The sequence below is a fragment of the Luteimonas viscosa genome, from assembly GCF_008244685.1.
Taxonomy (GTDB): Bacteria; Pseudomonadota; Gammaproteobacteria; order Xanthomonadales; family Xanthomonadaceae; genus Luteimonas; species Luteimonas viscosa.
In genome coordinates, this window is sequence record NZ_VTFT01000003.1 from 56,798 (window position 1) to 114,468 (window position 57,671).

The 57,671-nt window shown below is 68.4% G+C and carries 44 protein-coding genes and 1 pseudogene (2 of these 45 running past the window's edge); 30 read left to right on the top strand and 15 right to left on the bottom strand.

Going from position 1 to position 57,671, the window contains the following annotated elements; translation table 11 throughout:
- Window positions 1-601, top strand: partial view of a preprotein translocase subunit SecA gene (gene secA / locus FZO89_RS17350; protein ID WP_149104720.1) — the 3' end only. Its footprint begins 2,129 nt before the window's first position; only the last 601 of its 2,730 coding nucleotides appear in the window; the start codon falls outside the window, past its left edge; it ends in the stop codon at window positions 599-601.
- Window positions 602-826: 225 nt separating this feature from the next.
- Window positions 827-1,780 carry a Nudix family hydrolase gene (locus tag FZO89_RS17355; protein ID WP_262378775.1) on the top strand — a complete coding sequence of 318 codons (954 nt, stop codon included), beginning with the start codon at window positions 827-829 and terminating at the stop codon, window positions 1,778-1,780.
- 31 nt (window positions 1,781-1,811) lie between these two features.
- On the opposite strand, the gene coaE is transcribed toward FZO89_RS17355, so the two are convergent.
- The 4 genes from coaE to pilB all read right to left on the bottom strand — a co-directional run bounded on the left by coaE (window position 1,812) and on the right by pilB (window position 7,385).
- The gene (gene coaE / locus FZO89_RS17360) at window positions 1,812-2,450 is read right to left on the bottom strand and encodes a dephospho-CoA kinase (protein WP_149104722.1); all 639 of its coding nucleotides are present in this window, start codon (window positions 2,448-2,450) and stop codon (window positions 1,812-1,814) included.
- Window positions 2,451-3,166: 716 nt separating this feature from the next.
- Window positions 3,167-4,027: a prepilin peptidase gene (locus FZO89_RS17365; protein WP_149104723.1), complete on the bottom strand. Its 861-nt coding sequence runs from the start codon at window positions 4,025-4,027 to the stop codon at window positions 3,167-3,169.
- A 9-nt stretch (window positions 4,028-4,036) separates the two neighbouring features.
- Entirely contained in the window at window positions 4,037-5,317 is a 1,281-nt protein-coding gene (locus tag FZO89_RS17370; RefSeq protein WP_149104724.1) for a type II secretion system F family protein, read from the bottom strand.
- Window positions 5,318-5,660: 343 nt separating this feature from the next.
- Window positions 5,661-7,385, bottom strand: coding sequence for a type IV-A pilus assembly ATPase PilB (gene pilB / locus FZO89_RS17375; protein WP_149104725.1), 1,725 nt, complete (start codon window positions 7,383-7,385; stop codon window positions 5,661-5,663).
- A 131-nt stretch (window positions 7,386-7,516) separates the two neighbouring features.
- Here pilB and FZO89_RS17380 point away from each other — a divergent pair, with 131 nt between their 5' ends.
- The 9 genes from FZO89_RS17380 to FZO89_RS17420 all read left to right on the top strand — a co-directional run bounded on the left by FZO89_RS17380 (window position 7,517) and on the right by FZO89_RS17420 (window position 17,823).
- Window positions 7,517-8,371: a glycosyltransferase family 2 protein gene (locus tag FZO89_RS17380; RefSeq protein ID WP_149104726.1), complete on the top strand. Its 855-nt coding sequence runs from the start codon at window positions 7,517-7,519 to the stop codon at window positions 8,369-8,371.
- 377 nt (window positions 8,372-8,748) lie between these two features.
- A complete protein-coding gene (locus tag FZO89_RS17385; RefSeq protein WP_262378776.1) occupies window positions 8,749-9,864 on the top strand; it encodes a glycosyltransferase in 1,116 nt (371 codons plus the stop codon).
- Between the two features lie 56 nt (window positions 9,865-9,920).
- Window positions 9,921-11,138 (top strand): lipopolysaccharide biosynthesis protein, encoded by a 1,218-nt coding sequence (locus tag FZO89_RS17390; protein ID WP_149104728.1) that lies wholly within the window; start codon window positions 9,921-9,923, stop codon window positions 11,136-11,138.
- Window positions 11,128-11,931, top strand: coding sequence for a class I SAM-dependent methyltransferase (locus tag FZO89_RS17395; protein WP_187471243.1), 804 nt, complete (start codon window positions 11,128-11,130; stop codon window positions 11,929-11,931). Before FZO89_RS17390 ends, FZO89_RS17395 begins: the two co-directional genes overlap by 11 nt.
- Window positions 11,931-12,929 (top strand): class I SAM-dependent methyltransferase, encoded by a 999-nt coding sequence (locus FZO89_RS17400; protein ID WP_149104730.1) that lies wholly within the window; start codon window positions 11,931-11,933, stop codon window positions 12,927-12,929. The genes FZO89_RS17395 and FZO89_RS17400 overlap by 1 nt, the downstream gene beginning before the upstream one ends.
- Window positions 12,926-13,648: a TylF/MycF/NovP-related O-methyltransferase gene (locus FZO89_RS17405; protein ID WP_149104731.1), complete on the top strand. Its 723-nt coding sequence runs from the start codon at window positions 12,926-12,928 to the stop codon at window positions 13,646-13,648. The genes FZO89_RS17400 and FZO89_RS17405 overlap by 4 nt, the downstream gene beginning before the upstream one ends.
- Window positions 13,649-13,689: 41 nt before the next feature.
- The gene (gene asnB, locus FZO89_RS17410; RefSeq protein ID WP_149104732.1) at window positions 13,690-15,585 is read left to right on the top strand and encodes an asparagine synthase (glutamine-hydrolyzing); all 1,896 of its coding nucleotides are present in this window, start codon (window positions 13,690-13,692) and stop codon (window positions 15,583-15,585) included.
- A complete protein-coding gene (locus FZO89_RS17415) occupies window positions 15,578-16,723 on the top strand; it encodes a glycosyltransferase family 4 protein (RefSeq protein ID WP_187471245.1) in 1,146 nt (381 codons plus the stop codon). Before asnB ends, FZO89_RS17415 begins: the two co-directional genes overlap by 8 nt.
- Entirely contained in the window at window positions 16,723-17,823 is a 1,101-nt protein-coding gene (locus tag FZO89_RS17420) for a glycosyltransferase (protein ID WP_149104734.1), read from the top strand. Before FZO89_RS17415 ends, FZO89_RS17420 begins: the two co-directional genes overlap by 1 nt.
- A 172-nt stretch (window positions 17,824-17,995) precedes the next feature.
- Here the strand turns inward: FZO89_RS17420 and FZO89_RS17425 are convergent, their stop codons facing one another.
- From FZO89_RS17425 to FZO89_RS17445, 5 genes are all read right to left on the bottom strand, one after another.
- Window positions 17,996-19,855 carry a hypothetical protein gene (locus FZO89_RS17425; protein ID WP_149104735.1) on the bottom strand — a complete coding sequence of 620 codons (1,860 nt, stop codon included), beginning with the start codon at window positions 19,853-19,855 and terminating at the stop codon, window positions 17,996-17,998.
- A 73-nt stretch (window positions 19,856-19,928) separates the two neighbouring features.
- On the bottom strand, window positions 19,929-21,764 hold the full coding sequence (locus FZO89_RS17430; RefSeq protein WP_149104736.1) for a hypothetical protein: 1,836 nt from the start codon (window positions 21,762-21,764) through the stop codon (window positions 19,929-19,931).
- A gap of 137 nt (window positions 21,765-21,901) precedes the next feature.
- Window positions 21,902-22,237: a prepilin-type N-terminal cleavage/methylation domain-containing protein gene (locus FZO89_RS19080; protein ID WP_425480491.1), complete on the bottom strand. Its 336-nt coding sequence runs from the start codon at window positions 22,235-22,237 to the stop codon at window positions 21,902-21,904.
- A gap of 220 nt (window positions 22,238-22,457) precedes the next feature.
- Window positions 22,458-22,808, bottom strand: coding sequence for a prepilin-type N-terminal cleavage/methylation domain-containing protein (locus FZO89_RS19085; protein ID WP_149104737.1), 351 nt, complete (start codon window positions 22,806-22,808; stop codon window positions 22,458-22,460).
- Between the two features lie 478 nt (window positions 22,809-23,286).
- The gene (locus tag FZO89_RS17445; protein WP_149104738.1) at window positions 23,287-24,693 is read right to left on the bottom strand and encodes a sigma-54-dependent transcriptional regulator; all 1,407 of its coding nucleotides are present in this window, start codon (window positions 24,691-24,693) and stop codon (window positions 23,287-23,289) included.
- Window positions 24,694-24,957: 264 nt separating this feature from the next.
- Here FZO89_RS17445 and FZO89_RS17450 point away from each other — a divergent pair, with 264 nt between their 5' ends.
- Window positions 24,958-25,317 carry an endonuclease domain-containing protein gene (locus FZO89_RS17450; protein WP_149104739.1) on the top strand — a complete coding sequence of 120 codons (360 nt, stop codon included), beginning with the start codon at window positions 24,958-24,960 and terminating at the stop codon, window positions 25,315-25,317.
- A gap of 356 nt (window positions 25,318-25,673) precedes the next feature.
- Here the strand turns inward: FZO89_RS17450 and FZO89_RS17455 are convergent, their stop codons facing one another.
- Window positions 25,674-27,296: a sensor histidine kinase gene (locus FZO89_RS17455; protein ID WP_262378777.1), complete on the bottom strand. Its 1,623-nt coding sequence runs from the start codon at window positions 27,294-27,296 to the stop codon at window positions 25,674-25,676.
- Between the two features lie 183 nt (window positions 27,297-27,479).
- Between FZO89_RS17455 and sucC the strand changes: the two genes are divergently transcribed.
- From sucC to FZO89_RS17485, 6 genes are all read left to right on the top strand, one after another.
- Window positions 27,480-28,649, top strand: coding sequence for an ADP-forming succinate--CoA ligase subunit beta (sucC, locus tag FZO89_RS17460; RefSeq protein ID WP_149104741.1), 1,170 nt, complete (start codon window positions 27,480-27,482; stop codon window positions 28,647-28,649).
- Window positions 28,650-28,783: 134 nt separating this feature from the next.
- Window positions 28,784-29,659: a succinate--CoA ligase subunit alpha gene (sucD, locus tag FZO89_RS17465; RefSeq protein WP_149104742.1), complete on the top strand. Its 876-nt coding sequence runs from the start codon at window positions 28,784-28,786 to the stop codon at window positions 29,657-29,659.
- A gap of 155 nt (window positions 29,660-29,814) precedes the next feature.
- Complete coding sequence (locus FZO89_RS17470) at window positions 29,815-30,063, top strand: type II toxin-antitoxin system CcdA family antitoxin (RefSeq protein WP_149104743.1); 249 nt, start codon at window positions 29,815-29,817, stop codon at window positions 30,061-30,063.
- The gene (locus tag FZO89_RS17475) at window positions 30,063-30,383 is read left to right on the top strand and encodes a CcdB family protein (protein ID WP_149104744.1); all 321 of its coding nucleotides are present in this window, start codon (window positions 30,063-30,065) and stop codon (window positions 30,381-30,383) included. Before FZO89_RS17470 ends, FZO89_RS17475 begins: the two co-directional genes overlap by 1 nt.
- Window position 30,384: 1 nt before the next feature.
- Window positions 30,385-32,022, top strand: coding sequence for an NAD+ synthase (locus FZO89_RS17480; RefSeq protein ID WP_149104745.1), 1,638 nt, complete (start codon window positions 30,385-30,387; stop codon window positions 32,020-32,022).
- Window positions 32,023-32,341: 319 nt separating this feature from the next.
- Window positions 32,342-33,274, top strand: coding sequence for a vitamin K epoxide reductase family protein (locus FZO89_RS17485; protein ID WP_222928170.1), 933 nt, complete (start codon window positions 32,342-32,344; stop codon window positions 33,272-33,274).
- Between the two features lie 218 nt (window positions 33,275-33,492).
- On the opposite strand, the gene FZO89_RS17490 is transcribed toward FZO89_RS17485, so the two are convergent.
- On the bottom strand, window positions 33,493-34,359 hold the full coding sequence (locus tag FZO89_RS17490; protein ID WP_425480493.1) for an outer membrane protein assembly factor BamD: 867 nt from the start codon (window positions 34,357-34,359) through the stop codon (window positions 33,493-33,495).
- A gap of 89 nt (window positions 34,360-34,448) precedes the next feature.
- Here FZO89_RS17490 and rluD point away from each other — a divergent pair, with 89 nt between their 5' ends.
- From rluD to FZO89_RS17530, 9 genes and pseudogenes are all read left to right on the top strand, one after another.
- Window positions 34,449-35,444 carry a 23S rRNA pseudouridine(1911/1915/1917) synthase RluD gene (gene rluD, locus FZO89_RS17495; protein WP_149104747.1) on the top strand — a complete coding sequence of 332 codons (996 nt, stop codon included), beginning with the start codon at window positions 34,449-34,451 and terminating at the stop codon, window positions 35,442-35,444.
- Window positions 35,441-36,217: a peptidoglycan editing factor PgeF gene (gene pgeF, locus FZO89_RS17500; protein WP_149104748.1), complete on the top strand. Its 777-nt coding sequence runs from the start codon at window positions 35,441-35,443 to the stop codon at window positions 36,215-36,217. Before rluD ends, pgeF begins: the two co-directional genes overlap by 4 nt.
- A gap of 244 nt (window positions 36,218-36,461) precedes the next feature.
- The gene (locus tag FZO89_RS17505) at window positions 36,462-38,744 is read left to right on the top strand and encodes a TonB-dependent receptor (protein WP_149104749.1); all 2,283 of its coding nucleotides are present in this window, start codon (window positions 36,462-36,464) and stop codon (window positions 38,742-38,744) included.
- A gap of 387 nt (window positions 38,745-39,131) precedes the next feature.
- The gene (locus tag FZO89_RS17510; RefSeq protein ID WP_149104750.1) at window positions 39,132-40,733 is read left to right on the top strand and encodes a SulP family inorganic anion transporter; all 1,602 of its coding nucleotides are present in this window, start codon (window positions 39,132-39,134) and stop codon (window positions 40,731-40,733) included.
- Window positions 40,734-40,800: 67 nt separating this feature from the next.
- Complete coding sequence (locus tag FZO89_RS18930) at window positions 40,801-41,331, top strand: DUF4166 domain-containing protein (RefSeq protein WP_262378778.1); 531 nt, start codon at window positions 40,801-40,803, stop codon at window positions 41,329-41,331.
- A 14-nt stretch (window positions 41,332-41,345) separates the two neighbouring features.
- Window positions 41,346-41,777: pseudogene (locus tag FZO89_RS18935) on the top strand (thiol-disulfide oxidoreductase DCC family protein); the annotation flags it as partial.
- A 182-nt stretch (window positions 41,778-41,959) separates the two neighbouring features.
- Window positions 41,960-44,542 carry an ATP-dependent chaperone ClpB gene (clpB, locus tag FZO89_RS17520; RefSeq protein ID WP_149104752.1) on the top strand — a complete coding sequence of 861 codons (2,583 nt, stop codon included), beginning with the start codon at window positions 41,960-41,962 and terminating at the stop codon, window positions 44,540-44,542.
- A gap of 327 nt (window positions 44,543-44,869) precedes the next feature.
- Window positions 44,870-46,159 (top strand): O-acetylhomoserine aminocarboxypropyltransferase/cysteine synthase family protein, encoded by a 1,290-nt coding sequence (locus FZO89_RS17525; protein WP_149104753.1) that lies wholly within the window; start codon window positions 44,870-44,872, stop codon window positions 46,157-46,159.
- A 183-nt stretch (window positions 46,160-46,342) separates the two neighbouring features.
- A complete protein-coding gene (locus tag FZO89_RS17530; RefSeq protein ID WP_149104754.1) occupies window positions 46,343-47,230 on the top strand; it encodes an AraC family transcriptional regulator in 888 nt (295 codons plus the stop codon).
- Between the two features lie 32 nt (window positions 47,231-47,262).
- Here the strand turns inward: FZO89_RS17530 and FZO89_RS17535 are convergent, their stop codons facing one another.
- The 3 genes from FZO89_RS17535 to FZO89_RS17545 all read right to left on the bottom strand — a co-directional run bounded on the left by FZO89_RS17535 (window position 47,263) and on the right by FZO89_RS17545 (window position 52,502).
- Complete coding sequence (locus tag FZO89_RS17535; RefSeq protein ID WP_149104755.1) at window positions 47,263-47,982, bottom strand: SIR2 family NAD-dependent protein deacylase; 720 nt, start codon at window positions 47,980-47,982, stop codon at window positions 47,263-47,265.
- A 19-nt stretch (window positions 47,983-48,001) separates the two neighbouring features.
- Window positions 48,002-49,726 carry a YbaL family putative K(+) efflux transporter gene (gene ybaL, locus FZO89_RS17540; protein ID WP_149104756.1) on the bottom strand — a complete coding sequence of 575 codons (1,725 nt, stop codon included), beginning with the start codon at window positions 49,724-49,726 and terminating at the stop codon, window positions 48,002-48,004.
- Window positions 49,727-50,093: 367 nt separating this feature from the next.
- A complete protein-coding gene (locus FZO89_RS17545; RefSeq protein ID WP_149104757.1) occupies window positions 50,094-52,502 on the bottom strand; it encodes a TonB-dependent receptor plug domain-containing protein in 2,409 nt (802 codons plus the stop codon).
- A gap of 156 nt (window positions 52,503-52,658) precedes the next feature.
- Here FZO89_RS17545 and FZO89_RS17550 point away from each other — a divergent pair, with 156 nt between their 5' ends.
- From FZO89_RS17550 to FZO89_RS17560, 3 genes are all read left to right on the top strand, one after another.
- Window positions 52,659-54,599 carry an ABC-F family ATP-binding cassette domain-containing protein gene (locus tag FZO89_RS17550; protein ID WP_149104758.1) on the top strand — a complete coding sequence of 647 codons (1,941 nt, stop codon included), beginning with the start codon at window positions 52,659-52,661 and terminating at the stop codon, window positions 54,597-54,599.
- A gap of 105 nt (window positions 54,600-54,704) precedes the next feature.
- A complete protein-coding gene (locus FZO89_RS17555) occupies window positions 54,705-55,436 on the top strand; it encodes a hypothetical protein (RefSeq protein WP_262378779.1) in 732 nt (243 codons plus the stop codon).
- A gap of 302 nt (window positions 55,437-55,738) precedes the next feature.
- Window positions 55,739-56,083, top strand: coding sequence for an FmdB family zinc ribbon protein (locus FZO89_RS17560; protein ID WP_149104759.1), 345 nt, complete (start codon window positions 55,739-55,741; stop codon window positions 56,081-56,083).
- A 276-nt stretch (window positions 56,084-56,359) separates the two neighbouring features.
- On the opposite strand, the gene FZO89_RS17565 is transcribed toward FZO89_RS17560, so the two are convergent.
- On the bottom strand, window positions 56,360-57,671 hold the 3' portion of the coding sequence (locus tag FZO89_RS17565; RefSeq protein ID WP_149104760.1) for a phosphoglycerol transferase I. The gene runs 803 nt beyond the window's last position; only the last 1,312 of its 2,115 coding nucleotides appear in the window; its start codon lies beyond the right edge, outside the window; its stop codon occupies window positions 56,360-56,362.

Sequence of the window (57,671 nt, forward strand, 5' to 3'; positions counted from 1 at the left end):
CGGCCTGCAGCTGCCGCTGGTGCAACTGGCCCGGGACAGCAGGGAGCTCGATGCCGAAGGCATCCAGAACCATGTGCGCGAGGCGCTGGAGCGGGTGTTCACCGAGAAGGAGGCGCAGGTCGGTCACGAGACCATGCGCGCGCTCGAGAAGCACATCATGCTCAACGTGCTCGACGACAACTGGAAGCAGCACCTCGGCCGGATGGACTACCTGCGCCAGGGCATCCACCTGCGCGGCTACGCGCAGAAGCAGCCCAAGCAGGAGTACAAGAAGGAAGCGTTCGCGCTGTTCAGCGAGATGCTCGACAAGGTCAAGCGCGAGGTGGTGACCCTGCTGGCGCGCGTGCGCGTTCGCAGCGAGGAGGAGGTCGCGGCGATCGAGGCGCAGGAGCGCGCGCAGGTCGAGGCGAGGCTGCGCCAGGCGCAGTTCCAGCACGCCGATGCCGGCGGCTACAGCGCCGACGAGGAAGCCGCGCAGCCCGATTTCCAGCAGGGGTCGCAGGCGCCGATCGTGCGCGACGGCGCCAAGATCGGCCGCAACGATCCGTGTCCCTGCGGCAGCGGCAAGAAGTACAAGCACTGCCATGGGCAGCTCGCCTGAGGCAGCGACTTCGACGCGGGTTGCTGCGAACCGGCAGCCCGCGCGCCGCGCGCTTTCTCGCAACGCGCCTTCCGCGCAAGGCAGCGCTTTACCCCTTCTCCCGCCACGCGGGGGAGGGCCTTTTCCCCCTCTCCCGCTCCGCGGGGGAGGGCCGGGGTGGGGGCATCCACCGCCGCCATGACGCCTGATCCCCCAGGCCATCCTCCCAGCGCCCTTCCGCAGCCCGTGGATCCTCCCGGCGCCACTCACGTCGTCGCCGGCGTCATCGTCGACGCCCGTGGCCGCGTGCTGCTGGCGCGCCGCACCGCCGGCCGTGAGCTCGCCGGCCTGTGGGAATTCCCGGGCGGCAAGGTCGAGCCGGGCGAAACCCCGGAAGCGGCGCTCGCGCGCGAACTCGACGAGGAACTGGGCATCGAGGTCGAGCTCGGCGATCCGCTGATGGTCGTGCCGCACCTCACGCCGACCCGGCGCCTGCGGCTGGACGTGCGCGGCATCCGCGCCTGGCGCGGCACGCCGAAGGGCTACGAGGGCCAGGCGCTGGCCTGGGTCCAGCCAGGCGCGCTGCCGCGCTACGACATGCCCGATCCGGACCGCCCGGTCGTCGCGGCTTTGCTGCAGCCCGACCATTGCCTGGTCACGCCGCCGCCCGGGCCCGGCGACAGCGACGCCACGTGGCTTGCCGCGCTGGAATCCGCGCTTGCCCGGGGCGTGCGGCGTGTGCAGTTCCGCATGCCGGGCATCGACCGCAGCCGCCGGCAGCAACTGCTGGCCAACGCCGCCCTGCATTGCGCGGCCGCCGGCGCCCAGCTGCTGGTGAACGGCGACGCCCGCCTCGCCTGCGAATCGGGCCTCGGCCTGCACCTGCCCGCCGCGCGGCTGCGCGAATGCCGGGCACGCCCGGTGGCGGACGACCAGCCGCTCTCGGCCTCCTGCCACGATGCCGAAGAACTGAAGCTGGCGCAGGCGCTGGGATGCGACTTCGCCCTGGTCGGCCCGGTCCACCCGACGCCCACGCATCCCGGCCATGGCGGTATCGGCTGGGCGGGGTTCGAGGCACTGCGCGAACAGGCGTCGCTGCCGATCTATGCCATCGGCGGGCTGGGCGTGGACGACATCGCCGCCGCGCGCAGCCACGGCGCGCAGGGCATCGCCGCGATCCGGGGGCTGTGGGAGGCGTGAAGCCCCCGGCCGCCGGGCAGCGGCGTCCGGATCAGTCGGCCGCCGCCATCGCCCGGTAGCGCGCATCCAGGGCGGCGACCTGCGCGTCCAGCGCCTGCAGCGGGCCGTCGTTGACGAGGACGTCGTCCGCGATCGCTAGGCGCTGCAGGCGCGTGGCCTGCGCCGCGATCATCCGCTCGGCGAGCGCCGCGTCGATGCCGTCGCGGGCCAGCAGCCGCGCGCGCTGCACGTCCACCGGCACGTCGACCACCAGCACCCGCCGCAGCCACGGATAGGCGCCGCGGCCGGCCGCCTGCCCGCCCGCCGCGGGCAGGGCTTCGGCCAGCAGCGGGATCGCGGCGATCGCATACGGCCCCGGCGCGGCCGCGCAGGTGGCCTGCAGCAGTTCGCGTACGCGCGGGTGCACGATGGCCTCCAGCCGGGCGCGTGCCGCGTCGTCGGTGAACACGCGCCGCCGCATCGCGGCCCGGTCCAGCGACCCGTCCGCGGCCAGCGCCTGCGCGCCGAACGCCGCCACGACCTCCGCGAGCCCCGGACTCCCCACCGCCACCGCATCGCGCGCCGCGACGTCGGCGTCGGCGACGGTCACGCCCAGCGCCTCGAAGCGCCGCGTGACCTCGCTCTTGCCGGAGGCCACGCCCCCGGTGAGTCCCACTACGTAGTCGGCCATGGGGGGATTGTGCCGGTATTTGCGCCAAGCCTCCCGCGCACGGAACCAGCGGGAGGACAGTCCCGACGGAAACAGAAGGACATCGCTCTCCCGGTGGGGGAATCAGGGGCTGGACGAAGAGCTTCCCTCATCCGCCCTTCGGGCACCTTCTCCCGCCAAGCGGGAGAAGGGACAGCAAGCAGGCGAAGGGACGACATGCAGGAGAAGGGACAGCTGTCGAACCCCTCTCCCGCTTGCGGGAGAGGGGCAGGGGTGAGGGCAGCGGCGGCGGGGCGTTTCCGCGCCTTCGGCGCGCCCTCATCCGCCCTTCGGGCACCTTCTCCCGCCAAGCGGGAGAAGGGACGGCAAGCAGGCGAAGGACAACATGCAGGCGAAGGGACAGCTGTTGAACCCCTCTCCCGCTTGCGGGAGAGGGGCAGGGGTGAGGGCAGCGGCGGCGGGGCGTTTCCGCGCCTTCGGCGCGCCCTCATCCGGCCCTTCGGGCCACCTTCTCCCGCAACGCGAGAGAAGGGATACGGAGAACCCCTCTCCCGCTTGCGGGAGAGGGGCAGGGGTGAGGGCAGCGGCGGCGGGGCGTTTCCGCGCCTTCGGCGCGCCCTCATCCGGCCCTGCGGGCCACCTTCTCCCGCAACGCGGGAGAAGGGACCAGACACTCTCCCAATGGAGCAGCTCCCCTCTCCCGCTTGCGGGAGAGGGGCAGTGGTGAGGGCCGGAACTCAGATCCCCGCGTACCCGCGATACGCGCCGATCAACTGTTCGCCCCACATGAAGACGATCCACCCGGCGATCGCCAGGTACGGCCCGAACGGGATCGGGGTGGCGCGGTCGCGCCCCTTCACCGCCAGCCAGATCGATCCGATCAGCGCGCCGACCACCGACGACAGCAGGATGATCGGCAACACCCCCGCCAGCCCCACCCAGGCGCCCAGCGCGGCCAGCAGCTTGAAGTCGCCGTGGCCCATGCCTTCCTTGCCGGTGACCTGCTTGAACACCCACCACACCGACCATAGGCTGGCGTAGCCGGCGATCGCGCCGAGCAGGGCGGGCTTGGCCGGCATGTACAGGTTGTCGAGCGCGGCGATCAGCCCCAGCCACATCAGCGGCAGGGTCAGCGAATCGGGCAGCAACTGCGTGCGCAGGTCGATCCCCGACAGCGCGACCAGGAAGCAGGTCAGCAGGCACGCCCCGAAGCCCTGCCAGCCGAACCCGAAACGCCACACGCACAGCACGCACAGCACCGCCGTGAGCAGTTCCACCAGCGGATACTGGATCGAGATCGGTGCCTTGCAGCTGCGGCACTTGCCGCGCAGCGCCAGCCAGCTGAAGACGGGGATGTTCTCGTACCACGACAACTGGTGCCCGCAGTGCGGGCAGTGCGAGCGCTCGACCACGATCCCCGGCGGGGGCGGGTCGTAGAGCTCGGGCTCGCCGAGCACCTCGCGCGCGTCGCGGCTCCATTCCCATTCCATGCGCCGCGGCAGGCGCAGGATCACCACGTTGAGGAAGCTGCCCACGAGGAGGCCCAGCCCGGCGACCATCGGGTAGCCGAGTTCGGGGTTCTGGTCGAGGTAAGCCATCCGGGCGGGTCAGCCCATCACGGTCATGGCGATCTTGAATATCGGCAGGTACATGGCGATCACGATCGCGCCGACCATGCCGCCGATGATCACCATCACGAACGGCTCGATCAGGCTGCTGATCGCGTCGACCGCGTTGTCCACTTCCTGCTCGTAGAACTCGGCTACCTTGAACAGCATCGTGTCGAGCGCGCCGGCCTCCTCGCCGATCGCGGTCATCTGCACCACCATGTGCGGGAACAGGTTGACCTGCTTCATCGCCAGGTTGAGCTGGAAGCCCACCGAGACATCATCGCGCATCTGGTGCACGGCCTCGGTGTAGACCATGTTGCCGGTAGCGCCGGCCACGCTGTCCATCGCCTCCACCAGCGGTACGCCGGCCTTGAAGGTCACCGCCAGCGTGCGCGAGAACCGGGCGATCGCCGAATTGTGCAGCACCTGGCCGATGATCGGGATCTTCAGCATCATCCGGTCGACGAAGTGCTGCAGCTTGAGCGAGCGGCGGTAGAAGTACATGAACACGGCGAACGCGCCCAGCGCGACGATCAGCAGCGCCCACCACCATTTCACCATCACGGCTGATATCCCGAACACCAGCGCCGTGAACGCCGGCAGGTCGGCGCCGAAGCTCGCGAACTGCTCTTCGAAGACCGGGACCACGAACACCATGAGAATGCCACACACCAGGATGGCAACAGCGATGACCGTGATCGGATAGAACAGCGCCTTCTTGATCTTGCCCTTGATGCTCTCGATGTTCTCCTTGTAATCGGCGATGGTCGCCAGCACCGTCTCCAGAGCGCCGGACGACTCGCCCGCGCGCACCAGGTTGCGGTACAGCTCGTCGAACTGCACCGGATGCTTGCTCATCGCCTCGTAGATCGACGAGCCGCCCTCGATGTCCAGGCGCAGTTCGTCTACCAGCTTCTTCATCCGCGGGTTCTTCTGGCCGTTGCCGATGATCTCCAGCGCCATCACGATCGGCACGCCGGATTTCATCATCGTCGCGATCTGGCGGCTGAATACCGCGATGTCCTTCTGCGAGACCGCCTTGCCGGCACTGCCGAACAGCGGCTTGGGCTTGGGCTTCACCACGCCGGGGTTGATCCCCTGCCGGCGCAGTTCGGCACGCAGCATGTTGGCGTTCTTCGACTGCTGCTCGCCCTTCATCTTCTTGCCGCGCTTGTCCGTGCCCTCCCAGACGAACATCGGCAGGGTCACGCCTTCGCGCAACGGCGCTTTGGCCGTGCCCCGGGCGGCGGTCTTGGCGGCGGAACGTGTCACGGCCATCGGATTGTCCCCTGATGTTGTCCGGTCTCCCCGACCGGACGAATTCCCTTGCATGGTAACCGCTTAGGCAAGGAAGTGAAATTCAACTCTGTGACGGTGAGCAGGGTTTCGGGCCCTGCGGCAGAGGGAGACGAACTCCCTTCCCGCTTGCGGGAGAGGGGCCGGGGTGAGGGCCGGCTGCCGGGGATGCGTCCGCGCCGTTGGCACGCCCCCATCCGGCCCTTCGGGCCACCTTCCACCCGTGAAGGGCGCAATGCCCCGCAAGCGGGAGAAGGGAAGTCGGCCGCCTGCCTCTACCCGGGCGAACGGATCGGCCCGCACGCAGGCAAGGGCGGCGCTCCATTCAATCCTTCGTCACCCGGTTGATCTCCGCCAGGCTGGTCATGCCCTTCTTCACCTTCAGCAGTGCCGAACCGCGCAGGTCGCGCACGCCCGAGCGTTGCGCCGCGGCCGCGATCTGGATCGCATTGCCGCCTTCCAGCACGATCGCCGCGATCTCGTCGGTCATCGGCATCACCTGGTAGAGGCCGGTGCGCCCCTTGTAGCCATTGGTGCAGTCGTCGCAGCCCACGGCCTCGTAGACGACGAACCCCTCGTTGATCTCGGCCTCGGTGTAGCCCTCGGCCAGCAATGCGTGATCGGGCAGGTCCACCTTGCGCTTGCACTTGTCGCACAGCCGCCGCGCCAGGCGCTGCGCGATCACCAGGGTGACCGAGCTGGTGATGTTGTAGGGCGCGATGCCCATGTTCATCAGTCGCGCGATGGTCTGCGGCGCGTCGTTGGTGTGCAGGGTGGACAGCACCATGTGGCCGGTCTGCGCGGCCTTGATCGCGATCTCGGCGGTTTCCAGGTCGCGGATCTCGCCGACCATGATGATGTCCGGGTCCTGTCGCAGGAAGCTGCGCAGCGCGGCGGCGAAGGTCATGCCGCGACGCTCGTTCTGCTGCACCTGGTTCACGCCCGGCAGGCGGATTTCCACCGGATCCTCGACCGTGGAGATATTGCGGATCTCGTCGTTGAGGATGCCCAGCGCCGTGTACAGCGAGACCGTCTTGCCCGAGCCGGTGGGACCGGTGACCAGCACCATGCCGTAGGGCTTGTGGATGGCCTCCTCGAACAGCTTCTGCTGGTCGGGCTCGTAACCGAGCTTGTCGATGCCCAGCTTCGCGGCGCTGGCGTCGAGAATACGCAGCACCACCTTCTCGCCGAACAGGGTGGGCAGGGTGCTGACGCGGAAGTCGATCTGCTTGGTCTTGCTGATGTTGAGCTTGATGCGGCCGTCCTGCGGGATGCGCTTCTCGGCGATGTCCAGCTGCGCCATCACCTTCAGGCGGGCGGTGATGCGCGAATTGAGCTTGACCGGCATCTTCGCGGTCTGCTTGAGGATGCCGTCGACCCGCAGGCGCACCCGGTAATCGGTTTCGTAGGGTTCGAAGTGGATGTCCGAGGCGCCGCGCTTGATCGCGTCGATCAGCACCTTGTTGACGAACTTCACGACCGGCGCATCGTCCTGCTTGCCGTCGGCGCCGGTGTCCCGGGTCTCCTCGTCGCCGCCCTCGACGTCGAGGTTCTCGAGCCCGTCGGCATCGTCGAGCGAGTCGCCGAAAGTGTCCGACGCCTGCAGCCACAGCTCCAGCGTGCGCCGGATTCCGTCCTCATCCAGCAGGATCGGTTCCACCACCAGGTTGGTGTGGAACTTGATCTCGTCCAGCGCATGGCTGTTGGTCGGGTCGGACGTGCCCACGAACAGCTTGGCCCCGCGCTTGAACAGCGGCAGCACCTGGTGCTTGTTCAGCAGTTCCTCGCTGACCAGCTTGACCGCGCTGACCGACGCGTCCATGGCGCCGGGGTCGAAGATCGGCATGCCGAACTCGATCGAGTTCGCGGCCGCCATCTGCGCGGCGGTCACCAGCTTGTGCTCGCGCAGCCAGGCGGCCACCGGCTTGCGCTCGGCCGTGGCCTTGTCGAGCGCCTCGCGGGCGTTGCCCTCGTCAAGGGCGCCGTCCATCACCAGGCGGCGGGCGATGCCGGTGATGCCGACGAGGTTCGGGGTCGGGACTGCGCTCATGTCGTGCCTCCTCAATGCGCCGACTTTACCCCAAGCACATCATGTGCCAAAGGGACTTGCGCCACTTTCCGGAGAAATCGCCTCCAGTCGGCGGCCGTTTCGGGCTACTCTTTGCCGCCAGAGGGGAATCCATGCGTCTTTCCGTCATCCTGCCTGCCAAGAACGAGGCCGAGGGCCTGCGCCAGACCCTGCCTCGCGTGCGCGAAGCCCACCCCGACGCCGAGCTGATCGTCGTGGACGACGGCTCCAGCGACGGCACCGCCGCGGTCGCCGCGGCACACGGGGCCCGGGTGCTGTCGAGCCCCTATTCGATGGGCAACGGCGCGGCGATCAAGCGCGGTGCCCGGGCCGCCACCGGCGAGATCCTGGTGTTCATGGATGCCGATGGCCAGCACGACCCTGCAGAGATTGCCAAGTTGCTGAAGCGTCTGGACCAAGGCTATGACCTGGTTGTCGGCGCGCGCGGTGCTGGAGGGCAAGCCAATGCCGGGAGGGGCCTGGCGAACAGGTTCTACAACCGGCTCGCCAGTTGGATGACCGGACATCGCGTGGACGATCTCACCTCAGGATTCCGCGTGGTGCGCGCGGATCGCTTTCGAGAGTTCCTCCACCTGCTGCCGAACGGGTTCAGTTACCCGACCACCAGTACCATGGCGTTCTTCCGGAGCGCCTATGCCGTGGACTACGTTCCTGTCGATGTGACGCGTCGTGTCGGCAACACCAGCCACATCCGGCCCATCAAGGATGGAGTCCGGTTTCTGTTGATCATCTTCCGCATCGCCACGTTATATTCGCCGCTCAAGCTCTTCGCGCCTGCCGCGATGGCTTTTTTCTTGCTGGGGGTCGGGTACTACGGCTATACGTACGCCACGCAAGGCCGATTCACCAACATGAGCGCATTGCTGTTCAGTGCGGCCGTCATCGTGTTCCTGATCGGTCTTGTGTCGGAGCAGATCACCGCATTGACGTACAAGCGGGACCCTTAGTGCCAACGCGAGCAAAGGCGGTGGATTGGATCGACTTGGGGGAGCAGCGGCGGACTGAAGGCGGCTGTGACGGCGATGCAACGACTTGTCGTTTTGGGGAAGTATCCCCAACGTTCCAGTCAAGTCTCGTCGCAGTCGACGGCCCATGTGCAGGCTGTGTCGGCACTCGATCCTCATCCAAGCGGAGCATCAGTGGCGACACCAATCGCCAACTCCGCATGTCGCTCGCGCGGGTCATGCCCTGCACAGCGCATGGCCATCAACGGCCCTCCGTGGCGAAAGTCGGAGGCTGAGCCGTGCCGCAAGACTGCAAACCCAGGCTGCTGGTCCTGGCATCCACTTATCCCCGGTGGGCTGGGGATCCCGAGCCGGGTTTCGTGCACGAATTGGCGTGCCGGCTGACCGACCGGTTCCACGTCACCGTACTGTGTCCGCACGCAGCAGGCGCGCCGGTGGTGGAAACGATGGACGACGTCGATGTCGTACGCTATCGCTACGCGCCGGAAGCATGGGAAACGCTGGTCAACGATGGTGGCATCGTCACCAACCTCCGGCGCGCCAAGTGGAAATACCTGCTGGTACCGGGCTTCGTGCTGGCCCAGGCATGGCGCGCGTGGCGCCTGATCCGGCGTCAGCGTATCGACGTGTTACATGCGCATTGGCTGGTTCCGCAAGGATTCGTCGCCGTACTGCTTTCGAAGCTGAGTCGTCGTGCCCTCCCGTTCCTGGTGACCTCACACGGTGCGGACCTCTTTGCCCTGCGCGCGTGGCCATTCCCCGCTATCAAACGCCTCGTGGTTCGGGAGGCCGCAGGCGTGACCGTGGTCAGTGAGGGAATGCTGGCCGGGATGGCGGCGCTGGGCGGCGGTCCGGACCGTGTGGCGGTGGAGCCGATGGGGGTCGACCTGAAGGGACGTTTCCGACCGGATCCAGCCCTGCCGAGATCCCGTTCCGAAATCCTGTTTGTAGGCAGGCTTGTCGAGAAGAAGGGGTTGCAGCATCTCTTGGAAGCGATTCCCTTGATCCGGCTGGAGCGGCCGGATGTGCGCCTGACTGTTGCCGGCTTCGGACCGGATCTGGAAGTACGGCGCGAGCATGCCGTCAGACTTGGCATCGACGATGCGGTGAATTTCCTCGGCCCGGTCGCCCAGCAGCATCTCCCCGATCTTTACCGACGGGCAGCGCTGTTCGTCGCACCATTTGTGGAGGCCGATTCGGGTGATCAGGATGGCCTCGGACTGGTTTTGATAGAAGCCCTTGGTTGCGGCTGCCCAGTCGTGGTGTCCAGGCTGCCGGCGACCCGGGCCCTGCTCACATCCTGCGCGGGCATGTACGAAGCGGCGCCTGGTGACCCGGGCTCGATTTCGCAGGCAGTGCTTGAAGCACTGGATGCGGCAAAGTCTCCCCGCGTCGAAGACATTGCCGGGTTCGACTGGGACGAGAGGGCGGCCGCTTACGGGGCCCTGCTCGAGCACATAGCGGCCGACCCGTGACCTGGGGTTCGCGACCCACCTCATGGATGCAGCCTTTGGCCAGAAGCGCTGCCACGGTGTTCGCCTGGAATGCTGCCCGACTCGTCTCCCAGTTGGCGTGGGTGCTGCTGCTGGCGCGGGCCCTCGGCCCGCAGGGGTACGGTGTTTTCTCCGGGCTTGCCGGGCTGGGTCTTGCGCTGGGTGGTTTCGCGGCCTTTGGCATGGGTCTGCGTCTCTATCAGGACGTCGCGCGCAACCACCGGGAACTGCCGGCCCATTGGCCGTTGGTGCGCCTGGCACTGGCCTGGAGCGCGCCGGCCCTGTTCGCGCTCTATCTGCTGTCGTCCTTCGCAGTGCAGGCTGAAACAGAGATGGTCGTCCTGCTGTCGATTGGACTTGCCGAAGTCGTGCTGGCACCGCTCTGCACGCAGGTAGCGTTTGCTTACGCATCCCTGGGCAGGATGGGCGAAGCGGCCGCCGTTCCGGTAGCCCTGTCCTTGGCAAGGGTTGCGGCGGCGCTGGCGTACCTGTTGGCCACGCCGACATCCGGCCTGTCGGCCTACGCCATGATGCATGTCGTCGCGACGCTGGGCGCCGTTCTCTGGGTCTGGTCAAGTGCGCACCGTCGGCTCGGACTGCCGCGGCACACACGGCAGATCGGGAATCGGGAACTGAAGTCGGGCCTCGGCTTCTCATCGCTTTGGGCAAGCGGGCTGGCACTGACTTCGTTGGACAAGACCTCGGCCATGTATGCGGGGGGCGGCGCGGTGGCGGGGGAGTACACGGCCGGGTATCGGCTTGCTTCCATTGTGGCGCTGCCCGTCGAAGCGCTGACGACCACCATCATGCCCAGGCTGTTCAGGGCAGGCGGAGGCAGGCCCATCGCGCCTCGGACAGTCGCTCTGCTCCTGGGAGGGGTTCTCTTGTACGGCTTGGCTGCCGGTTGGCTGGCCAGCCGCATACTTCCGATACTGCCCGTCTTGCTTGGCGAAGGTTTCGCTGGCGTCGTGCCATTGGTCGCATTGCTTGGCTGGTGGGTGCCGGCGTATTGCCTGAGAATGCTGACCGGCAACATGATGCTGGGCTATGGCCGCAAGGGGTTTCGGGTGGGCTTGGAGCTCTCCGGGCTTATGGTAATGACCGCCCTGATGCTTGTCTGGATACCAGGGGAAGGGCTGGCGGGAGCGTTCCGGGCGCTGCTGGCTGCCGAGTGGATGATGGCCTGCGTTGGCGTCGTCCTGTTAGCGGGCATCTCGCGCCGCCGTGTCGATGGATACGCGCCCAATGGACCTTGAGCATATTCACGCGATCAGGGATCGGGAGCTGGAGTCCATTTGCAATCTCATCCGGCGTTTCAAGCCCTCCGCGCAGCCCCTTGATGTACTCGACGTAGGAGCGGGAAGCGGTCGCCAGGCCGCTGGACTGGCGGCGCTAGGCCATCGCGTCTCGGCCGTCGATATCGACACGAGTGCATATGCGGACAGCGCCTGTTACCCGATCTCGATATACGACGGAAGGAACCTGCCTTTTGCCGACGCGTCCTTCGACGTCGTCGTCAGTTCCAACGTGCTCGAACACGTGCAGGACCTTGACGCGCTGCTGGCCGATATGAGTCGGGTTCTTCGGAGAGAGGGCATTGCCGTGCACGTACTGCCAACCCATACCTGGCGCGTCTGGACCACGCTGGCGCACGCGCCGTGGGTCCTGAAGCGGAGTTGGCAGTTGATCACGGGCGGGCGACAACGTCGGACTCAGGCAGGAGGTGACAGTCGGGCGCACGCGGAACGTCGTGCTTCGATGTCGGTCATCATTCCGAGCCGCCACGGTGAAAGAGGGAACCTTTTGACGGAAGTCTGGTACTTCTCCCCCGCCTGGTGGAGGCGCACTTTCCGGCGAAACGGCTGGACGCCCGTACACGACGAGAAGTGCGACCTGTTTTACACCGGGACGATGCTGCTCTCGACACGCCTCGACCTGGCGGCGCGGCAAGGACTGGCTCGTTTCCTTGGAAGCTCGACACATGGCTATGTACTCCGATCTCGCCGAGGAATGGAAAGCGCGGCAACCAACCTGTTGGATGAGTACTGATGGACGCGACGTTTCCCCGCTTGGTCGATCCCGTCGTTGGTCAGCCCCTCTCGCGTGATTGCGAAGCGCTGGTTTCCATGCAGGGACGGCGGTATCCAATCGTGGCCGGCATCCCCCGGTTCGTGCCCGAGGAGAACTATGCCTTGGCCTTTGGCGAGCAATGGGTGCGGTTCCCGCGTACCCAGTTGGACTCCGCAACCGGGTTGACCCTGTCGCGAGACCGGCTCGAACGCTGTCTGGGACATGCGCTGGCCGAACTGTCCGGCCAGCTGGTGCTCGAAGCCGGTTCCGGCGCAGGCAGGTTCACAGAGCTGTTGCTGCAATCAGGCGCGACGCTGGACTCGTTCGACTACTCCGGCGCGGTTTCGGCCAATGCCGGGAATAACGGAGCGCATCCCAAGCTCAGCCTCGTGCAGGCGGACGTCAGGCAAATGCCGTTCCCGCGTGAGACGTATGATCTGGTCGTGTGTCTGGGGGTCGTACAACACACGCCCGATCCGGAGGAAACGTTGCGCGCCCTCTGGTCCCGGGTCCGCCCTGGCGGACGCCTCGTGTTCGACCATTACAGGTTCAAGATCAGGAACTACCTGCCTCCGCCACTCGGCACGGCGGGGATCGTGTATCGCCGTTACTTTCTGGGGTTGCCGCGTGAAGAGCGCTTCGACGCGGTGAAGCGCGTGGTCGACAGGTGGTTTCCCCTGATATGGAAGTACCGCGAAAACTACCCGATCCAGTTCCTCCTCAGCCGCTTGAACCCGGTCGTCAACTACTACCCGCATTTCGGCCTGAAAGACCGGCAGATGTACTACGAATGGATGTTGCTGGACACCCATGACGCTATGACCGATGTGTACAAGCATCGCAGGACCGCACGAGGCATCAATCGATTCCTGAAAGCTCTAGGTGCTGAGGATGTCAGGGTGTGGCACGGCGGCAATGGAGTCGAGGCTTCCTGTCGAAAGCCTCAGAAGAAGCGTGGCTGGACGGAGGGCAGATGAAGAAGATCTTGCGCGACTATCGGGATTTCAGAAGGAATCGAGAATTTCGCGATGTTCCGAAGTGGCATCGTGAAATCATGGAAAAGGTGTTGCCGTTCACCATGGCCGGGCCAGAACGAACATTGGCCACGATCTGCGCGGTAGAGTACGTGGTAAGAAACTCGGTGCCTGGTGCCGTTGTCGAATGCGGCGTCTGGCAGGGTGGGCAGATGATGGCGGCTGCACTGACCCTGCTGCAGCTCGGAGAGAGCCGCGAGATCATCCTGTTCGACACGTTCTCCGGCATGACGGCACCAACCCCAGCAGATCGCGACCTTGATGGTGCTGATGCAAGGCCGGTGTTCGAGCAGCTTTCCAAGAAGGAAGTCGGCGATCGCTGGTGCGAGGCCGGGATAGAGGAGGTCCATCGGAACCTCGCTTCGACTGGTTATCCGATGGAGTTCGTCCGGCTGGTTCAGGGCCCAGTGGAAGAGACCCTTCCCGACCATGCGCCCGCGCAGATCTCCTGCCTGCGCCTGGACACCGATTGGTACGAGTCAACTCTGCACGAGCTTGAGCACCTCTATCCCCGTGTCGCGTCACTAGGTGTGGTGATTGTCGACGACTACGGGCACTGGCAGGGTGCCAGGCAGGCTACGGACGAGTATCTCGCAACTAACGGAATTCCGGCGTTGATGCACAGGATCGACTACACCGGTCGGCAGTTTGTGAAGCGCTGAGTCCCAGACGCTCTCGCGGAGTCTACGAGACAGCAGATGTCATGTGCGGACTAACAGGCTACTTGGGCGGAGATTCTAGTCGACGGGAGAAGTTCCTTCGGACCTCGGCTGTAGCACTGCGCCACCGTGGCCCCGACGGCGGCGGTATATGGAATCCGGAGGGCCCCATCGGACTGGCGCACAGGCGGCTGGCCATTGTCGACCTGAGCGCTGCCGGCGCGCAGCCTATGTCGTCTGCGAATGGGCGCTGGGTCGTCACGTTCAACGGCGAGATCTACAACCACCGCCAACTTCGCGAACAGCTTTGCGATGGCCGTTCGGTTGACTGGCGTGGCCACTCCGACACAGAAGTTCTGGTGGAAGCCATTGACCGCTTCGGAGTCGTGGAGACGCTGCGTCGTTGCAACGGCATGTTCGCATTCGCGGCGTGGGACCACGAGACGTCCGAGCTCTGGCTTGCGAGGGACAGTACCGGCGAGAAACCTCTTTACGTGGGGTGGGTCGGTGGTGGCATTGCGTTCGCTTCCGAGCTGCGGGCCCTGCGAACGCATCCGGCGTGGTTGGGTGGTATCGACCAGGAGGCTTTGACATGGATGCTCACGTTCGGCTACGTGCCGGCACCGTTGAGCATCCATCCGGGTGTTTTCAAACTGCCGGCCGGGTGCTGTCTTGCGCTCCGGCCGGGCGACGAACGCAACGCGCCGTCTGCCGGCGAGTTGAATGGGCGTCTTGTGCGCTGGTGGCGACTCGACGAACTGACGGGTTGTCCGCCAGCGACAGGCAGGCGCATGACCGGGGCCGAGGCTCTCGATCGGCTTGACGCATTGCTCGACGACGCGGTCGAACTGCGGATGCAGGCGGATGTGCCGGTGGCCGCGATGCTCTCCGGTGGCATTGATTCCACCTTGGTCGTCTCGAGCATGGTCCGGCGCGCCTCGGGCAGAGTGCGAACGTTTACGGTCGCGTTCGACGAGCCCGGTGTCGACGAGGCTGCGCATGCCGCCGCGGTGGCGCGTTCGCTTGGCACGTGGCACGAGGAAGTCAGATGCCCAGCGGGGGCGGCCTTGGCGCTGGTGGACCGACTGCCCGACATCTACGACGAACCGTTTGCAGATCCGGCCCAGATCCCTGCCGTACTCGTCTCGGAGGCGATCCGGCAGCACGTGCCGGTAGCCCTGACAGGCGATGGTGGAGATGAGCTTTTCGAAGGCTATCAGCGGCACCTCGACGCGGTTGCCTGGTGGCGTGTCACAGGACGACTGGGAGAGCGTGGCCGGACCTCCGCAGCCTCGGCTTTGCGACGACTGTCTGACCTGCTCCCTGCAGGCACCGCGTCGCGTACGAGCGGGCGCCTGGGGGCGCGCCTGGAGGGGGCGGACTTCGATGACTACTACCGCCGCGTTCTGCAGTTTCCGGAGTCGGCAGCTCTTGGCTTGGATGCGCCCAGGAACCTGGTGCTGCCGTGTCCACCCGCGGGCCTGACGGCGCTGGGCGCGCGCATGCGTTTCGTGGACCAGATGCTGGGCCTTCCAGAGGGCATTCATACGAAGCTGGACCGCGCGAGCATGTCTGCAGGGCTCGAACTCCGGGTGCCATTTCTCGATCCGAGGATCCAGGCGCTGTCGTGGGAGCTACCCGCTGACAGCCATGCCGGCGCGGGAACCGGAAAGCTGTGGCTGCGCAGGTTGCTCGCGCGCCGCATGCCCGGGGGGGTCGCCGAGCGCAGGAAGCAGGGGTTCGACGTACCGATTGGCGAATGGCTGCGGGGGCCGCTCAGGCCCTGGGCCATGGAACTGCTCTCCGACATGGACGATTCCCTGCTGTCGCGCCCACATGTCGAGAAGGTATGGGCGGCCCACCTGGCGGGCAGGCGCGATGCTTCATATGCAATGTGGGCGGTCCTCTGTTACCTGGCGTGGGCCCGGCGCCATGGCTGATCCGGTCCGCATTCTGGTGTTGGCGAACTTGCCGCCCTGGGTCATGGGCGGCGCGGAGCACCAGACCGCCCGGCTTGTAGAGCAGTGGTGCCTGATGGGCGCCCATGTCGAGGTGGCTGGCTTTCGTATTCCCGACGGCGTGGTTCGTCTGGGCGATGCGGAGGTGAAAACGTACCGCCTGCGGTCCATTTCCGGTCTCGGCCGTACTGCGAGAGGCGGGACCTACCTGGCATCGCTACTCGTGTTTGCCCGGCGACATCGCAAGCGCTTCGATGTCGCCTACTGCCGTGGCCTTGCCGACGCGGCGCTCGGCCTGTCGCTTGCACGGGGGCTCGGTCTATGGCGGGCGCCGATCCTGGCCGTGCCCATCAACGCGCATGGGCAGGGCGATGCCAGTTTCGTCAGGTCCGTGCCGCTGTCGCCGCAGTGGCGCTCGCTGATGAACCGGCAGCTCGGTGCGATCAACCTCATCAACAGTGCGATCAACGGAGAACTGGATGCGCTGGGTCTGTACGAACCGCGTCGCAGCTTCATTCCAAACGGTATTGAAATTAGGCCTCAAATCGTGCGCACGCATGTCGGACGGCCCCGGCGGCTGATGTGGACGGGGCGATTCGAACACCAGAAGGGGCTCGACCTCCTGGTCGATGCGCTCCGCTGCATGCATGAGATCGAAGGTCGCTGCACCATCGATCTTTATGGCGACGGTCCACTTCGGCAGCACATTGCGGACCTTGTCGTATCGAATGGACTTGGTGGCGTCGTCCGCTTTGGCGGCGTGCTGGGCAAGGATGAAGTCAGGGATCGGCTGACGGACTCTGATGCGTTCGTGCTGCCGTCCCGGTACGAAGGCATGTCCAACTCCGCGCTTGAAGCGATGGAAGCGGGGCTCCCCGTTCTGTGCACATCATGTGGTGGCATCGACCAGACCGTGCAGGAGGGTGCGGGCTGGGTCTGTGCTGCCAACGATCCGGAGGACTTGCGCCGGACATTGCGGCGGATGCTGTCGGAGACGGATGACGCATGGCTGGAAATGGGCAGTAAGGCGAGGCTACTGGTCGAACAACGTTTCCGCATCGAGGACATCGCGGCACGCAATCTGGAGCTGCTGCATGACTTGGCCAGGGTGGGTGCCTGATGCGTGTCCTGGTCGTCTGCAAGCGGCAGTACACCGGCAAGGATCTCGTGAGCGACAGGTTCGGTCGCCTGTACGAGCTGCCACTTGGCTTGGCATCGCTGATGGACGAGGTCCGAATCTGCGCGCTCAGCTATCGGCGGCGGGGCGGACCCGATGCCGGACGCTTCGAAGGGACCACGGTCGAATGGCGATCCCTGGACGCGCTTCCGGTCGGACTCGCCAGGCATGGCGCCTGGCTCGATGACGTCACTGAGGGGTGGAGACCGGATGTCGTCTGGGCGAGTTCAGACATGTTGCAGGCCGTACTGGCGGCGCGTTGGGCCCGGCGCCACGGAATTCCTTGCGTCATTGACCTCTACGACAACTACGAAAGTTTCGGCCTTTCGCGCCTGCCGGGACTGACGGCGGCGTTCCGCTCGGCGTGCATGCAGGCTGCGGCGCTGACCGTTGTCAGCGACTCGCTTGCAGAGTACGTCCGCGTAAACTACCGGCCGCCCGGTCCAGTCATTACCGTGGTCAACGGGATCCGCACTGATCTCTTTTATCCCCGCGAGAAATCGAATGCGAGAAGCCTGTTGGGACTACCGCAGGGTGCGCGCCTGATCGGCACCGCCGGGGCATTGACTGCAGACCGTGGAATCGAGGATCTGTTCAATGCCTTTGAGAAGCTGTCCAAGGACGATGAGAATCTTTGGCTCGTTCATGCCGGGCCCACCGACAAGAGCGCCCGGCGCGACCTTCCCCGCGTCCTGGATCTCGGCATGTTGCCGCAAGCGCGAGTTCCAGAGTTCTTGGCGGCGCTGGATGTTGGGGTGATATGTAACAGGGATACCCCTTTCGGCCGCCACTGCTTTCCGATGAAGCTATATGAGATGCTGTCAATGCACACTCCTATCGTGGCCGCAGCGCTTGGGGACGTCGCGCGGATCCTCGCAGAGAATCCGGCGTGTCTCTACCCGGTAGGAAATGTCGAGATACTGTGCGAAAGAATCGTTGGTCAACTGAATGCCCCGTCGGTTGCGAACCTTACGTCGCCGACCTGGCGGATGTGTGCAGCTTCGCTCAAGCTGGCTTTGGATTCGTACCGCGCCTCGTTGTAACGAGCTGTTGATGCACAGCGGTGCTGGGCCTGACATCGGCAGGCAATCCAGCCAACTGCTGAATTGCCGTCTTCGCGAGCAGGTCTCGCGGCGGCGCAACTCGTTGCTCAAGAGGTGGGGCTCCACGTCCCCCAGTGACAACCAGCATTCTATGCGCGCATGGCCGGGTCGATCATAGGGCGTACGCTCTCCCGCGTGTCGATCCGAGCAGCTCGATCGTGTCCGCCAGGTCCGGCCTGCCGACCGCTCTGAGTTCGGCCCCAAGCTGCAACGGAAAGGGGTCGTTCGCAGGCCTGGCCTCGATGGACTTGATGAAGTACGGGAGTGCCAGGTCAGGCTCCCCTAGGTGGTTCATCACGAAGTAGCCGATGTCCGCGCGGTTCACCGGTCCCAGGTTCCCCCGTTCCAGCACGATGGGAAGCAACTCGAGAAGCTCCTGCTTGTCCAGGTCGACGCCGTTGCGGGCGTGCGCGAGGAGGATGGTGAACACGCGGGTGTTGTCGCTGGTCATGCGCACGCTCCGCATCCGTTGCTGGAGCAGGTCCCATTCCGGGATCCGGCCGTCGCCCCGAAGGGTCTTCAGTACCACCAGCAGGGTGAGGCTGTTGAGCGCCTGCGGGGCGGCGTCGGCACCGTCGCGGCAAGTCTGGATGGCAAGGTCCAGCTGCGGGTTGCCAGCCACGGCGCCGCCGCCCGCACGGAACTGGCTCGCGCACAGCTGGACCCATGCACGGCCCGAACCCGGGGCGGCTTCGGTCCCGATCCGGGCGATGGCGGCGGAACTGCCCCACGCATGGGCCCGCACCACGGTGCCGCCCGCCAGTACCACCAGCACGGCCGCGCATGCGGCGGTCTGCAGGCCGGGGCGGGTCCGCACTTTCGCGCTGATATGGGTCAGCAGGCTGCCCAGGGCGAGGAGCGCCCCGATCAGGCCGAAGTGGTTCCGGTGCTCGAACACCATTTCCAGCGGCACCACGTTGCTGGTGACGAAATGGCTGGCGAAGAACAGGAACACGCCGAGCGAAAACAGCGGCCAGCGAGCGCGCAGGTGCCACGCGATGCCCAGCAGGCCGACGATCGCCGCGATGGCGGGCAGCGTCGTCCATGGCTGCAGCAGGTTGCGGGAAGGCTGCAGCCAGTCGTAATAGAAGGGCATGTTCCCGGGTAGCGGCGCGAGGATCTGCCACAGATGCATGCACAACACGCGCGGCTGGGTCAGCAGGCGCTCCAGGGTCGAGAAGTCTCGGCCGGGCAAGGTCTCCCAATGCCAGAAGTGCGGAATCACCACGAGGATGTAGGCCGCGGCGCCCACTGCCGCGGCAATCAGGTATCCGCGCTTGAGACGCTGCGTGACGCGCGGATCGGTCGCGGCGAAGCGCAGTACGGTCAGCTCCAGCGCCAATGTGTACGCGGGCAGCAGGACGGAGTCTTCCTTGCAGGCCAGGGCCAGTGCCCATAGCAGCAAGGTGAGTACCAGGCCGGTTCTGGCCGGCTGGCCGAGGAGCTGTGCCTGGCGCGCCTGCAGATAGCTCCAGAGCGCCAGCACGAGGAACAGGGTGCCTAGGGTCTGGATGCGCTGCACCGTGTACAGCACCGCGGATACCTGCAGGGGATGCGCGGCCCATGCGAAGGCAAGTGCGAGCGCGAGCCAGCCGGCCCGCTGGCTGCGCACCCCCACGAGCAACAGAAGGCTGCGGAAGAACCACCCCAACGCGAACGCCGTCAGCGCATGGATGAGGAGATTGGTGGTCTTGAAGACCATCGGATCCGCGCCGCCGCCGCGCCAGTAGTCGATCGCGAAACTGAGCGTCGGCAGGATCCGCGTGGGACCGGAGACCTGCGCCGTTCCCAGCACCTGCGCCAACGCATCGGCATCCATGCGGGTGAGGTGCAGCGCCTGGTTGTTGACGATGTTGTGGAAATCGTCGAACACGAATTCGCCCGGCAGCCCGGGCAGAAACAATGCCGCGGCCGTGATCGAGACAAGCAGGCCGAGGAGTGCGAACCGCATCGTGTTGTTCGGGGTGTTCATGGGCACCGTACAGGGCAAGGTGCCCATTCGTAGACGATCCGCCGGAAGGCCGGACGCGGGGCAATTGCGCGACTCAATGGGTGGCCCGCCGCGAGGCCTGCAGCCGGTCTGCCCACTCGGGGTGGCCTTCCCGGCGCAGGTAGTCGATCAGCCCGTTCGCGAATGACGGGTCCGGCGTGGTCAGCACGGCACGCGCGAAATGCGGGTAGGCCCTGTCCGGCTGCGTCGTGTGGCCAAGGATGAAGACGCCGATGGCCGCGTAGTCGTCAGGCTCGAACCGGACGCGCTCGCAGATGGTGTCGATCACCGCGAGCACGCCGCTTTCGTCGAGAGGAATCCCCTTGCGGACCATGTTGGTCATGGCCCACATCGAATAGACGTTCTCGCCGGTCATGGGGACGCGGCGCAGACGCTCAAGGTAACGGTCCCAGTCCGCCCTGCTGGCCGTGCCTTGCTGAGTCTTGAAGGCAAGTACGTTGGTGAGGCTCGCAACAGAATGCGGCGCCAGCTCTGCCGCCTTCTCGCAGGCGGGAATGGCCTTGTCGAGGTAGGGATTGCCTGCCTTCGTTCCACCTCCCGACCCGTGCCACTCGACGCAGAGGAAGTTCCAGGCGCGCACGGACGTCGGTGCGAGCCGCGTACTCGCCTGTGCCAGGGACACCCCGCTGCTCCACGCGTCCGCCCGCACGAGGGTGGCGCCGGCCAGCGCGAGCAGCAGCGCTACGCAGGCTGTGGCGGCGGGCAGTGCCTGAAGCCGAAGGCGGCCGGCGGCCAGCGCGAGCAGATCTCCAGCCGCCAGCACGATGCCGATCAGCGGCAGGTGGTTGCGGTGCTCGAACGCCAGCTCCAGCGGGATCACGTTGCTGGTGACGAAGTGGCCGGCGAAGAACAGCAGCACCCCGAACGCGAACAGGGGGCGCCGGTGGCGCAAGCCCCACGCCGAGGCGAGCAGTGCCGCCAGCAGCAGCAGCGCGGGCAGGGTGGTCCACGGAGTCAGCAGGCCGCGCGAAGGTTCGAGCCAGTCGTAGAAGAACGGCATATGAGCGGGCACCGGGACCAGCATCTGCCACAGGTACAGGCACAGCACCCGGCCCTGTGACAGCAGTCGCTCGATGCTGGAGAAGTCCCGCCCCGCATGGGCGTCCCAGGACCAGGAATGCGGGACTACCAGGAACACGAACGCGGCCGCCCCCAAGAGGGTGGCGATGAGGTAGCCGCGCTGCAGGATGCGTGCGATCCCAGGATCGGCGGCACGGAAGCGCAGCACCGTCAGTTCCAGCGCGAGCAGGTAAGCGGGCAGGAGTGCGGCGTCCTCCTTGCATCCCACGGCAAGTGCCCACAGCAGGCCGGTCAGAATCCAGCCGGTGCGGCCGCTGCGGCCTTCGATCTGCGCCACCCGCGCCCTCAGGTACGCCCACAGTGCCAGCACGATGAACATGGTTGCCAGCGTCTGCATGCGCTGCACGATGTACAGCACCGAGGAGACCTGGAGCGGGTGCACGGCCCAGGCCAGCGCCAGGGCGAGCGCCGCCCAGTGCGCGCGCGATCGTGCGACGCCGACAACCAGCAGAAGCTCGCGAAAGAACCAGGCCAGGGCCGCGGTGGTCAGCGCGTGGATGGCGAGGTTGGTGACCTTGAAGGTTTGCGGATCGAGGCCACCTGCGCGGAAGTGGTCGAGCGCGAACGTCAGCATCGGCACGAACCGCGTCGTGCTGCCGGGCTGTGGGCTGTAGGTAGCCTCGAGCACCGCGGCCGGTTGCAGTGAACGCAGGTGGAGTCCTGCGTTCTCGACGATGTTGCGAATGTCGTCGAGGATGAAACTGCCGGGCAGGCCCGGCAGGAACGCCAGGCTTGCGAGCAGCGCAAGGATCAACGAAACAAGGAGGAACCCGCGATTCGACAACACCATTGGGTCACGGGCCGGACTGTGAAGGCCTTGCGAGTATCGTCGCTCTGCTGCCGGACGGGAAGGCATCGGGGCAATGCCGCGTGGCCGCGACGCGAGCACCCGCCTGCGGCTCACCCTGCTCTACTAGCTCGCTGCGCTCAGAGCAGCGAGCAGTTCGCGGTGTCCATGTCGCAGCTGGTGGTGCGTGCACCCTGCGCTGCCAGTCGCGGCGTGCCGGTGATATCCACGCCGATCGCGGTGGCGGTTTCACCCGCGCCACAGGCTTTGAGTGGCGGGCCGACGGGCGCGCGGTTGTCCATCAACTCGGCCAACGCGAAGCGGGCGTAGTTCAACGTTTCGGCCTGGCAGGCCCCTTCGTCTGCACGGACACGATACGCGTTGTAGGCCGGCAACGCGATGGCGGCCAGGATGGCGATGATCGCGACCACGATCATCAGCTCGATCAGGGTGAAGCCCCGGTGGTGGCGATGCATCTGGTCGTCCCCTGCGACACGCGACGATGAAAATGAATGCAAGAGCCGGGCCATGTTTTGGCGAGCGCATAGTCCGGGACGGCGAAGCGTGACGGTAGTCACCCGCCTCCGGATGGACGGTCGTGTGGCAGTCGCATGCGGCAGGCACCGGAGACCGTCAAAAAAAAGGCCCCTCATTTTGTGAGGGGCCTTTCGAGCTAAAACGGTAGAGCGATACTGCTTAGACCGACGGATTCATCGAGCAGGTAGCGGTGTCTGCGTCGCAGGTGGTCTGGGCAGAACCAGGAGTCCGCGGGGTGAACTGAATAGATGCCCCGGTCCGGATCTGTGTCGTCGTCAGGGTGACAGCGTTCGTGCAAGCTTCCTGCGGCGCGGCGTCGATGGTCATATCCGACTGGCCGGCAGCCACGGCCGAGTTCATGTACGCCTTGGCCTCGGACTGGCAGGCGCCTTCGGCCGAGCGAACGCGGTAGTCGTTGTACGCCGGCAGCGCGATGGCGGCCAGGATGGCGATGATCGCGACGACGATCATCAGTTCGATCAGGGTGAAGCCTTTCTGCATCTTCTTCATGGTGGTGAATCCCCTAGGAGTGGATTTGAACTTCACGTGCCCTGTGGCCGGCCGATACCGGGTCCTGTGGGCAGCCGTGCAACAGCGCACGTGCCAACGAATTAACGCAGAGAGCGTGCCAACGTGGCAACCGTGGCGACTCACTGCGGCGATAGTGTGCAACGTCACAGTATTGGCCTTGCATTGTGGCTGGCCGCCCTCGATCAAGGAAAAGAATCGTCAGAAAGTGACGTTTATGGACAGTCTTGGTCACCTGCCTCTGCAGAGGTCGACGAAATTGTGATCCTGGTCGGGAATCCAGTCTGTCCGATGGCGCACGTCGCAGCGGTGGCGACCTGACGCTGGGGTGGAAACGCTGTTGGACTGGCGCGCGGCGCGAGCTGCCCCGATCGGGTGCCTTGGCGGGAGGCGCCGGAAAAAAGGCAGGGACTCGTCAACGCCGTGCAGCGGCTTGCGCCGTCGACGCGCCATCCGGAGCTCAGTCGATCCCGAGCTTCTTGAGCTTGTAGCGCAGCGCGCGGAAGGTGATGCCCAGGGCGGCGGCGGTCTTGGTCTTGTTGTAGCGGTTTTCCTGCAGCGCCTGCTGGATGGCGGTGCGCTCGATCTCCTCGATGTACGAGGGCAGGGCGCTGCTGGCGGTGTCGAAGGGGCTGGTGGTGCGCGGGTCGGCGCCCGCAGCGGAGGAGGATGCCGGCACGGGGTGGGACTGGCTGCCCGGCGGGGGCGGCATCGTCGCCGTGGAGGCGGGCAGTTGCAGGTCGTCGGCGTGGATGGTGTTGCCGTCGGCCAGGGCCAGCGCGCGCTCGAGGATGTTCTCCAGCTCGCGCACGTTGCCGGGGAAGGCGTAGCGCTGCAGCGCGGCGACGGCGTCGGAGGCGAGCGTGGGCGACTGGCGCTTCATCGCCTTGGAGAGCCGGTCGAGGATCGCCGCCGAGAGCAGCGGCAGGTCGCCGTTGCGTTCGCGCAGCGAGGGCACGGGCAGGCCGATGACGTTGATGCGGTAGAACAGGTCGTGGCGGAACCTGCCTTCGGCGACCAGCTTCGACAGGTCCTTGTGGGTGGCCGAGAGGATGCGGGTGTCGATCTGCACCTCGTTCTGCGAACCGACCGCGCGCACGCTCTTTTCCTGGATCGCGCGCAGCAGCTTGACCTGCATCTGCAGCGGCAGTTCGGCCACCTCGTCGAGGAACAGGGTGCCGCCGTCGGCGGCCTGGAACAGGCCGGGCTTGTCGCTGTTGGCGCCGGTGAAGCTGCCCTTCTTGTGGCCGAAGAATTCGCTTTCCATCAGTTCCGACGGGATCGCGCCGCAGTTCACCGGGACGAACGGCCCGCCCGCGCGCGAGCCCTGGGCGTGGATGGTGCGCGCCACCAGTTCCTTGCCGGTGCCGGACTCGCCGCTGATGTGCACCGGCGCCTGGCTGCGGGCGACCTTGGAGATGGTCTGGCGCAACGCCACCATCGGCGGCGAGGTGCCGATCAGGCGGCCGGCCTCGTCGGGCTGGGCGAGGCGGCGGGTGTTGAGTTCGAGCGCCTGGCGCACCAGGCCGCGCAGCACGTTGATGTCGACCGGCTTGCTGACGAAATCGAAGGCGCCGGCCTTGAGCGCCTCGACCGCGGCCTCGACGTTGCCGTAGGCGGTGATCACGGCGACCGGGGTGGAGGGGAAGCGGGTGGAGATCTCGCTGACCAGTTCCAGGCCGGAGCCATCGGGCAGGCGCATGTCGGTCAGGCACAGGTCGTAGGAGACGGTGCCGAGCATCTGCCGGGCGGCGTGCAGGTTGGGCGCGGTATCGGTCCGCAGGCCCATCCGCCCCAGGGTCAGCACCAGCAGTTCGCGGATGTCGTGCTCGTCATCGACGATCAGGGCGCTGCGGTTTTCGTTCATGGAAATGGGGCGGCCGTCGCAAGGTGACCAATATTGACAGTTTTTGACGCAGGTGACGAGGGTGCCGGCCGGGCCCTCATCCGCCCTTCGGGCACCTTCTCCCGCCAAGCGGGAGAAGGGAGGCGGCTTTGGAACCCCTCTCCCGCTTGCGGGAGAGGGGCAGGGGTGAGGGGCCGTTCGCCTACGTCGTAATCAGGCTTTTCCGATGGCGTGCCATGCGTCTCCCGGTGAACCTGCAGCGTGTGCGACATGGAGGACGCCAGGATGCGGACCACGACGACCAGGGCCGATGCGCGCCGGTTGCGGCAAGCGATGACCGATGCGGAGCTGCGGCTCTGGTTCCACCTGCGCAATCGTGCGTGCAGCGGCTGGAAGTTCCGCAGGCAGCGTCCGGTAGGCCCGTTCTTCGTCGATTTCATCTGCGTGGAGGCGGGACTCGTGGTCGAGGCCGACGGCAGCCAGCACCTGGCGTCGCTCTCGGATAGGCGCCGCACGCGCTTCCTCGAAAGTCGCGGGCTGGAGGTGCTGAGGTTCTGGAACGACGATGTGTTGCTGCGAACGGACGTTGTTCTGGAGGTGATCCATGCGGCGCCGGCGAGGCGGGGAGTGGCACGGCACGGCTGAGCAGGCCCTCATCCGCCCTTCGGGCACCTTCTCCCGCGGAGCGGGAGAAGGGAGGCGGAGCGGGAGAAGGGAGGCGGAGCGGGGGAAGGGAGGCGGAGCTGGAGAAGGGGCAGCCGGGCGGAGAAGGGGCGGCGTTGGAACCCCTCTCCCGCTTGCGGGAGAGGGGCAGGGGTGAGGGTCTGGACGAAGGGTCTTCCCTCATCCGCCCTTCGGGCACCTTCTCCCGCACGCGGGAGAAGGGACAGCCAAGCGGGAGCAGGGACAGCCAAGCGGGAGCAGGGACGGCTGTGGAACCCCTCTCCCGCCTGCGGGAGAGGGGCAGGGGTGAGGGCCCGGAAGCACCGGGCGGCCGGCGCTCAGGTCCGCAGCAGGGCGTGCTGCGGCGGCAGGGTGACGCGGAAGCAGGCGCCGCCGCCGGGCACCGAGACGTACTCCAGTTCGGCCTCGTTGGCGCGGCAGAGTTCATGGGCGATGTACAGGCCCAGGCCGGTGCCGTTCTCGGAGGTGGTGAAGAACGGCCGGAACAACTGCGAGGCCACGGCCTCGGGGATGCCCGGGCCACGGTCGAGGATGCTGATCCTCGGCGTCCGGTCCTCTTCCTCCAGGTGCAGCGCGATGCGGGGCTTCTCGCCCGGCAGGTGGCCGTAGCGCACCGCGTTGTTGACCAGCGCGGTGACGATCTGCTGCAGGTGGCGCGGGTCGAACATCACCGGCAGCCTGGCGAGGTCGCCGGTGACGCGGATCTGGGCGTTGTCCTCCGGCACGATCAGCCGGTATTCCTCGATGAAGTGGCGCGCGAAGTTGACCAGGTCGATGCGCTCGGGCTTGGCGCGTTCGCGGCGGGCGAGGCCGAGCACGCTTTCGACGATGCCGTTGGTGCGCAGGCACTGCTGGTGGATGATCTGCAGCAGGCGGCGGTCGCTGGTGGACAGGTCGTGCGATTCCTCGAGCAGCTGCGTGGCGTAGCTGATCGCGGCCAGCGGGTTGCGGATCTCGTGGGCGAGGCTGGCGGAGAAGCGGCCCATCGCGGCCAGGGTGAGCGATTCGGCGCGGCGCGACAGCAGCGAGGTGTCGTCGAGGAACACCAGGGTGGAATCGCTGGTGGCGAGCAGGCGCGCGAACCGGGGCAGCACGTCGGTCTGGCCGGTGCCGCAGGCCATCGGCATCTCGTTCTGCTGCCCGTCCTGCAGCCATTGCGCCAGGCGCATGGCCAGTTCGGGGGCGACCTTGGCCAGTTCCTTGCCGTGCATGCCGTGGTCGTCGCGGTCCTCTTCGTCGCGCAGCAGCAGTTGCGCGGCCTCGTTGGCCATGCGCACGCGGCCGCCGCCGTCGACCAGCATCACCCCGGTGCGCATGCGCCGGATGATCAGTTCGTTGATCTCGGCGAGGTTGGCGGCCTCGGCGCCGCGCTGGTCGGCCAGCAGCTGGGTGGTGCGCACCTGGCGGCCGAGGTGGTGCATCAGCGCGGCGACCGCGAAGTAGCCGACCGAGAACATCAGCACCTCGGCCAGCGGCCGGTAGGCATGCACCTGCTCGACTCGATCCCAGATGTACTCGCCCCCCAGCGCGAGGGACGCCGCCGTGGCGAAGGCCATGCTCCAGCGCATCGACAGGAACAGCGAGGCGGCGGCGATGTTGAACACCAGCATCAGCGCGATGCCGGGGCCGGCGCCGGGCATGGCATGCGTGGCCAGCAGCACGACCACGATGTCGATCGAGATGCCGGCGACCACGTGCGGCACGAAGCCGCCGGGCAGCCGCCGCGCGTGCATCAGCAGGCCGAGCGACAGCACCAGGTAGGCCACCGCCACGCCCTGGGCGAGCGCGGGCAGGTGCATCGTCCCGATCAGTGCCCCGGCAGGGCTGAAGACCACCAGCGCCAGCAGCGCCGATTCGAGGACCCGGTACAGCGCGAACAGGTAGAGTTCGCGACGCAACGACTGGCTATGGGCGGGATGGTCGGCGTCGGGTGCGGCCAAGGGGACATCGGCGCGATGGAGTGGGCCGGAGTATAGGCATGGATCGGCCCCGGGGCGCTGCAGGCCGCCCCGGAGGGCCGACTTTGCCCGCGGGCGTCGCATCGGCGAGAATACGCGGCCGCGTGCCGCCAGCTGGCCTCCGGGTCCGGGCCGCGACGCGATCCTCCCCAGCACGGACCCCACATGAACTTCCACGAATACCAGGCCAAGCAGTTGTTCGCCGATTACGGCATTGCGGTGCCGGCCGGGCGCGTCGCGCGCTCGCCGGAAGAAGCGGTGGACGCCGCCAAGGCGATCGGCGGCGACTTCTGGGTGGTCAAGGCCCAGATCCACGCCGGCGGGCGCGGCAAGGCCGGCGGCGTCAAGCTCGCCCGCAGCCTCGACGAGGTGCGCGACTACGCCAAGGGCATGCTCGGCACGAAGATGGAGACCTACCAGTCGGCGGGCGTCGCCCTGCCGATCGACAGCGTGCTGGTGACCCAGGCCACCGACATCGCCCAGGAGCTCTACCTGTCGGTGCTGGTGGACCGCGCCACCCAGTCGATCACCTTCATCGCCTCCAGCGAGGGCGGCGTGGAGATCGAGAAGACCGCCGAGGAAAACCCCGACGCGATCCAGACGCTCAACGTCAACTACGTGCAGGGCCTGCAGCCCTACCAGTGCCGCGAGATGGGCTTCGCGCTCGGCCTCAACGCCAGGCAGGTGGGCCAGCTGAGCAAGATCATGCTGGGCCTGTACAAGCTGTTCAACGACAAGGACCTGGCGCTGGTGGAACTCAATCCGCTGGCGGTGCTGAAGAACGGCGACCTCGCCGTGCTCGACGGCAAGGTCAACTCCGACGACAACGCCGGCTTCCGCCACGCCGACATGGTGGCGATGCGCGACATCCGCCAGGAAGACGAGACCGAGGTCAAGGCCAGCCAGCACGACCTCAACTACGTGACCATGGAAGGCAACATCGGCTGCATGGTCAACGGCGCCGGCCTGGCGATGGCGACGATGGACGTGATCAAGCTCGAGGGCGGCGAACCGGCCAACTTCCTCGACGTCGGCGGCGGCGCCAACAAGGAACGCGTGACCGAGGCGTTCAAGCTGATCCTGTCGGACGACGACGTGAAGGCGATCTTCGTCAACATCTTCGGCGGCATCGTCCGCTGCGACATGATCGCCGAGGGCATCATCGCCGCGGTCAAGGAAGTCGACGTCAAGGTGCCGGTGGTGGTGCGGCTGGAAGGCACCAACGTCGAGGAGGGCAAGAAGCTGCTGCGCGAGAGCGGGCTGGCGATCACGCCCGCGGACGACATCAACGACGGCGCCAAGAAGGCCGTCGCGGCCGTGAAGCAGGCCGCCTGACAACTCCCTTCTCCCGCTCGCGGGAGAAGGTGCCCCGACAGGGGCGGATGAGGGCGCTTTCCGGAGCCTGCCCTCACCCCAACCCCTCTCCCGCATGCGGGAGAGGGGCTCCAGAACCCAAGGAAACACATCAGATGAGCGTTTTGGTCAACAGGAACACCAAGGTGATCGTGCAGGGCTTCACCGGCCAGCAGGGCACCTTCCACGCCGAGCAGATGCTCGATTACGGTACGAAGGTCGTCGGCGGCGTGACCCCCGGCAAGGGCGGCAGCGAGCACCTCGGCCTGCCGGTCTTCAATACCGTGCGCGATGCGGTCACCGAGACCGGCGCCGACGCGTCGGTGATCTACGTGCCGCCGCCGTTCGCGGCCGACGCGATCCTCGAGGCGGCCGATGCCGGCATCAAGGTCATCGTGTGCATCACCGAGGGCATCCCGGTGCTGGACATGCTGCGGGTCAAGAACGCGCTCAAGGGCTACGACGACGTCGTGCTGATCGGCCCCAACTGCCCGGGCGTGATCACCCCCGGCGAGTGCAAGATCGGCATCATGCCCGGCCACATCCACAAGCCGGGCAAGGTGGGCATCGTCTCGCGCAGCGGCACGCTCACCTACGAAGCGGTCAAGCAGACGACCGACGCCGGCCTGGGCCAGTCGACCTGCATCGGCATCGGCGGCGACCCGATCAACGGCACCAACTTCATCGACGCGCTGAAGCTGTTCCAGGACGATCCGCAGACCGAGGGCATCATCCTGGTCGGCGAGATCGGCGGCAGCGCGGAAGAGGAAGCGGCCGAGTACATCGCCGAATTCGTGACCAAGCCGGTGGTCGGCTTCATCGCCGGCGCCTCGGCCCCCAAGGGCAAGCGCATGGGCCATGCCGGCGCGATCGCCTCGGGCGGATCGGGCACGGCCGAGGGCAAGTTCGCGGCGCTGGAGAAGGCGGGGGTGACCACGGTGAAGTCGCCGGGCGACCTGGGCGCCGCGATCGCGAAGCGGCTCAACGGCTGATCCGTCGCTGCCAGGCCCCCAGTGGAAGGCCGCCTCCGGGCGGCCTTCCGTGTTCCGGGGCCACCGGAAACGGGGGGCAACTGTGCGCCCGGCCCCGGGATTGACATGCACGCGGTGAATGCGCATGATCGATGCGTATGACACGGAGTGCTCCGATGCGCATTCGCGAAGACTATGCCGGGTACGGCAAGCGTGCCGCCAACGTCAGCGTCAACCAGGGGCTGCTCGATGCGGCGAAGGCGCTCGACATCAACCTGTCGGCCACGCTGGAGCGCGCGCTGGAGCAGGAGGTGCGCGCGCGCAAGCGGCAGCGCTGGCTGGAGGAGAACCGGGAAGCCATCGAAGGCTACAACGCCTGGGTGGCCGAGCATGGCGTGTTCAGTCCGATGTTCCGCAAGCGCTGATGCACCAGTTCACCGCCTACCGCAATCGCGACGAAGGCACGCGCGCGGTGTATCCGCTGCTGCTCAACGTGCAGAGCGACCTGATCGAGGAGACCGGCACCCGGGTGGTGGTGCCGATGGTGCCCGTGAACGCGCGCCGCCGGGCGCCCGTCATCTCCTCCCTGGCGCCGGTGATCGAGGTCAACGGCAAGCCGCACGTGCTGGTGGTTCCGCTGCTGGCCGCGACCGAGGTCGCCGACCTGGGCGCGGCCGAGGCCGACCTGTCGGGCGAGCGGGCGACGATCCTGGCCGCGCTGGACCTGCTGATCTCGGGAATCTGACATGACCGACACCCTCCGCATCGCCATGGCCCAGTTCGACTTCCCGGTGGGCGACGTGCGCGGCAACACCGATCGCATGGCGGCGATGATCGCGGAAGCGCGCGACGAGTACGGCGCGGACATCGTGCTGTTCCCCGAGCTGGCGATCAGCGGCTATCCGCCCGAGGACCTGCTGATGCGGCCCTCGTTCCTGGCCGACTGCGAGGCGGCGCTGCGCGAGATCGCGAAGGCGGCGACCGGCATCGTCGCGGTGGTGGGCTGGCCGGAATCGGCGGGCAGCGTCCTCTACAATTCGGCGAGCTTCCTGCGCGCCGGCAAGGTCGAGGCGACCTACCGAAAGCGCGAGTTGCCGAACTACAACGTGTTCGACGAACGCCGCTATTTCCACGTCGATCCCGACGGCGGCAGTTGCGTGGTCGAGGTCAAGGGCGTGCCGGTGGGCGTGGTGATCTGCGAGGACCTGTGGTTCGCCGAACCGCTGGCCGACACCGCCGCCAGCGGCGCGCAGCTGGTGCTGGTGCCCAACGCCTCGCCGTTCGAGCGCGGCAAGCATGCGCAGCGCGACGCGCTGCTGTCCGAGCGCGCGAAGGAAAGCGGCGCCGCGCTGGCCTACCTCAACGTGGTCGGCGGGCAGGACGCGCTGGTGTTCGACGGCTCCTCGGTGGTGGCCGATGCCGACGGCACCGTGCATCCGGCCGCGTCCGCGTTCGCCGACCTGTGGCTGGTGGTGGACTACGACGTGGCCTCGCGCAAGTTCGCGCCGGTCGTGTGGCAGGACGACGGCGACGAGAGCATGGACGCGCTGGCCTGGCGCGCGATCGTGCGCGGGATCCGCGACTACTGCGACAAGAACGGATTCTCGAAGACGTGGCTGGGCCTGTCGGGCGGGATCGATTCGTCGATCGTGCTGGCGCTGGCGGTCGATGCGCTGGGCGCGGACAACGTCACCGCGGTGCGCATGCCTTCGCGCTACACCGCGGGGATGTCCAACGACCTCGCGCAGGAGCAGTGCGACGCGCTCGGCGTGACCCTGCTGTCGCTGCCGATCGAAAAGCCCTTCCAGGGCTTCCTCGACGCGCTGGCCACCACGTTCGAAGGCCGCGAACCCGACACCGCCGAGGAGAACCTGCAGTCGCGCACCCGCGGCGCGCTGCTGATGGCGCTGTCGAACAAGTTCGGCGGGCTGCTGCTGACCACCGGCAACAAGAGCGAATACGCGGTCGGCTACGCCACGATCTACGGCGACATGTGCGGCGGCTACGCGCCGATCAAGGACCTGTACAAGACCGAGGTCTACGGCCTGGCGAAGTGGCGCAACACGGTCGGTGGCGCGCCGGTGATCCCGCCGGGCGTGATCTCGCGTGCGCCTTCGGCGGAACTGCGCGAGAACCAGGTCGACCAGGATTCGCTGCCGCCCTACGACGTGCTCGACGCGATCCTGCGCCGCTACGTGGACCTGGAGCAGTCGCGCGACGACATCGTCGGCGCCGGCTTCGATGCCGCCACGGTCGAGCGCGTGCTGCGGCTGGTACGCACCAGCGAGTGGAAGCGGCACCAGGCCGCGCCGGGGCCGAAGATCTCGCGCCGCGCGTTCGGCCGCGAGCGGCGCTATCCGATCAGCAACCGATATCCGGTCTGATCCTCCACGCCCATCTGATTCTCCACGGCGGACTCCCGGCTTTGCCGCCGGGCGGCCTCGCAGGCTCGAGTTGTGGAGCGCTCGGCTCCGGGGCGTCGTGGCGAGCCCGCCGCGCGTACACGCGCCGTTCCTTCCCCCGCTCGGCGGGGGAAGGTGCCGAAGGCGGATGGGGGCGCCCTCCGGCGCCACGTCGCTTCCCCCTCCGCCGGTCGGGCCGCGCCATCGGCGCGCACGTGCCGGTCACCCTGCGTGCTGCGCACGGCCGCTGCGGCGCGGACGGACAGGTCGCGGCAGTGCGGGTTAATGTGTATGGATCGCAATGCAACGGGCACAGCAGGGCATGGGCAGGAAATCGAAGGCGCGGCGCGACAGGCAGCAGCACCCAGCGGCGGGTCCCGCGTCGGGCGCGCACGGTGGACAGGCCCGTGCAGCGGTGGGCAAGGCCGACATCGCGCTGCGCGTGCTCGCGGTAGTCGGACTGCTGCTCACCGCCTACCTCTCCTTCGTCGCATGGCAGGACACCGGCGCCGCGTTCTGCAGCGAAGGCTCAGGCTGCGACGTGGTCCAGGGCAGCCGCTGGTCGCGCTTCCTCGGCCTGCCGATCGCCGCCTGGGGCGGGCTGCTGTACGCCGCGATCGCGTGGGCCGCGTGGCGGTCGGCGCCGCGCGTGGCGCGCTGGCGCCGTCTGTGGCGCCTGTCGTTCCTGGGGCTTGCGATCAGCGTCTACCTCACCCTTGCCGGCGTGGTCGCGCTGCAGGCCGTCTGCCTGTGGTGCCTGCTGTCGCTGGCGGTGATGCTGGCGATCTTCCTGCTGGTCCATGCCACCCGGCCCGACAGTGCGCCGGGCGCGCCGTGGTCGGCCTGGCTGCTGGGCAACGGCCTGCTCGCGCTCGGCCTGCTGGCCGCGCTGCAGATGTCCGCGATGGGGCTGCTGGAGCGGCGCGAGGATCCCCGGCTGCGCGCGCTGGCCGAGCACCTGGCACAGGCGGACGCGAAGTTCTACGGCGCCTCCTGGTGCGCGAACTGCACCGAGCAGAAGCGGCTGTTCGGCGCGGCGGCGAAGCGGCTGCCCTACGTGGAGTGCGCGCCCGAAGGCCGCGGCGGCGGAGTCGCGTTCGATTGCATCAGCGCCCGGATCAGCGGCTACCCGACCTGGATCATCGACGGCCAGCACCACGTCGAGGTGATCGAGCCCGAGCGCCTCGCGCGCATCAGCGGCTTCGACTGGCAAGGCGCCACGCCGCAGGAGTGAGCGGAGCCTTGCCGGGAGCTGCCCGGTCCGCGGCCTCGCGGGTCGGGGCCCGCGCGGAGGCATTTCCGGTTCCTCGGGTCATGGATGCGAAAGCGGATGCCGGTCCGGGCGTGCTTGACCCGACCGCCGGTTGGCGGCCGGGCGCCGGCTCCCGGCCCCGCAAACGAAAACGCCGCCCGGAGGCGGCGTTCCTTCCCGCGACTCCCGCGAGGGGTCGATCAGTCGCGGTCCTCGTTGTCGATCGCAGACTTCTCGCCCGCGAACGGATTGAGCTTGCGCACGTTCCAGGGATAGTCCGGCCAGTCGCCGGCCAGGAACGGATGGTCCGGCTCGTTCTGCTGCAGCACCCGGCGCGCGTCCGCGGCCAGGGTCTCGTTGCCCAGCTCGGTGTAGGCGGCGGCGAGCACCGCCACCGCGTCGTTCTGGAATTCGCTCTGCGGGTAGGTCTCGAGCAGGTAGGTGGCGCGGTCGGCGGCGGCGACCCAGGCGTCGCGGCGCAGGTAGTACAGCGCGGTCTCGATCTCGTGCCGGGCGAACATGTTGCGCAGCGCCACCATGCGCTGGCGCGCGTCGGCGGTGTAGCGGCTGTTGGGGTAGCGCTCGGTGAGGGTGTTGAAGTCCGAGAACGCCTGGTTCGGCGTGGCCAGGTCGCGGCGGCTGGCGTCGAGCTTCCACACGCGCTGCAGGAACACCGTGTCGCGGCTGGAGTTCACCAGTCCGCGCAGGTAGTACATGTAGGGGGTGTTCTTGTGCGTGGGGTAGGTGCGCAGGAAGCGGTCGATGGTGGAGATCGCCTCCTCGTTGTCGCCCATCTTGTACTGGGCGAACGCGGTCTCCATCAGCGCCTGCTCGGTGTAGGGGCCATAGGGATACTGGGCGAGCAGCCGGCGGTAGGTGACCACCGCGCCGCTCCAGTTGCCGCCATGCATCTGCCCCTGGCCCTTGTCGTAGAGCTCCTCGACCGGCACCCCCTCGTTCTCGTCCTCGTCCTTGAAAACGCCCTTGATCCGCGCGCAGCCCGACATCGTCATGACGATCACGAGCAGCAGCAGCACGGTGCGACGGAACGGGGAAGGTCGGACGATCATGGGCACCGGGGCAGGCAAGGCACGAAGCGGGGATAATACCAGCCCGTCCCGGCCGCCCGGGCGCGCCGCCTGAACCACAGCCGTCCATGTCCGCTCCCGCCACCGACTCCATCGAAGAACGCGAGGCGCTCGTGCCCGGATCCGCCGCCGGACGCCGGTTCGACGCGGTGCTGGCCGAGCTGTTCCCCGAGTTCTCCCGCTCGCGCCTGGCCGAGTGGATCCGCGCCGGCGACGTGCAGCTCGACGGGCGCCAGGTGCGTCCGCGCGATCCGGTGCGCGGCGGCGAGCACGTGCGCCTGGTCGTGCGCCTCGAGGTGGAGACCGAAGCGGTGGCGCAGGACATCCCGCTGCGGATCCTGCACGAGGACGCGGATGTCTTCGTGATCGACAAGCCGGCGGGACTGGTGGTGCATCCGGGCGCCGGCAATGCCGACGGCACCCTGGTCAACGCCCTGCTGCACCGGGATCCGGCGCTGGCGTCGGTGCCGCGCGCCGGCGTGGTCCATCGGCTCGACAAGGACACCTCGGGGGTGATGGTGGTGGCGCGCACGCTGCAGGCGCAGACCGCGCTGGTGGCGCAGCTGTCCGCGCGCGGCGTGCACCGCCAGTACCTCGCGGTGGTGGCCGGCGCGCTGGTCGCCGGCGGCACCGTGGACGCCGGCATCGACCGGCATCCGCGCGACCGGATCCGCATGGCGGTGCGCGAGGACGGCCGCGACGCGGTGACCCACTACCGCCTGCGCGAGCGCTTCCGCGCCCACACCGCGCTCGAATGCCGGCTGGAAACCGGGCGCACCCACCAGATCCGCGTGCACATGGCGCACCTCAGGCACCCGATCATCGGCGACCCGCTGTACGGCGGGCCGCTCAAGCTGCCCAAGGGCGCATCCGAAGCGCTGGTGGCCGCACTGCGCGGTTTCCGGCGCCAGGCGCTGCATGCCGAGACCCTGGAATTCGCGCATCCATCCAGCGGCGAGCCGATCCGCTGCAGCGCAGCCGTGCCGCAGGACATGCAGGCGCTGATGGCCGCCTTGCGCGAGGACACGGCCACGCACGCCGAGGCGGAGCGCTCGCGGCGGTGAGCGCCTGCATCGAGGCGGCGGCCCCGTTTCCCGCCAACGTGCGCGCGTTCACCACGCTGCGACATGGCGCGGGGACATCGGCGGCACCGTTCGACAGCTTCAACCTCGGCAATTTCCGCGGCGACGATGGCGACGATCCCGCCGTGGTGGCCCGCAACCGCGCGGAACTGGTGGCGCGTTTCGGACTGCCTGCGCCGCCGCACTGGCTCAGGCAGGTGCACGGCACGGACGTGGCGCGGTTCGATGAACCGGCCGGGACGGAGAATCGGAGCGGCGACGAGCCCGAAGCCGACGCCGCGGTCACCGCGACCCGCGGCGTGGTGCTGGCGATCCTCACCGCCGACTGCCTGCCGGTCGTGTTCGCGGCCCGCGACGGTGGCGAGATCGCGGCGGCCCACGCCGGCTGGCCGGGTCTTTCGAAGGGCATGCTGGAAGCCACGCTTGCCGCGATGCGGACGCCGCCGGGCGACGTGGTGGCGTGGATCGGTCCCTGCGCCGGGCCGCGACGCTACGAGGTGGGCCGCGACGTGTTCGACGCCTTCGTCGCGCAGGACGCGGGCGCGGCGCCTGCGTTCGCGCCGACGCGTCCGGGACACTGGCTGGCCGACTTGCCCGCGCTGGCGCGCCGCAGACTCGTGTCCGCGGGCATGGCCGCGGCCGACATCCACGGCGGCGACCTGTGCACGCTCGAAGACCCGGGGCGCTTCTTTTCCCATCGCCGCGATGGCCGCAGCGGGCGGATCGCGACGATCGCCTGGCTCTCTTCCTCCTAGATGCGGCGCGAGGCGTGACCGGGCCGTGCGCGAGCGGGCCGGTCGCCACTGTGGGGGGGGCGCGAGGCCAGGGCCGTCGTCGTCGGAACGCGTCGCCAGGGCCGGCATTGGGCCACCCGTCGGGCTCGGCCCCAAGTCATGGCCACCCCGGATCGCCGGAAAACCCGGTGCCGGGCCCTTTCCTGCGTCGCGCTTTACATTAATCTGACAGCGCTCCTCCCACCCCCACGCCAGGACCCTCCCCATGACGAAGGCCCCGCCTCGCCGGTTCCCAGCCCTGCGCCTGTCCGCACTCGCGCTGGCGCTGTCCCTGCCCATCGCCGTGCAGGCGCAGGACGGCCCCCAGCCCGATCCTGCCGATGCGGTCACCCTCGATGCGCTCGAGGTCACCGCGCAGCGCCGGGTCGAGAACATCCAGGACGTGCCGGTGTCGATCAGCGTGCTGTCGGGCGAGACGCTCGACGTGCTGGGCTCCGGCGGCACCGACGTGCGCTTCCTCTCGGGCCGGGTGCCCAGCCTCAACATCGAGTCCTCGTTCGGCCGCGCCTTCCCGCGCTTCTACATCCGCGGCTACGGCAACACCGACTTCAGGCTCAACACCTCGCAGCCGGTGTCGCTGGTGTACGACGACGTGGTGCAGGAGAACCCGATCCTGAAGGGCTTCCCGGTGTTCGACCTCGAACGCATCGAAGTGCTGCGCGGGCCGCAGGGCTCGCTGTTCGGCCGCAACACCCCGGCCGGCGTGGTCAAGTTCGATTCGGTGCGGCCGTCGCAGGAGTTCGGCGGCTACGCGCAGCTGGGCTACGGCAGCGACGACATGTGGAACTTCGAGGGCGCAGTCGGCGGCGCGCTCGGCGAGCGCTGGTCGGCGCGCGTGTCCACGCTGTACCAGCGCCGCGACGACTGGGTGCGCAACGATTTCGACGGCCCGAACGAAGGCTTCGAGGGCTACGACGAGTCCGCGGCGCGCGCGCAGCTGCTGTACGAGGGCGATGGCTTCGAGGCCCTGCTGAACGTGCACGCGCGCCACCTCAACGGCAGCGCGCGCCTGTTCCGCGCCAACATCATCGAGCCGGGAACCAACGACTTCGTCGCCGGCTTCGACCGGGAGGTGGTGACCCAGGACGGTCTGAACTATTCCGAGCTCGACAGCCAAGGCGCGAGCGCCCGCCTGCGCTGGGACCTGGGCGACTACACCCTGCATTCGATCACGGGCTACGAGTCGCTGGAGACCTTCAACCGCGGCGACATCGACGGCGGCTACGGCGCGGTGTTCCTGCCCGACTCGGGGCCCGGCGTGATCCCGTTCGCCTCGGAAACCGCGGACGGCATTCCCGACCATTCGCAATGGAGCCAGGAACTGCGCATCGAGTCCGACTACGGCGGCGCGCTGGACTGGCAGGCAGGCGTGTTCTGGTTCAAGGAGGATTACCGGGTCGACAGCGTCAGCTACGACTCGCTCAACAACAGCGCGCAGGACGGCTACCAGCGCATCCGCCAGACCAACGACGCCTGGGCGGTGTTCGGCGCGCTCACCTGGCAGGCGACCGACGCGCTCGAACTGCGCGCGGGCCTGCGCTACACCGTCGACGAAAAGCAGCTGACCGTCGAGGAGTACTGGAACACCGGCTTCGCGGCCTGCGTGCTGGCCGGCAAGTGCACGCTGGAACAGCTGGCGGCGCTGGAACCGGACGGCGATCTGTCGGCCTCGCCGGAGGACAAGAAGCTCAACTGGGACCTGTCGGCGACCTTCGAGCTCAACGAGGACGTGAACCTGTACGGCCGCGTCGCCACGGGCTTCCGCGGCAGCAGCATCCAGAGCGCGGGCGCGTTCAACGGCAAGTCCGTGGCCGGGCCGGAGACGTCGACCGCGGCGGAGTTCGGCGTCAAGGCCGACCTGTTCGACCGGCGCGCGCGGCTCAGCGCCGGCGTCTTCTACTACGAGGTCGAGGACCAGCAGCTCACAGCAGTCGGAGGCGCGGCCAACGCCAACATCCTGCTCAACGCCGAGAAGTCGACCGGCCGCGGCTTCGAGGTGGACCTCGAGGCGTGGCTGGGCGAGTCGGTACTGGTGACGCTGGGCAGCGGCTACAACGACACGGAAATCGAGGACGACGACCTCGCGGTCGCGGTCTGCGCCGCGTGCACCGTGACCGATCCCCGCGTCGGCGCGCTGGCGGCGATCGACGGCAACCCGCTGCCGCAGGCGCCGAAGTGGACCCACAACCTCACCGCGCGCTGGGGCATGCCGGTGGGCAGCGGCGAGTTCTTCGTGTTCACCGACTGGGTCTACCGCAGCGAGGTGAACTTCTTCCTGTACGAGTCAATCGAGTTCACCGGCAAGTCGCTGCTCGAGGGTGGGCTGCGTGCGGGCTACCTGTGGAACGACGGCGACTACGAGGTGGCGGCCTACGGACGCAACATCACCGACCAGGAACGCATCGTCGGCGGCATCGACTTCAACAACCTGACCGGCTTCATCAACGAGCCGCGCACGCTGGGGGTGGAGTTCACGGCGCGGTTCTGAGCCGGGGCTACGGCCAGGGCTCCGCCGCGCCCGAGCCAGCGCAATGTGCAGACCGGCGTGACGCAAAGGGATGTGGAACCGCACCGCGCCGGTCGATACGAAGCGAAGTGGTGCAGGACGCTCTTTGCAAGGTGTGGACAAAGCGACATGTCATTCCGAACGCAGTGAGGAATCTCGAGACGTCGGCGCATGGATCGACCAGGTTCGCTGTTGTGAAGCGCTTCCCGCTGCGCTCGAAATGACAGTTGGCCAGACGTCCCCTCGCGGCCGCCCCGCGCGCCTGGTCGCGATCAGGCAAGGCGGATGGACGCCCCTCGCGTTCGCGTGATCCACGCTCCGCAGGGGCGATCGACTGCGCGGAACGCGCATCTCCTCGAGACACCACCCATGAGCCAATCCCCGACCCGCAACCCACCGCGCTGGTTCGTCGCCGGCGACATCAACGGCTTCTTCGGCCTGGTCATCGACAACCTGTCGATCCTGGGCTTCATCGCGATGGCGCTGGTCGGGATCTTCGGCGTTCCCGCCGACGTGGTGTTCCAGCGCATGTTCCCGGGAACCGCGCTCGGGGTGCTGCTCGGCAACCTGGCCTACACCTGGATGGGCCGCCGGCTGGCGGCGAAGACCGGGCGCGACGACGTCACCGCCATGCCGCTGGGCCTGGACGCGCCGACCAGCATCGGCATGGCCCTGCTGGTGCTGGGTCCGGCGTTCCTCGCCTTCAGGGCCGAAGGCCTGGACGAGCGCGCGGCGGGCATCGCCACGTGGCAGCTGGGCATGGCCGCGCTGGTGGTGATGGGGCTGTTCAAGACGGCGTTGTCGTTCGCCGGCGACTGGGTGACGCGGGTGCTGCCGCGCGCGGCGTTGCTGGGCTCGATCGGCGGCGCGGCGCTGGCGCTGCTCGGCTTCCTGCCCCTGATCGAAACCCTGCGCAACCCCGTGGTCGGGCTGGTGACGCTCGGCCTGCTGCTGTACCTGCTGGTGGGGAAGGGGCGCTTGCCGCTGCGCATCCCCGGCGTGCTGTTCGCGTTCCTTGTGGGCGTGACGCTGTACTACGGCCTCGGCCTGGCCGGTCTCGGCGTGCCCGGCTTCGCGCTGCCGGAGGCGGTGCCGCTGGCGCCCTCGCTGCCGTGGCCGGACCTGGGGTTCCTCGACGGTCTGGCGGCCACCGTGCCCTACCTGCCGCTGCTGCTGCCGTTCGGCCTGCTGATGGTCGTCGGCGGGATCAACGTCAGCGAAAGCGCGCGCGCGGCCGGCGACGACTACCGCACCCGCGACGTGCTGCTGGTCGAGGCGCTGGCGACGCTGGCCGCGGGCATCTGCGGCGGCGTGGCGCAGACCACGCCCTACATCGGCCAGCCCGCGTACAAGCACATGGGCGCACGCACCGGCTACACGCTGCTGACCGGTCTGTTCGTCGGCATCGGCGGCGCGCTGGGCATCCTCGCCGGCCTGGTGCAGTGGCTGCCGCTGGCGGTGCTTGCGCCGATCATCGTCTACGTCGGCATCGACATCACCCTGCAGGCCTTCCACGAAACGCCGCGGCGGCATGCCGCCGCGGTGGCGCTGGCGTTCCTGCCGTCGCTGGCCTACCTGCTGACGATCAAGGTCGGCAATCCGGCGTGGATCGCGCCCGAGCGCTTCGCCGAACTCTACGCGGACATCGGTCGCCACGGCCTGCCGGATCTCGCCGCGATCGTCACGCTCGGCAACGGCTTCATCATCACCGCGATGTTGTGGGCGACGGCCGTGGTGTTCCTCGTCGATGGGCGCGTGCGCGGCGCGGCAGGCGTGTTGCTGGTGGCGGCCGCGCTGACCCTGTTCGGCGTGATCCACTCGGTCGATCCCCGCGGCGGCGTCTACCTGCCGTGGTCGCTCGAGAGCCTGCGACAGGCGATCTGCTTCCAGTTCGCCGGCGCCTACGTCGCGTTGGCCGTCGTACTCGGCCTGCTGTCGCTGCAACGGCAGGTGCCGCCGGTCACGGAGTGAGTCGCGGCGCCTTGCACCGCCTTCGCGCGCAGCTATGCTTTGCGCCCGTGTCGCACCGGCCAGTTGCATGAAACCCACGCTGTTCCAGCAGGCGCTCGGCGCATCCTACTTCCGCCTGCCGGAGAGCCTGCGGCGGTTGCACGGACAGCGTGGGCGCGAGCGCTGGAGCGGGGTCGCGGAGATCGAGCGCGGACGCAATCCGCTGGCGCGGATGTGCGCATGGATCGCCCGCCTGCCGAAGGCAGGCCGCGAGGTGGCCACCAGCGTCGAGTTTTCCGCGGACGCGGAGGGCGAGACCTGGAAGCGGGATTTCGGCGGGCAGAAGATGGTGTCGCGGCTGTCGTTGAAGGACGGCCTGATGCGCGAACGCCTGGGCCCGCTGCAGTTCCGCTTCGCCCTGCACGGCAACGACGGCGCGATCTGGTGGACCGTGGCCGGCGTCCGGCTGCTGGGCGCGCTGCCGTTGCCGGCATCGCTGTTCGACGACGTGCGCTGCCGCGAGTACGAAGACGACGGCCGCTACCGGTTCGAGGTCGATGCATCGCTGCCGGTGGTCGGCCGGATCGTCCGTTACCGGGGCTGGCTGGAGCCGGCGTGAGCAGCCGCCCGCGCGTGGCGCCGGAAGACGGGAACGACGGAGCGGTACGTGACGCCGGAGCAGGCATCATCGTGTTCGACGGCGTCTGCGCGCTGTGCAATGGCTGGGTGGATTTCCTGCTGGTCCACGACCGCCGCGGACGCTACCGGTTCGCGGCCATGCAGTCGCCTGCCGGGCGCCGGTTGCTGGACGCGCACGGGCTGGATCCGGACGATCCGGTCTCGTTCCTGCTGGTGGACGGGCAGGGCTCACATACCGACACCGATGCGATCGTGCGCGTGCTGTCGGGACTGGACGGCGTGTGGCGGTTCGCGAGCCTGGCGCGCTGGATTCCGCGCGCGCTGCGCGACCCGCTTTACCGCCTGGCCGCGCGCCATCGCTACCGCTGGTTCGGGCGACGCGACGCCTGCCGGCTGCCGGACCCGGCACAGGCGCACCGGTTCCTCGTCGAACAGGGGGACGTGCCCGGCGGGCCGCCGGTACGCACCGATGCCCGGAGCCTGACCGGCACCGGAGCCTGAGGGGCGCGAGCGGGACGCTTTGTCCCGGGGGACTTGCATCCCCCGTCGCCGGCCCGCATCTGGGGGACATGGCCGGGCACGCCGGCACCCGATTGCGAGGAATCCCCATGCGGATGGACAAGCTCACTTCGCGCTTCCAGCAGGCGCTGGCGGACGCGCAGTCGCTGGCCGTAGGCCGCGACCACAACATGATCGAGCCGGTGCACCTGCTGGTGGCGCTGCTCGACCAGCAGGGCGGCGGCACGCGCCCGCTGCTGTCCCAGGCCGGCGTCAACGTGCCGGTGCTGCGCGAGCGGCTGGGCGAGGCGCTGGAGAAGCTGCCGAAGGTGACCGGGCAGGCCGGGCAGCTCTCGGTCGGCAACGACCTCGGGCGCCTGCTCAACGTCACCGACAAGCTGGCGCAGCAGCGCGGCGATGCGTTCATCGCCAGCGAACTGTTCCTGCTCGCGGCGCTCGAGGACGGTGGCGACGCCGGCAGGGCGCTCAAGGCCGCGGGCGCGACGAAACAGAAGCTCGAAGCCGCGATCGACAAGGTACGCGGCGGCGAAAGCGTCAAGGACGAGAACGCCGAGGAATCGCGCCAGGCGCTGGAGAAGTACACCATCGACCTGACCGCGCGCGCCGAGGGCGGCAAGCTCGATCCGGTGATCGGCCGCGACGAGGAGATCCGCCGCACGGTGCAGGTGCTGCAGCGGCGCACCAAGAACAACCCGGTGCTGATCGGCGAACCCGGCGTGGGCAAGACCGCGATCGTCGAGGGCCTGGCGCAGCGCATCGTCAACGGCGAGGTGCCCGAGGGGCTGAAGAACCGGCGCGTGCTGTCGCTGGACATGGGCGCGCTGATCGCGGGGGCGAAGTTCCGCGGCGAGTTCGAGGAGCGGCTGAAGGCGGTTCTCGGCGACCTGGCCAAGCAGGAAGGCAACGTCATCCTGTTCATCGACGAGTTGCACACCATGGTCGGCGCGGGCAAGGCCGAAGGCTCGATGGATGCCGGCAACATGCTCAAGCCCGCGCTCGCGCGCGGCGAGCTGCACTGCATCGGCGCGACCACGCTCGACGAATACCGCAAGTACGTCGAGAAGGATGCCGCGCTCGAGCGCCGCTTCCAGAAGGTATTCGTCGGCGAGCCGAGCGTGGAGGACACGATCGCCATCCTGCGCGGACTGAAGGAACGCTACGCCGTGCACCACGGGGTGGAGATCACCGACCCGGCGATCGTCGCCGCGGCCACGCTCTCGCACCGCTACATCGCCGACCGCCAGCTGCCGGACAAGGCCATCGACCTGATGGACGAGGCCGCGTCGCGCATCCGCATGGAGATCGACTCGAAGCCGGAGGAACTCGACCGCAAGGAACGCCGGCTGATCCAGCTCAAGATCCAGCGCGAGGCGTTGAAGAAGGAGAAGGACGCCGAGTCGAAGCAGCGCCTGGCCGATCTCGAAGCCGAGATCGAAGCGCTCGCGCGCGAGTACAACGACCTCGAGGAAATCTGGAAGGCCGAGAAGGCCGCGGTGCAGGGTGCGACGAAGATCAAGGAACAGATCGAGGCCGCCAAACTGCAGCTCGAATCCGCGCAGCGTGCGCAGGACTACACGAAGATGAGCGAGATCCAGTACGGCACCCTGCCGGAACTGGAGAAGCAACTGGCCGCCGCGCATGAAGTCGACACCAAGGATTTCAAGCTGCTGCAGGACCGGGTGACTGCCGAGGAGATCGCGGAAGTCGTCGCGCGCTGGACCGGTATCCCGGTCTCCAAGATGCTGGAGGGCGAGCGCGAGAAGCTGCTGAAGATGGAAGACGCGCTGCACGGCCGGGTGGTCGGCCAGGACGAGGCGATCAAGGTCGTGTCCGATGCGGTGCGGCGTTCGCGCGCGGGCCTGAGCGATCCCGACCGCCCGAGCGGTTCGTTCCTGTTCCTCGGCCCCACCGGCGTGGGCAAGACCGAGCTGTGCAAGGCGCTGGCCGAGTTCCTGTTCGACAGCAACGACGCGATGGTGCGCATCGACATGAGCGAGTTCATGGAGAAGCACGCCGTCTCGCGGCTGGTCGGCGCGCCCCCGGGCTACGTCGGCTACGAGGAAGGCGGTTACCTGACCGAGGCGGTGCGGCGTCGCCCGTACAGCGTGATCCTGCTCGACGAGGTCGAGAAGGCGCACCCCGACGTGTTCAACATCCTGCTGCAGGTGCTCGACGACGGCCGCCTGACCGACGGCCAGGGGCGCACGGTCGACTTCCGCAACACCGTGATCGTGATGACGTCCAACCTCGGCAGCCAGATGATCCAGGAGATGTCAGGCGATACGCCCGAGGGCTACACCCAGATGAAGGCGTCGGTGATGGCGGTGGTGCAGGCGCACTTCCGCCCGGAATTCATCAACCGGCTCGACGACATCGTCGTGTTCCATCCGCTGGACAAGGCGCAGATCAAGTCGATCGCGCGCATCCAGCTGCGCGGGCTCGAAAAGCGGCTTGCCGAGCGCGGCATCCGCATCGAGGTGTCGGACAAGGCCTTCGAACTGCTCGGCAACGTCGGCTTCGACCCGGTCTACGGCGCGCGGCCGCTCAAGCGCGCCATCCAGCACCAGCTGGAGAATCCGCTGGCGCAGAAGATCCTGTCGGGCGCGTTCGGCAACGGCGACACCGTGCGCGTCGATGCCGAAGGCGGGCACCTGGTCTTCGTCGCCGGTTAACCCGACACACCGTAGCCCGGATAAGCGCAGCGCATCCGGGACAAGCGCAGGCGCAACGCATCCCACCCGCCATCGATGGGCGAGGCACCGCCCCGGATGCGGTCTTCGACCGTCTCCGGGCGACATCGGCGTAGCCCGGATAAGCGCAGCGCATCCGGGGACGGGCGAAACGCATCCCCGACCGACCCGGCGCATCCAGCTTTGCGCGAGATCGCCCAGGCACCTGGAGCCCACGACAACCGTTGGCGCTGAAACCATGCGTCCGCAATGCGGCGGCGTGGGCTATCGTCGCGGGCCCGGCCGTCCGATGACCGCAGCGAGCGCCCCATGACCGAGCAGAACTGGAAACCCGAAACCATCGCCGTTCATGGCGGCTATTCGCCCGATCCGACCACGCGCGCGGTCGCCGTGCCGATCTACCAGACCGTGGCCTACGCCTTCGACAGCGCCCAGCACGCGGCCGACCTGTTCGACCTGAAGGTGCCCGGGAACATCTATACCCGGATCATGAACCCGACCACCGACGTCCTCGAGCAGCGGGTCGCGGCGCTGGAGGGCGGCATCGCCGGGCTGGCGCTGGCTTCGGGCCAGGCGGCGATCACCTACGCGATCCAGACCATCGCCGAGGCCGGCGACAACATCGTCTCGTCCGCGGCGCTGTACGGCGGCACCTACAACCTGTTCGCGCACACCCTGCCGCAGTTCGGCATCGAGACCCGCTTCGCCGACCATCGCGACCCGGAATCCTTCGGCAGGCTCATCGACGGGCGCACCAAGGCGGTGTTCGTCGAATCGATCGGAAACCCGCTGGGCAACATCACCGACATCGAGGCGGTGGCGAAGGTCGCGCATGCGCACGGCGTGCCGCTGATCGTGGACAACACCGTGGCCACGCCCTACCTGTTGCGGCCGATCGATTTCGGTGCCGACATCGTGGTGCACTCGCTCACCAAGTACCTCGGCGGGCACGGCAACAGCATCGGCGGGGCGATCGTCGATTCCGGGCGCTTCCCCTGGGCCGAGCACAAGGCACGCTTCGGCCGCCTCAACGAGCCCGACGTGAGCTACCACGGCGTGGTCTACACCGAGGCCCTGGGGCCGGCGGCCTTCATCGGTCGAGCGCGCGTGGTGCCGTTGCGCAACACCGGCGCGGCGCTGTCGCCGTTCAATGCGTTCCTGATCCTGCAGGGCATCGAGACGCTGCCGCTGCGGATGGACCGGATCAACGCCAATACCATGGCCGTCGCGCGGCACCTCGCCGCGCATCCGAAGGTGGCATGGGTGAACTACGCCGGGCTGCCGGACCATCCGGAGCATGCGCTGGCGAGGAAGTACCTGCGCGGCGATGGCGCATCGGGCCTGTTCACCTTCGGCCTGCCGGGCGGACGCGAGGCCGGTGCGCGGTTCCTCGACGCATTGCAGCTGTTCACGCGGCTGGTGAACATCGGCGACACGCGCTCGCTGGCCACGCATCCGGCCTCGACCACCCATCGCCAGCTGTCGCCGGACGAGCTGGCGCAGGCGGGCGTTGGCGAGGACACGGTGCGCCTGTGCATCGGCATCGAGCACGTCGACGACCTGATCGCCGACCTCGAGCAGGCGTTGTCGCAGGCCTGAGCCGGATCGGCCGTGGCGTTCGAGCAGGAATCGATTGGCGACGTGCCCACCCGGATGCGGTCTTCGACCTTGTCCGGGCGACGCTGACGGTCGGGCACGCAGGCGATTGCGCAAGATCGGGAACGCGGATCGGGGCGGGGCGGGGCATGCTGCCTGCGTGCCCGCCTTGCTCCAGGAGCTCCGATGAAATCCGACACCCGCATCGCCTGCGCCAGGCGCATCGACGCCGTGGTAGCGCACCTGCAGGCCACGATCGCCCGTGGCGACCCGTTGCCCGACCTGGCCGAACTGGCGCGGATCGCGCATTTCTCGCCTTTCCATTTCCATCGCGTCTGGCGCGCGCTCACCGGAGAGCCGGTGGGTCGCACGGTGTCGCGCTTGCGGCTGCTGCGCGCGCTGCAACTGCTGCGCGATCCGGACGCGGACATCACCACGGTGGCGCAGGCGGTCGGCTACGACACGGCCCAGGCCTTCGCGCGGGCGTTCCGCGACGCGCTCGACGCCAGCCCGGGCGAGTTGCGCGGCCGGCCGGAGCGGATCGACGCCGCGGTCGCGCGGCTCGGCGCACCGGCCGTACCGTCCGGCCCGGATCCTGCGCTGCAGGTGGAAGTGGTGTCGCTGGCGCCGTTCGAGGTGGTCGCGCTGCGCAACCGCGGCGCGTTCGCCGACCTCGACGCCGCGTTCGGGCGCCTGTTCGGCTGGGCGGCGGAGGCCGGCGTCGTCGACTCGATCGTCGGCCTGCACGGCGTGCCGCATGCCGACCACCGCGATGTACCGCCGGAGACGCTGGAGTTCGACTGCGCGATCGAACTGGCGGTGCAGGCCGCGCCGTCGCCGCCGCTGCAACGCATGGTCCTCGACGGCGGGACGTTTGCCCGTGTCCGCCATGTCGGCGCCTACGACAGGCTGGAAGACCTCACCGACAGGGTGCTGGCGCGGTGGTGGCCCGACAGCGGCCACGCACTGCGCGCCGCGCCGATCCGCCATGTCTTCCTGGATGATCCGGAGGCGGTGCCGGAGTCCCTGCTGCGCGCGGACATCCTGGTGCCCCTGGAGCCGGGGCACTCGTGATCCGCGGTGCGCGGTCGCCGTCCCTCGTACCTTCAGGAATGGCGTTCGAGCAGCATCCGGATGCCGGAACTCGCGGGCATCCGCAGGCGCTCGTGCGCGAGCTGCGAGACCGCGCTGTCCCCGGGATTGATCTCGATGACCCGGGCGCCGCGCTCCCGAGCAAGCTGCGGCAGCGACGCCGCCGGTTGCACCAGCCCCGAGGTGCCGACGACGACCAGCAGTTCGCATCGTTCGAGCGCGGCCACCGCGCGTGCCCAGTCATCCTCCGGCAACGCCTCGCCGAACCAGACCACGTCCGGCCGGAACGGGCCGCCGCAGGCGTCGCAGGCGGGTGGTGTTTCGCGCACGCCTTCGACGATCGCGTCGAGGCCATCGAGCATCGGGTCCGGATCGCGCGTCGTGCCACAGTCAAGGCAACGCGATGCGAACAGGCGCCCGTGCAGGTGGGTCACCCCGCTCGCGCCGCCGCGCTCATGCAGGTCGTCGACGTTCTGGGTGACCACGTCGACCAGGTGGCCGCGTCGCGCGAACTCCGCGATGCCGACGTGCGCCGGGTTCGGCTGCGCCCGCCGCACCATGGCCGCGCGCCAGCGGTACCAGCCCCAGACCAGGGCGGGGTCGCTTCGGAATGCGGCTTCGGTCGCGAGCGCGGTCGCGTCGAAACGCGACCACAGCCCGGTCAGTGCGTCGCGGAACGTCGGCACGCCGCTCTCCGCGGACATCCCGGCGCCGGTGAGGAAGGCGATCCGCATCGCGCCGCCGCCGCTGCGGTCAGGCTGCGGCGGGCGGCGTGCGCGCCGGCCGGTAGGGCGGCGTGGACATCACCATCTCGGCAAGCGAGAACGCGAGTTCGCGCTCGGCGAGCACCGCGCCGTCCGCGCCGTGCTCGAGCAGGTGGCGCACCTCGGCGTCGCTGTGGGCACGCGCCAGCACCGTGATCGTCGGATTGAGCGTCTTCATGCGCTCGATCGTCTCGCCCGCCTCCAGCGCCTGGGGGATGGCGAAGATCGCCATCTTCGCCCGCTCCGGTGCCGCCTCCAGCATCACCGCCTCGGAGGCGGCATTGCCGCGGACCGCGTACAGCCCGAACGCGCGCGCCCGCGCGACCAGGTCGGCGTCGTCCTCGATCACCACCAGCGGCACGCCGCGCTGGTGCAGCAGTTCCGCCAGTTGGCTGCCCACGCGACCGTAGCCGACGAGGATCGCGTGGCCGGTCAAGTCGGCGGGCACGGCCGGTTCTTCCGGCTCGTGGATTTGCGTGGCCTGCAGCGCCGCATCGACTGCGGCGAGTCGCGCCTCGCGACGCGACAGCCAGGCGAACAGCAGCGGGTTGACCACGATCGACAGCAGCGCGCCGGCGAGGATCAGGTCGCGTCCCGTCGAAGGCAGCAGGTTCAGCGCCACGCCGAGGCTGGCGAGGATGAAGGAGAACTCGCCGATCTGGGCCAGGCTCACCGAGATCGTCAGCGCCGTTCCTTGCGGGTGCCGGAACAGGCGCACGATCCAGTAGGCCGCGAGCGACTTGCCGACCACGACGATCAGGAACGTCGCCAGCACCTGCCAGGGATGCTCGACCAGGATCATCGGGTCGAACAGCATGCCCACCGAGACGAAGAACAGCACCGCGAACGCATCGCGCAGCGGCAGCGAGTCGTTGGCCGCCTTCTGGCTGAGCTCGGACTCGTTGAGCAGCATCCCGGCGAAGAATGCGCCCAGCGCGAACGACACCCCGAACAGCACCGCCGAGCCGAACGCCACGCCCAGCGCGATCGCCAGTACCGACAGCGTGAACAGTTCGCGCGAGCCGGTGCCCGCGATCTTCTCCAGCGTCCACGGGATCACCCGGCGCCCGACCACCAGCATCACCGCCACGAACAGCGCCACCTGCACCAGCGTCTTGGCCAGCGCGAAGGCGATCGTGCCGGCCATGCTGCGCAGGGTGCCGCCGTCGGCGAGCGTCTCGCTTTCCGCGATCACTTCGGCCAGCGCCGGCAGCAGCACCAGCGCCAGCACCATCGCCAGGTCCTCGACGATCAGCCAGCCCACGGCGATCCGGCCGCGGCGGGTGTCGAGCAGGCGCCGTTCCTCCATCGCCCGCAGCAGCACCACGGTGCTGGCCACCGACAGCGCCAGTCCGAACACGAAGCCGTTGATCGGCGACCAGCCCATGCCCCAGGCCAACAGCCAGCCGAGCAGGGTGGCCACGGCGATCTGCGCGATCGCGCCCGGGATCGCGATCGCCTTGACCTCGAGCAGGTCCTTGAGCGAGAAGTGCAGGCCGACGCCGAACATCAGCAGCATCACGCCGATTTCGGCCAGCTGGTTTGCCAGGTCCTGGTCGGCGACGAAGCCGGGCGTGAACGGGCCGACGACGATGCCCGCAATCAGATAGCCGACCAGCGGAGACATGCGCAGCCGGTTGGCCAGCGCGCCGAGCACGAAGGCAACGGCGAGGCCGACTGCGACGATGTTGATCAGGTCGGTGTCATGGTGCATCGAGGCCGCGGCGGGGGTACGCGATGGGAATGCAGTGTGGCGGATGCCTGCGCGACGGGCAAATGTGCTTTTCGGGAGCCGGAAGGGTCCAGGTTTCGCATCGTTGCCCCTATGGTCGGGTTCGGTGTCGCTGTTGTCGCAGCCGTTGCCGCTGCACTCGATCTCGAGCCGTGAAGCGCCCCGAGCCTCGTAGTTCAGGCACAGGCGTCCCATCGACCTCGCCCGACTGCGCTGCTCGACTCACGCTACGTCATCGGCATCGAGGAGCGCCGAGGCAGCCGCAAAACTGTAGGACAGGAAACAGGGGCCGCGAGCACGACGCCGGACGCTGGACCGGCGCCCCGGGGCATGCGCTCGCAGCCGGCCTCTACCACCTGTACCCGATCTTGCCGTACACGAACGCGCCGTTGAATCCGAACGGCGACTGCGTGCTGTAGGGCAGGTAAGCGCGGCCGCCGAGGCCGGCCAGGCTCTGGTCGGGATAGGCGTCGAGCACGTTGTCGCCACCGACGGTGAAGGTCCAGGCGTCGAGCCGGTAGTTGAAGGCGAGGTCGAGCGTCCATTCCGCGCCATAGGTCTGGTCGCCGCTGCCGTCCGCGGCGGTGCCGAAGTTGGTGAACTCGCCCCAGCGCGTGGTGGTGGCGTCGATCGAGAAATCGCCGAGCGTCCAGATGCCGTTGAGGAAGAACCGGTCGCGCGGCGTGCCTTCGGTGATGCGTCCCTGTTCCACCCGGCCGATGCGGTTGAGGACCACGCCGTACTCGTCGGCGACTTCCTCCAGCGCCGCCGGGTTGGGCGCGATCCGCGTGATCGTGGTCTTGTTGCGGTTGTAGCCGGCGGTGGCGGACAGGTTGCTGGCGTCGAACGCCCAGCGGTAGCTGCCGACGATGTCGATGCCGCGGGTGCGGGTGTCCAGAGCATTGGTGAAGTAGCGGCCGCCCTGCACGCCGAAGATGCCGTGCTCGGCCGCGAGGTAGTCGCCGACCGGACCGGTCAGGTTCTCCGACAGGTAGACCCGGTCGTCGATGTCGATGTGGTAGGCGTCGACGGTGACGTAAAGGTTGTCGACAGGCTGCAGAACCAGGCCAAGACCGAAGTTGGTCGACTCCTCGGGCCGAAGCGGCTCGGCCCCGAGCGCGATCGCCGCCGGGTTGGTCACCCGGAAGGTGACGATGTCGAACGGCACGCCATCGATGAAGTTGGTCGCCGTCGACTGGAAATACTGCTGCTGCAGCGACGGCGCGCGGAAGCCGGTCGAGGCGGTGGCGCGCAGGGCGATCGCGTCGGTGAATGCGTAGCGTGCCGACAGCTTGCCGGTCGAGGTGCTGCCGAAGTCGCTGTAGTCCTCGCCGCGCGCGGCCAGGCCGAGCGAAAGCCTGTCGGTGACATCCGCCTCAAGGCCGAGGTAGACCGAGTAGCTTTCGCGGTTGAAATAACCGGCATCCTGCGGTTTGAAGCCGGCGAACACCTGCGAACCGCCGGGGGCGCGGATCATGTCACCGGTGAATTCGCCGTTGGCGTCGCGCTCGGGGATCATCAGCCCGGTGTCGGCGTACGAACCGGGCTCGCCGGGCGAGAGGTTGAACTTCTCGCCCCGCCACTCCGCGCCGAAGGCGACGTTGAGCGGGTAGGCCAGCCAGCCCACGTCGAAGGCCTTGTTGATGTCGAGGTTGAGCACGTTCTGCGTGGTCTCGAGCGCGCCGGCGTGGAACTGCGTGGGCGATGCGTCGCCGAGGCTGCGGTTGTGGGTGTTCTCGATATCGAAGGTGAGGTGGTTCAGGCCGTGGTTGTAGCTCAGGTCGATGTTCCAGTCGTTGGCGGTGAATCCGCGCATGCCGGCGACGAAGGCCCGGTCCTCGCTGACGTTGTGGATCTGCGGCAGGAAGCCGTCCGGGTAGATCGCGACGTTGTTGCGGTTGTCTCCGCGCCAGCGGAAATAGCCGTTGGAGAGCACGTCGCGCTCGCTGTAGCTGCCGAACGAATAGAACGTGATGCCTTCGGCCGGACTGTACTCGGCGTTGTAGGAGAACGCGCCGGATTCGACTTCGGGATCGCCGTAGCGCTGCTCGACCACGCCGTTGTAGGGCTTGGCGCGGTTGGTATTGTCCTGGTCGCCGCCCTGCGCGGCCAGGTGCAGGAAGCCGCCTTCGCCCAGGGCGATGCCGGTGTCGGCACCGAGGTTCCACTGTGCGCCGTCGCCGGCGCTCATCCGGCCGTAGCGACCCAGCACGCTGCCGCCTTCGCGGCTGCCCTTGAGCACCACGTTGATGACGCCGGCGATCGCGTCGGAGCCGTATTGCGCGGCGGCGCCGTCGCGCAGCACCTCGACCCGCTCGATCGCCGAGACCGGGATCGCGTTCAGGTCGACCGGCGAGGAACCGCGGCCCTGGCTGCCGTTGAGGTTGATCAGTGCGGTGGTGTGGCGGCGCTTGCCGTTGACCAGCACCAGCACCTGGTCCGGCGCGAGGCCGCGCAGCTGCGCCGGGCGCACCGCGTCGGTGCCGTCGGTGATCGCCGGACGCGGGAAATTCAGCGAGGGCACCGTGCGCGAGAGCGCCGTGGCCAGCTCGGTGGTGCCGGTGGCCTGCAGCGCTTCGGGCGTGATGATGTCGATCGGCGACTGCGATTCGGCGACCGTGCGGTCGGCGGTGCGGGTGCCGGTGACGATCAGGGTATCGAGGGTGCGGGCGCTTTCTTCCGGCGCCTGCTGGGCAAGGGCGGGTGTTGCGGCGCCGGTGGCGGCCAGCAGCGCCAGGAACAGGGGGGTGCGGGGCATTGACGCGCTCCTTCGGGGGAAAGGGATGGGTCGCGGTCCGGTTTAACATATCCGTAACAATGCGGTCAAAGGCCGGAAGTGCATATGGCGATGCGGTTGCCGCATGAGTGGCCGTCTGGCGTGGCTCCCGGCCCGCTCCGGTAGAATCCGCGCCCCATGATTGCCTTCCGCAACTTCGCCCTCCGGCGCGGCGAGCGCCTGTTGTTGTCCAACGTCGACCTGGCCCTGCACGCGGGCTGGCGCGTGGGCGTGGTCGGGCGCAACGGCACGGGCAAATCCAGCCTGTTCGCCGCGATCCGCGGCGAGGTCGAAGCCGACAGGGGCGACATCGACGTGCCGAACCGGGTGCGCATCGCCAGCGTGGCGCAGGAAACCCCGTCGCTGCCCGATCCGGCGATCGACTTCGTGCTCGGCGGCGACGTCGCGATCGCGGCGGTGATCCGCGCCGAGGCCGAGGCGAACGCGCGCGAGGACTGGGAAGCGGTCGCGGACGCGCACCAGAAGCTGGCCGAACTGGGCGGCTACGATGCCGAGGCGCGCGCGGGCAGGCTGCTGCACGGCCTGGGGTTCCCGGCGGAGACGCATCGCCGCGCCGTGGGCGAGTTCTCCGGCGGCTGGCGCGTGCGCCTGAACCTGGCGCGCGCGCTGATGATGCCCAGCGACCTGCTGCTGCTCGACGAGCCCACCAACCACCTCGACCTCGACGCGGTGCTGTGGCTGGAGCAGTGGCTGCTGAAGTATCCAGGCACCCTGCTGCTGATCAGCCACGACCGCGAGTTCCTCGACGGCGTGTCGACGCATACCTTGCACCTCAACGACGGCAAGGCGAAGCTGTACGTCGGCGACTACACCGCGTTCGAACGCCAGCGCGCCGAACACCTGCGCCAGCAGCAGATCGCACACGAGAAGGAACAGGCCGAGCGCGCCCATCTGCAGAAGTTCATCGACCGCTTCAAGGCCAAGGCCAGCAAGGCGCGGCAGGCGCAGAGCAGGATGAAGCGCCTGGCGAAGCTGGCCGGCACCGAAGCGGTGCGTGCCGAGCGCGAGTTCCGGATCGAATTCCCGCAGCCGCTGAAGCTGCCGCATGCGTTGCTGCGGATCAATCATGGTCGTTGCGGCTATGCCGCAACGACCCGGGATTCGGGATTGGGGATTCGGGATTCGGAAGTGGCGGGATCGCGCTCTGCCCAATCCCCAATCCCCAATCCCCAATCCCGTCGCCCGCCTCACGCGGTCCTGGACGGCGTCGGCTTCGGCCTCGAGGCGGGCGACCGCATCGGCCTGCTCGGCCCGAACGGCGCGGGCAAGTCGACCCTGGTCAAGTCGCTGGTCGGCGAACTGCCGCTGCTCGGCGGCGAGCGTTACGCGCATCCCGACCTGCGCATCGGCTACTTCGCGCAGCACACCGTGGAATCGCTGGTTGCCGGCACCTCGCCGATCGACCACCTGCGCGAACTGTCGCCTGACAGCCCGACCCAGGCCTTCCGCGATTTCCTCGGCAAGTGGTACTTCCCCGGCGAGCGCGCGTTCGAGAGCATCGACGGCTTCTCCGGCGGCGAACGCGCGCGCCTGGCGCTGGCGCTGATCGCGTGGAAGCAGCCCAACGTGCTGCTGCTCGACGAGCCCACCAACCACCTCGACCTCGACATGCGCGAGGCGCTGGCCGAGGCGCTGAGCGATTTCGACGGCGCGATCGTGCTGGTCTCGCACGACCGCCACCTGATCGGCCTGGTGAGCGACACCTTCTGGCGCGTGTCCGACGGCGTGGTCAAGCCGTTCGACGGCGACCTCGACGAGTACGCCGCGTGGCTGCGTTCGCGCCCGGCAGGCGACCAGGCGCGTGCGCAGGCGAAGGCCCCTCCGGTTCCGGAGCCGCCGCCGGCGAAACCCCAGCCCCGGGTCAACCCGCACAAGCTCGGCAAGGCCGAGGCGCGCGTGGCCGACCTGGAGCGCGCGCTGGCCGAGACCGAGTCGGCGCTGGCCGACCCGGGCAGCTATGCCGAAGCAGGCAGGCTCGTCGAGCTCGGGCAGCGCCAGGCACGGCTGCGCGCGCAACTGGAAGACGCGGAAGCGGAACTGCTCGCCCTGTACGGCTGAGCCTGCGCGCCGGCAGGACGGTCGCTGCGACATCGACACGCGTCTCGCGCCGGCCGGGTCACGTCCGGCTTGCGGGCCGTCGATGGCACGGTTACGGTGATCTCCATGAAAAAGACACTGCGCAACCTGTCGCTCGTCCCGCTCGCGCTGGCCTTGTCCGCATGCGTCTATGTCGGCGATTCCGACGGTGACGGCAATGCCGCCGCGCAGGCCGATGCCGCGGCGGAAGGCTTCGAGCCCGCGCCGCAGGCGGCCGCCGCCGACGCCGGGTCTGCCTCGGAGCCGGCCGACGCCTTCCTCGCCGCGCTCGCGACGCACTGCGGACAGGCGTTCGCGGGTCGTATCGTCGCCAACGCGCCGGAGCCGCCGGAACCCGACGCCTTCGAAGGCCAGCGGCTGGTGATGCACGTGCGCGGCTGCGACGAGCCTGCCAGGGAACTGCGCGTGCCGTTCCACGTCGGCGACGACCATTCGCGCACCTGGGTTCTCACCCGTACCGGTTCGGGTCTGCGCCTGAAGCACGACCACCGCCACCAGGACGGCAGCGACGACGCGGTGACGATGTACGGCGGCGACACCGCCAGCGCCGGCACCGCCGTACGCCAGGAATTCCCGGTCGATGCCGAATCGGTCGCGATGTTCGAGCGGGAGGGTCTCGAGGCCTCGGTCACCAACACCTGGGCGATGGAGATCGAGCCGGGCGAGCGTTTCGCGTACGAGCTCACGCGCCCCGGTGGTCGAGAGTTCAAGGTCGAGTTCGACCTCGCCACGCCGGTGGACCTGCCGCCGCCACCGTGGGGCAGCGGGGATCCGGTGGCCTCTTCGCCCGGCGACTGAGCCGCTCGCGCGACTGCGTCGCGCCCAGGTTCACGAGCGCGACCCGCGGTCGCATCCACAGCGCCACCGATGCCGGCCGCAGGCCGGGCATGGCCTCGAACCGGACCCGCGCACAATCGCCCGGATCGATCCGGCGCGCATGCCATCGCGGTGCGCGCGATGCGGGTGCGGCCCGTGGTACGGCGCCACGCGCATTCGCCACGCCGTGCAGTGGGCGGACGGAACCCGGCGTCGCCACGGGACTTGATTTCGCGCGCGCCGGCCCCAGACTGCGCGCTCGCAACAGACTTCCGTCGCATCCCATGCCCATCTACGCCTACCGCTGCGAGCAGTGCGGCCACGCCTTCGACCGCCTGCAGAAGATGTCCGACCCGGATCCCGAGGCATGCCCCGCCTGCGGCGCGGCGGCGATCAGGCGCGCGCTCACCGCGCCGGCGTTCCGCCTGGCCGGTGGCGGCTGGTACGAGACCGACTTCAAGAAGGACGGCGACCGCAAGCGCAACCTGGCCGAGGGCGGCGAGGGTGCGTCGAAACCGGAGGGCGGTGCGGCTGCCGATCCCGCCAAACCCGCCGGCGCCGGCAAGCCGGTCGACAAGCCCGCGGCCAAACCGGCTGAAGCACCCGCGGCGAAGGCCGCGGACGCCTGAGGGCGGTACCGGCTGGCGGTGGCCGCCGCCGCCGAGCCGGGTCGCGTTCTCGCGATGTCGGCAGGCGCGGCCCCGATGCGGGGCTCGCGCGAGACCTGTTGCTGCGGGACCGGGCGCTCCTAGCAGGTCCCGGGCGCAGGCGTGGCCGAACCCGTCGATGCCGGCGCACGAGGCGCTGTGCTGCCCGGGCCTTGCGCGCCGACCCGGCAGAACGACCACGAGCCGTCGGCAAGGCGCAGCCTGCGCGACTTGCCCGAACGCCTCCGGGGCGGCGCGTCAGGAGCGCGAGCGGGCGCCCGTCCGCACCATCGCCAGGCTGTCGAGTTCCATGAACTCGGCCCAGTCCAGCCAGGCGCGGAACTCGAGGTCGTCGATGCCCTGGTCGACGCCGATCCGCAGCCGGATCGGCTGCGACAGGTCGCGCTCGTCGGGGCGGATCCATTCGCGCGCGACCACGCGGCCGTCCGAGGCGATCGCCTCCAGCCAGAACGCATGGCTCGGCCACTCGCGCGGGCGCAGCCGCAACTGGTACTCGCCCGAGACCACGGCCGACTCGGCGCCGAGCCAGACCGCGCGGCGCGGGCGTGGGCGCGGGCCAGCCGCGGCCTCGAGCTTCGTGTCGACGCGCACCCCGCGTTGCAGGTCCGCACCGGCGAACAGCTTGCGATTGTCGTGGGCATCGACCAGCAGCGCGCACCACTCGCCGCGCAGCGTGCTGTCGTCGAACGCGGTGCAGCGGTCGACGTAGGCGCGCACGTTGGCCGGATCGTCGATGCCGAACTGGCGCGGGGCGTCTTCCATCGTGATCGACCCCAGGCTCCAGTCGGGGTCGTACTCGATCATCACCGGCGGCTTCACGTGCTGCAGCCCGATCCGCACCTGGTTGCCGTCGACGCGCAGGGTGCGCACGTCGCCGCCGGTCCACAGTTCGCGCGCGTACGCCAGGTAGGGTGCGAAGCCCGAGCCGTCCCCCGCCAGCGCCGCAGCGCTCGCGCCCGCCGACGCGGCGGGTGCCAGCAGCGAGCGGCCGAAGCCGAGCGCATCCTGGCCGGGGTCGAGCAGCGAGAGCAGGGTCGCGCCCGTGTCGAGCACCGACCCCGCGACCGTCAGCTGTCGCGGCTCCAGGCCGGGGGCGAGGAACAGCAGCAGGTTCTCGCGGCGCATGTCCTCGAGCACGTGGCTCAGGTCGTTGGGCATCGCCAGGTGGTCGGAGGCGATCACGATCACGGTGTCGTCGCCGTGTGGACTGGCGCGGATGCGCTCGACCAGCCGCGAGACCAGCCGGTCGCTGCACTTGATCGCGTGCAGCAGGCCGATCTCGCCCAGCGGGCTCTCGTAGCGCTCGTCGCGGCAGGCCGCGGGCAGGTGCCCGGCAGGGTGGTGGGTGTCCATCGTCAGCGTGCTGAGCAGGAACGGCGTGCCGCTGGCCGAGAGCGCCATGAAGGTGTCGAACGCGTCCTCGAGCAGCACGTCGTCGTGCAGGCCCCAGTTGGAGAAATGCTCCGGCGCGATATCCAGGGTGCGGTAGTGGTCGAGGTCCCGGACCTCGTCGAAGCCGTGGCGCTCGAGGAAGTTGCCCTTGGCGGCG

Excerpts from the sequence above, each read along its gene's own strand:
- FZO89_RS17485 (WP_222928170.1), top strand. The coding sequence starts at position 32,342 with ATGCAACGGGCACAGCAGGGCATGGGCAGGAAATCGAAGGCGCGGCGC.
- FZO89_RS17415 (WP_187471245.1), top strand. The coding sequence starts at position 15,578 with ATGGCTGATCCGGTCCGCATTCTGGTGTTGGCGAACTTGCCGCCCTGG.
- FZO89_RS17395 (WP_187471243.1), top strand. The coding sequence starts at position 11,128 with ATGGACCTTGAGCATATTCACGCGATCAGGGATCGGGAGCTGGAGTCC.
- FZO89_RS19080 (WP_425480491.1), bottom strand. The coding sequence starts at position 22,237 with ATGCATCGCCACCACCGGGGCTTCACCCTGATCGAGCTGATGATCGTG.
- FZO89_RS17370 (WP_149104724.1), bottom strand. The coding sequence starts at position 5,317 with ATGGCCGTGACACGTTCCGCCGCCAAGACCGCCGCCCGGGGCACGGCC.
- FZO89_RS17365 (WP_149104723.1), bottom strand. The coding sequence starts at position 4,027 with ATGGCTTACCTCGACCAGAACCCCGAACTCGGCTACCCGATGGTCGCC.
- FZO89_RS17430 (WP_149104736.1), bottom strand. The coding sequence starts at position 21,764 with ATGGTGTTGTCGAATCGCGGGTTCCTCCTTGTTTCGTTGATCCTTGCG.
- FZO89_RS17525 (WP_149104753.1), top strand. The coding sequence starts at position 44,870 with ATGACCGAGCAGAACTGGAAACCCGAAACCATCGCCGTTCATGGCGGC.
- sucD (WP_149104742.1), top strand. The coding sequence starts at position 28,784 with ATGAGCGTTTTGGTCAACAGGAACACCAAGGTGATCGTGCAGGGCTTC.
- FZO89_RS17545 (WP_149104757.1), bottom strand. The coding sequence starts at position 52,502 with ATGCCCCGCACCCCCCTGTTCCTGGCGCTGCTGGCCGCCACCGGCGCC.
- FZO89_RS19085 (WP_149104737.1), bottom strand. The coding sequence starts at position 22,808 with ATGAAGAAGATGCAGAAAGGCTTCACCCTGATCGAACTGATGATCGTC.
- sucC (WP_149104741.1), top strand. The coding sequence starts at position 27,480 with ATGAACTTCCACGAATACCAGGCCAAGCAGTTGTTCGCCGATTACGGC.
- FZO89_RS17475 (WP_149104744.1), top strand. The coding sequence starts at position 30,063 with ATGCACCAGTTCACCGCCTACCGCAATCGCGACGAAGGCACGCGCGCG.
- coaE (WP_149104722.1), bottom strand. The coding sequence starts at position 2,450 with ATGGCCGACTACGTAGTGGGACTCACCGGGGGCGTGGCCTCCGGCAAG.
- rluD (WP_149104747.1), top strand. The coding sequence starts at position 34,449 with ATGTCCGCTCCCGCCACCGACTCCATCGAAGAACGCGAGGCGCTCGTG.
- FZO89_RS17535 (WP_149104755.1), bottom strand. The coding sequence starts at position 47,982 with ATGCGGATCGCCTTCCTCACCGGCGCCGGGATGTCCGCGGAGAGCGGC.
- FZO89_RS17510 (WP_149104750.1), top strand. The coding sequence starts at position 39,132 with ATGAGCCAATCCCCGACCCGCAACCCACCGCGCTGGTTCGTCGCCGGC.
- ybaL (WP_149104756.1), bottom strand. The coding sequence starts at position 49,726 with ATGCACCATGACACCGACCTGATCAACATCGTCGCAGTCGGCCTCGCC.
- asnB (WP_149104732.1), top strand. The coding sequence starts at position 13,690 with ATGTGCGGACTAACAGGCTACTTGGGCGGAGATTCTAGTCGACGGGAG.
- FZO89_RS17505 (WP_149104749.1), top strand. The coding sequence starts at position 36,462 with ATGACGAAGGCCCCGCCTCGCCGGTTCCCAGCCCTGCGCCTGTCCGCA.
- pilB (WP_149104725.1), bottom strand. The coding sequence starts at position 7,385 with ATGAGCGCAGTCCCGACCCCGAACCTCGTCGGCATCACCGGCATCGCC.
- FZO89_RS17420 (WP_149104734.1), top strand. The coding sequence starts at position 16,723 with ATGCGTGTCCTGGTCGTCTGCAAGCGGCAGTACACCGGCAAGGATCTC.
- FZO89_RS17550 (WP_149104758.1), top strand. The coding sequence starts at position 52,659 with ATGATTGCCTTCCGCAACTTCGCCCTCCGGCGCGGCGAGCGCCTGTTG.
- FZO89_RS17400 (WP_149104730.1), top strand. The coding sequence starts at position 11,931 with ATGGACGCGACGTTTCCCCGCTTGGTCGATCCCGTCGTTGGTCAGCCC.
- clpB (WP_149104752.1), top strand. The coding sequence starts at position 41,960 with ATGCGGATGGACAAGCTCACTTCGCGCTTCCAGCAGGCGCTGGCGGAC.
- FZO89_RS17555 (WP_262378779.1), top strand. The coding sequence starts at position 54,705 with ATGAAAAAGACACTGCGCAACCTGTCGCTCGTCCCGCTCGCGCTGGCC.
- FZO89_RS17425 (WP_149104735.1), bottom strand. The coding sequence starts at position 19,855 with ATGAACACCCCGAACAACACGATGCGGTTCGCACTCCTCGGCCTGCTT.
- FZO89_RS17405 (WP_149104731.1), top strand. The coding sequence starts at position 12,926 with ATGAAGAAGATCTTGCGCGACTATCGGGATTTCAGAAGGAATCGAGAA.
- FZO89_RS17470 (WP_149104743.1), top strand. The coding sequence starts at position 29,815 with ATGCGCATTCGCGAAGACTATGCCGGGTACGGCAAGCGTGCCGCCAAC.
- FZO89_RS17445 (WP_149104738.1), bottom strand. The coding sequence starts at position 24,693 with ATGAACGAAAACCGCAGCGCCCTGATCGTCGATGACGAGCACGACATC.
- FZO89_RS17530 (WP_149104754.1), top strand. The coding sequence starts at position 46,343 with ATGAAATCCGACACCCGCATCGCCTGCGCCAGGCGCATCGACGCCGTG.
- FZO89_RS18930 (WP_262378778.1), top strand. The coding sequence starts at position 40,801 with ATGAAACCCACGCTGTTCCAGCAGGCGCTCGGCGCATCCTACTTCCGC.
- FZO89_RS17560 (WP_149104759.1), top strand. The coding sequence starts at position 55,739 with ATGCCCATCTACGCCTACCGCTGCGAGCAGTGCGGCCACGCCTTCGAC.
- FZO89_RS17480 (WP_149104745.1), top strand. The coding sequence starts at position 30,385 with ATGACCGACACCCTCCGCATCGCCATGGCCCAGTTCGACTTCCCGGTG.
- FZO89_RS17450 (WP_149104739.1), top strand. The coding sequence starts at position 24,958 with ATGCGGACCACGACGACCAGGGCCGATGCGCGCCGGTTGCGGCAAGCG.
- FZO89_RS17380 (WP_149104726.1), top strand. The coding sequence starts at position 7,517 with ATGCGTCTTTCCGTCATCCTGCCTGCCAAGAACGAGGCCGAGGGCCTG.